Genomic DNA, 57179 nt, shown 5'->3' with positions numbered 1-57179 from the left:
CGCTCCAGCAGGCGCTGGCCAAGGTCGGCATCAAGCTGACCCTCAAGGGTTACCCCACCGGTGACTACTTCTCGCTCTACGCCGGCAAGCCGGACTTCGTGAAGAAGAACGGCATCGGCCTGGCCACCAACGGCTGGGGCGCCGACTGGAACGACGGCTTCGGCTTCATGTCGCAGATCGTCGACAGCCGCACCATCCGTGAGTCGGGCGGTAACTACAACCTCAGCGTCAAGGACAAGGAAATCGACGCGAAGATCGACCAGGTCTTCACCGAGGCCGACGTCGCCAAGCGTGACGCGCTCTGGGGCGAGATCGACCAGCGGGTCATGGAGCAGGCCTACGTGCTTCCCGCGGTCTGGTCCAAGGGCGTCATGGTCCGTCCCATCGGCGCGACGAACATCTTCGTCACCGGTGCGTTCGACATGTACGACTACCTGAACATCGGTGTCCAGTAACCGTCGGAAATCCTGTTCAGTTAGTCGAGTTCGGTTAGTCGAGGCTTGAAGGGGCCGGCCCGCGCGGTCGGCCCCTGGAGCCGGGGGGACTGTGGTCACTTACATCATCCGCCGTTTGATCGGCGCGGCGCTCATGCTCGTCATCGTGAGCATGGTCACGTTCTCGATCTTCTTTGTGATTCCCCGTGTCGCGGGGGCCACAGCCGAGGACTTCGCCAGCCGTTACATGGGCAGAGCCGCCAACACGGAGATGATCGCGGTCACGGCGGAGAAACTCGGGTTCAACGACCCGGTTCCCGTGCAGTACGGCCGCTGGATCTCGGGTGTCTTCGTCGGCTCGACGTACGACACCGGCGCCTCCATCGAGGAGTGCCCCGCCCCCTGTTTCGGCTACTCCTTCATCAGGAGGCAGCCGGTCTGGCCCGACCTGGTGGAACGCATCCCGGTGACCCTCTCGCTCGCCCTGGGCGCGTCGGTCATCTGGTTGCTCGGCGGCGTCGCGACGGGCGTGCTGTCCGCGCTGCGAAAAGGCACGATCTTCGATCGGGCGGCGATGAGCATCGCGCTCGCCGGGGTCTCTCTGCCGATCTTCTTCACCGGCATCGTCTCCCTCGTCGTCTTCAGCTACGGGCTGGGTATCACCGCGCCGGGCGGCAGTTTCACGCCGTTCCTGGAGAATCCAGCGCAATGGGCCTACAACCTCCTCCTGCCATGGATCACCCTCGCATTCCTCTATGCCGCGTCCTACGCGCGCCTGACCAGGGCGGGAATGCTGGAGACCATGGGTGAGGACTACATTCGCACGGCCAGGGCCAAGGGCATGCACGAGTCCAGAGTGGTCGTCAAGCACGGGCTGCGCGCCGCGCTGACCCCCATCCTGACGATCTTCGGTCTGGACCTCGGACTGCTGCTCGGCGGCGCGGTGCTCACCGAGAGCACGTTCTCGCTGAAGGGCATCGGCGACTATGCCGTCCAGGCCATCGTGACGAACGACCTTCCGAAGATCATGGGTGTCACCATGGTCGCGGCGCTCTTCGTCGTGCTGGCCAGTCTGATCGTCGACCTGCTGTACGCGGTGGTCGACCCGAGGGTGAGGCTGGGATGAGCGCTCCGTCGAGCTTTCTCGAACTGAGGGATCTGCGGATCCACTTCCCGACGGACGACGGCCTGGTCAAGTCCGTCGACGGGCTCTCCTTCCAGCTGGAGCGCGGCAAGACGCTCGGTATCGTGGGAGAGTCCGGATCCGGCAAGAGCGTCACCTCGCTGGGCATCCTCGGACTGCACAAGGGTGGCCGGGCGAGGATCTCCGGTGAGATCTGGCTGGACGGCGAGGAACTCGTCGCCGCCTCGGCCGACCACGTCCGGACGTTGCGCGGCAAGAAGATGGCGATGATCTTCCAGGATCCGCTCTCGGCGATGCACCCCTTCTACACGGTGGGCGCGCAGATCGTGGAGGCGTACCGGATCCACAACCAGGTCAGCAAGAAGGTCGCGCGCAAGCACGCCATCGACATGCTGGGCCGGGTGGGCATCCCACAGCCGGACAGGCGCGTCGACAGCTACCCGCACGAGTTCTCCGGCGGTATGCGCCAGCGCGCGATGATCGCCATGGCGCTCTCCTGCGACCCGGAGCTGCTGATCGCGGACGAGCCGACCACGGCCCTCGACGTCACGGTACAGGCGCAGATCCTGGACCTGATGCGCGACCTGCAGCGTGACTTCAACGCCGCGCTGATCGTCATCACCCACGACCTGGGTGTCGTCGCGGAGCTGGCGGACGACATCCTGGTGATGTACGGCGGGAAGGGCATCGAGTACGGCACGGCGGAAAGCATCTTCGACCGGCCGGAGCATCCCTACACCTGGGGTTTGCTGGGATCGATGCCACGCCTGGACCGGGAGCGGACCGAACGGCTGCTGCCGATCAAGGGCAGTCCTCCCTCCCTGATCAACGTGCCCGCCGGGTGCGCCTTCAACCCGCGCTGCGACTACGCCGACCGTACCGGCGGAAGGGCGAACACCGAGGTGCCCGAGCTGCTCGAGAGCGACGGCGGTCATCTGGTCCGGTGTCACCTGCCCCGTGAGGTCAGGCGGGACATCTGGGAGAACGAGATCAAAGCGAACCTGGGGTCCTCGTGAGCGAGCGAGCCGACAAGCCCGTTGCCCCGGCCGCGCGTTCGACGAACGGAAAGTCTGTGACCGAGCCAATTCTGTCAGTGCAAGGGCTGGAGAAGCACTTCCCGGTAACCAAGGGTCTGTTCAAACGCCAGGTCGGTGCGGTCAAAGCGGTCGACGGGATCAGCTTCGACGTCCGCAAGGGTGAGACCCTCGGCCTGGTGGGCGAGTCCGGCTGTGGCAAGACCACGACCGGTCGCATGATCACCAGGCTCATCGAGCCGACCGGCGGGAAGATCATCTTCGAGGGACACGACATCACTCACATGTCGCAGTCCAAGATCCGGCCCCTCCGGCGCGACGTGCAGATCATCTTCCAGGATCCCTACTCCTCGCTCAACCCCCGCCACACGGTCGGCGCCATCGTCGGCGCCCCGTACCGCATCCAGGGGATCCAGACCGAGCAGGGCACCAAGAAGGCGGTCCAGGAGATCCTGGAGCTGGTCGGGCTCAACCCCGAGCACTACAACCGCTACCCGCACGAGTTCTCCGGCGGCCAGCGCCAGCGCATCGGCATCGCCCGCACGCTCGCCCTCAAGCCCAAGCTCATCATCGCCGACGAGCCGGTCTCCGCGCTGGACGTGTCGATCCAGGCCCAGGTGGTCAACCTCCTGGAGGACCTCCAGGACGAGCTCGACCTGACCTATGTGGTCATCGCGCACGACCTGTCGGTGGTCCGGCACATCAGCGACCGGGTCGCGGTCATGTATCTCGGCAAGATCGTCGAGTTGGCCGACCGCAAGGACCTGTACGAGTCGCCCATGCACCCGTACACCACCGCGCTGATGTCCGCGGTGCCCGTTCCCGACCCGGCCCGGCGCAAGGACCGCGAGCGCATCCGCCTCCAGGGCGACGTGCCCAGCCCGCTCAACCCGCCGCCCGCCTGCCGGTTCCACACCCGGTGCTGGAAGGCCCAGGAGATCTGCAAGACGGTGGAGCCGCCGCTGGCGACGCTGGCCCCGGGGCATCAGGTCGCCTGTCACTTCCCGGAGAACGCCCCCACCGAGCAGGCGCCCCCGCAGCTCGTCTCCGGCTGACCACTCGCCGCACCCCGCCCGCACGGAGTCCCCGTGCGGGCGGGGTGCGTTCGGGGGTCACCGGGGGTCAGGGCAGCGCGCCCGGCGTGATCAGGCCGGTCTCGTACGCGAGGACGACGGCCTGGACGCGGTCGCGCAGGCCCAGCTTGGTGAGCACGTTGCCGACGTGGGTCTTGACCGTCGTCTCGCTCACCACCAGCTGGGCGGCGATCTCCGCGTTGGACATGCCCTTGGCGATCAGCCGGAGCACCTCCAGCTCGCGCTCGGTCAGCCGATCCAGGCGCGCGGGGGTCGACTGCTGGTGCGCCGAGGGCAGGTGCGCGCCGAACTTGTCCAGCAGCCGCCTGGTGACGCTCGGCGCGACGATGGCGTCGCCCGCCGCCACCACCCGGATGGCCTGCACCAGTTCCTCGGGCGGCACGTCCTTCAGCAGGAACCCGCTCGCCCCGGCGCGCAGCGCCTCCACGATGTACTCGTCGAGGTCGAAGGTCGTCAGCACCAGCACCCGCGGCACGTGCGCGCCCACGGTGGCCTCCCGCACGATCCTGCGGGTCGCCTCGATGCCGTCCACACCCGGCATCCGGATGTCCATCAGCACCACGTCGGGCAGCAGCGCCCGCGACTGGTCCTGCGCGGCCTTGCCGTCCCCCGCCTCGCCGACCACCGTGAGATCGGGCTCGGCCTCCAGGATCAGGCGGAAGCCCGTGCGCAGCAGCGGCTGGTCGTCCACCAGCAGCACTCTGATCGTCATCACGTGTCCTTGAGGGGGAACCGGGCATTGACCTCGAACCCGCCCCCGTCGCGCGGGCCGATCCTCAGAAGTCCACCATAGAGGGCGACACGTTCCCGGATGCCCGCCAATCCGTGCCCGGTCACCTCCTCGTCCGCGTCGCGCGCCGCCGGGCCGAGGCCGTCGTCCTCGACCTGGACGGCCAGCTCGCCCGGCTCGTGCCGTACCGTCACCCAGGCCCGCGCCTGCGGCCCCGCGTGCCGCAGGCTGTTGGTCAGGGCCTCCTGGACCAGTCTGTACGCGGCCAGGTCGACACCGGGAGGCAGTTTTCTTCTCGTTTCCCGCGTTCCCTCCGTTCCGTCCGTCCCGTCCGTCCCGTCCGTCCCTGACGTTCCTGTCGCGCCTGGGGTGTCCCGCTCGCCGTCGATCCACAGCTGCGTCCGCAACCCCGCCTCGCGCATCTGGTCGACCAGGGCCGGGATCTCGCGCACCCCCGGCTGCGGGTTGCGCTCGGCGGGTGTCCCGTCGGTCCTGAGCACGCCCACCATGCTGCGCATCTCCGACATCGCGGTCCGGCCGAGCTTCTCGATCGCCGACAGGGCCTCTCTCGCCCCGGCGGGGTTGCTGGCCAGCACCCGTCGCGCCGCCGCGGCCTGCACGGTCATCACGCTCACGTGGTGGGCGACCACGTCGTGCAGCTCACGGGCGATGCGGGAACGCTCCTCGGCCCTGGCCGCCCGGGTGTCGGCCTCCCGGGCGCGTTCCATGCGCCGTGCCCGGTCGCGCAGCTCCGCCTGGTAGGCGCGGCGCAACCGCACGCTCCGGCCGGCGATCCACAGGGAGGCGGTGAACACGGCCATCAGCAGGTGACCGCTCCACCCGCCGAGCCCGGCGAACCCGCCGCCCGCCGCCGACGACAGGAGGTGACCGGTGAGGGCCAGCGCCGGGGCGCACAGGCTGAGCGCCAGACCGCGCCCGGCGGCGATCGTGTAGACCAGCACCAGGGTGACGAGCCAGAGCAGGGAGGGGCTACGTCCCGTGGAGGCCAGCGTGACCTCGGCCACGCAGACCAGGAAGAGCACCAGGAACGGCCGGTGACGGCGCAGCGCCACCGACAGGCAGCCCGCCACGATCAGGCCGAGGCCCATCGCGTCGGGCGTCCTGAGGCGGTCGGGGTCGCCGAGGACGTGGGCCGCGTGGGCGAAGGGAACCGAGGCGGCGGCCAGCGCTCCACCGAAGATCGCGTCGGGAATCAGCGGGTGCCCGCGGAACCACGTCCGAAGGCTGCCGATGGTGTTGCGCACACAATCAATTTAGGCGCCCTTCCTCCGGCGCCACCCTGCCAGAGGCGGATATCGCCCTCATCCCCGCGAAGGATTCCCCCCCGCGGAACACCTGACGGCCGCGCCGCGGACGGGTTCGTGGAGCACCTGACGGCCGCGCCGGGGACCGGCTCGTGGAACGCCGTGAGGCCGCGCCGGGGATCGGGCCGGAGAGAGCGCCGTGAGGCCGCGCGGGGAGTCCGGGCCGAGGAGCACGTCACAGCTCGTCGGTGGCCGCCCTCGAGGTCCTGGCGGGGCGCCGGTTGCTGCGGACGGTGTCGCCGGGCTGCCGCTCGGGAACGGGCGGGGGAGTGCCGCCGAACTCCGGGCACAGGTCCTGGTAGCTGCACCAGCCGCACAGCCTGCTGGGCCTGGAGCGCCACTCGCCCGTCTCCAGGGCCCGCTCGATGGCCTGCCACAGGGCCTGGACCTTGCGCTCGGTGGCCAGCAGGTCGGCCTCGTCGGGGACGTAGCGCAGGACCTCGCCGCCGCCGCCGAGATACATCAGCTGGAGCATGCGGGGCACCGAGCCGCGCAACCGCCACAGGACCAGCGCGTAGAACTTCATCTGGAACAGCGCCTTGGCCTCGAAGGCGGGCCCCGGGGCGCTGCCGGTCTTGTAGTCGACGACGCGGACCTCGCCGGTGGGCGCCACGTCCAGCCGGTCGATGTAGCCCCGCAGCATCAGGCCGCTGCCGAGCACCGCCTCGACGTAGAGCTCCCGCTCGGCGGGCTCCAGGCAGGTGGGGTCCTCGAGGGTGAAGTAACGCTCCAGCATGGCACGGGCCTGGGCCAGCCACTCGGCGCGGTCGTCGTCGCCGGTGAACATGCCGGCGTACGACGGATCCTCCTCCTGGAGCCTGCGCCACTGCGGCTCCAGCAGGTCCTGGGCCGCGGAGACCGTGCGCTCCTGGGCGGGCAGGTCGTACAGGCGCTCCAGCACCGAGTGGACCATGGTGCCGCGCACCGCGGCGGGCGACGGCGGCTCGGGAAGCCGGTCGATCACCCGGAAGCGGTAGAGCAGCGGGCACGTCATGAAGTCACCCGCGCGCGACGGCGAGAGGGCTCCGACGATCGTGGGCTCGGTCAGCGACATGACCGCACTGTAGGTCACGGTGACGACAGTTTGTGCCCGAGGCGGCCTCGTGGCGTCTGCCGGGGGCCCGATGGCGCGTACCATCGAGGCCTGAGGGTGGAGGGGACGAGGAATGGTGAGCCAGCGGTGAGCAGCGACAGCCCACGCCAGGACAATCCAGGGCTGCGGATGGGCCGCCCGTTCGGCATTCCGATCTACGTCTCGCCGACCTGGTTCATCGTGGCGGCCTTCATCACCTACTCGTTCCAGAGCGTGGTGGCCTACCGGCTGCCCGACCTGAGCACCCCGCTCACGTACGTCGTCGCGTTCGTCTTCGCGGTGCTGCTGTACGTCTCGGTGCTTTTGCACGAGCTGGCGCACTGCGTGGTGGCCAGGATGTACGGCCTGCCGGTACGGCGCATCACGCTCTACCTGCTCGGCGGCGTCTCGGAGATCGAACGCGAGCCGGAGACCCCCGGCAGGGAGTTCATGGTCGCCTTCGCCGGGCCGCTGCTCTCGCTCGGGCTGGCCGCGCTCGGCTTCGCCGCCTCCTACGTCATCGACCCCGGCACGATCGTCGGTGTCCTGGTCTTCCAGCTCTGGCTCGCCAACCTGATGGTCGGGGTCTTCAACCTGCTGCCGGGACTGCCGCTCGACGGCGGGCGCATGCTGCGGGCGGGCGTCTGGAAGATCACTCGCAAGCCGGTCTCCGGCACGATCGCGGCGGCCTGGGCGGGCCGGGTGCTGGCCGTCGCCCTGGTCGTGCTGCCCGTCGGGCTGACGCTGGTGGCCGGGCAGGAGCCGGAGACGACCATGCTCATCTGGTCGATGCTGCTGGCCGCCTTCATCTGGTTCGGCGCCACCCAGGCGCTGCGCGGCGCCCGCGTGCGGGCCCGCATCCCCGAGGTCAACGCCCGCGCCCTGGCCAGGCGGGCCATCGCGGTGACCGGCGACGTGCCGCTGGCCGAGGCCCTGCGCCGGGCCGCGGAGGCGCGGGCGGGGGCGATGGTGGTGGTCGACCACGAGGGCCATCCCACGGGCATCGTCAACGAGGTCGCGGTGGAGGCCACCCCGGAGAGCCGCCGCCCCTGGGTGACGGCGGGTTCGCTGGCGCGCAGCCTGGAGCCGTCGCTGGTGCTCGCCGCCGACCTGGAGGGGGAGCCGCTGATCGACGCGATGCGCGAGTCCCCGGCGGGGGAGTATCTCCTGGTGGAGCGCGGCGGCGAGATCTTCGGCGTGCTCGCGACCTCGGACGTGAACCGCGTATTCAGCGGGGTTTAAGCGAACCACATGTGGTTCACAGGCGTCTCACTGGATACTCGCCGATGACGGGGACGGCAGGAGAGGATCACGTGTTCGTCCCCTCGTTTTCGGCACATACCAGGATCAGGGTTTTGGTCGGCGAACGGGCCGGCCAAGTAGCTTAAGGGACGTCAATTGGCACCCCCCCGAACACCGGCTCCGGCCGGCGATCTGACGCCGGATCTCCTCGGCGCCCCCGAATGGACCGACCAGATGGTCGCGGCCGCGGGCATCCCCATGTACGACATCCCGTTCCTCACGGTCGGCGGCGGCATGGGGTCCTTCGTGACGCTCGACTACCTGAGGATCTACGGCGTTCCCACCTCGCAGATGCGGGTGGTGTCCAACATCGACCATCCGTGGCAGACCTACGAGTTCCTCACCAGGTGCTCGCAGATCCCCCGGGGGGAGCGGATCCGCTCCGACTCCTCCTCCCGCCCGGACAACCTGTGGGGATTCCCCTCCTACGCCCTGGAAGAGGCGTGGAAGGAGAAGAGGCCGTCGTACCTGTGGCAGATCCTCACCGAGCCGCTCCTGAACGACTACTGGACCCCGCGCGCCGGCACCGTCTTCGAGAACCTCGAACGCGAGGCCAGGCGCATCGGCTACTGGGACATGCTGGTCAAGGGCCAGGTGCGGATGATCCGCCGCAGGGCGGGCGGCGGCTACTTCACCGTGGTCACCCCGCCCGACGGCGCGGCGCCGACCAAGCGCATCATCTTCCGCTCGCGCTTCGTGCACGTCGCGATCGGCTACCCGGGCCTGAAGTTCCTGCCCGACCTGCAGGAGTTCCGCACCAAGCACGGTGACTACCAGCACGTCGTCAACGCCTACGAGCCGCACGAGCAGGTGTACGAGTTCCTGAAGACCCGGCCGGGCACCGTGGTCATCCGCGGCGGCGGCATCGTCGCCTCCCGGGTGCTCCAGCGGCTGTTCGACGACCGGGAGAAGTACAACCTGCAGACCCAGATCATCCACATCTTCCGCACGTTCGTCAGCGGCTCGCACGGCCCGCACGTCTGGTCGCGCCGCAAGGGCGGGGACGGCTGGGCCTACCAGGGCTTCAACTATCCAAAGTCGGTGTGGGGCGGCCAGCTCAAGGCGCAGATGCGCAAGCTGGAGGGCCCCGAGCGGGCGAAGAAGTACAAGGAGATGGGCGGCACCAACACCCCCTTCAGGCGGCGCTGGCAGGAGCAGATGCGGGCGGGCCGCAGCGGCGGCTACTACCACGCCGTGCAGGGCACCGTCGACCGTGTGGAGCAGAGCCGCGACGGGCGGCTCGTCAGCTACGTGCGCAGCGGCGACGGCATCGTCAGGGAGCCGGTGTCCGACTACATCATCGACTGCACGGGCCTCGAGGCCGACATCGCCGAGCACCGGATCTTCGCGGACCTGCTCCAGTACGGCGGGGCGGGCCGCAACCCGGTGGGCAGGCTGGACGTGGAGCGCCACTTCGAGGTGAAGGGGACGGCCAGCGGCGACGGCGCCCTCTACGCCTCGGGGTCGGCCACGCTCGGCGGCTACTTCCCCGGCGTCGACACCTTCCTCGGCCTGCAGATCGCGGCCCAGGAGATAGCCGACGACCTGGCGAGGCGGGGATTCGTCAAGAAGATGGGACCGCTGCGGTCGACCTCGCAGTGGTTCAAATGGGCCCGCAACTCGTCGGTATAAGGAGCGATTCCCGTGGTTCCGACCCTGCTGGGCCGTATTCAGACGCGCCTGTTCATGCTCGCCACCGTCGGTGTGGTCATCACCCTGCTGATCGTTCCGCTGCTTCCCGGTTCCGGGCCGCTCTCCGGCCGCTACGTCAACGGCCTCCTCGTCATCGCGGCGGTGGCCGTGCTGGGGGTCGTCTGGGAGCTGATATACCACTTCCTGATGCAGTTCAGATGGGAGAAGGACTGGCCGACCCTCTTCGGCCTGCTGACACTCGTGCCCGAAGGTCTTGTGCTGTACTTTTTGCTACGGTCCGGTGCAGTTGATTTCATCGATCCGGTCCCGCCTGCCGCCTTCTGGACGCACTTCACCGTCGTCTGGGTATGCATCTGGTTGGTGACGAACGGCCCCATGAGGGTGCCGTTCATCCGGTGGCGTTTCCGGGGAGGGAGAGTTCTGTGACCGACCAGGGCTTCGGGGTGGTGCGTCCGCTTCCGGGCAACGGGCTGGTGGCCCACGAGGGCGGCCTGCTGCTGGTGTGCGACGCGGCCGAGGCCGTCGTCGAGGATCTGCTGGGGGCGCTGCGGGAGACCGCGGCCTCCGGCGGCGACGGCCGGGCACTGGCCCGCCGGGTCGCCCAGATCCTCGCCGTCATGATGGGTGAGCCGGTGGCGTGCGCCGTCGCCGGTCCCGTCAGCGGGGGAGTGGCCGTCCTGGTCAGCGGCCCGGCGTTCGCGTCGGTGACCGGCGCGAACGGTGAGATCCAGCTCGCCGGCCGTGACGCGCTCACCTGGTCCGACCGGTTGGTCCCCGGCCCGGTGACCCGGGTGGAGCTGCGCCTGCCCGACGCCGGGGACGCGCACCCGCTGTCCCGGCTGGACGCCGGGGTGATCGTCGCGGGCGGGGTCCGGTGTGACCCGACCGAGGCGGGTGCCGCCCCGCGGGCCGTGCCCCGGGCCGTGCCGCGGACGGAGTCCGCCGCGCCCCAGGGGCAGCACGCCCAGCAGAACGTCCAGCACGCCGCGCCCCGGATGGAGCCCGCGGCCCCCGCGCCCACCCCGATGCCCGCGCCGCCCGAGCGGTCGGCGCCCCCCGAGTGGTCGGCGCCCCCGGAGGCCGCCCCGCCCGCGCCCTACCCGATGGGCCCGGCCGAGCCCTACCCCCCGGTCGCCCCGCCCGTGGAGCCGCGGCGCGAGCCGCAGCCGCAGGGGTGGCACTCCGAGCCGATGCCCGCACAGGGCCCGCTCTCCTCTCCCGGCCAGCCGGGTGGCCATTCCGGCGGTCCCTCCACCGGGCCCGCCCCCGCGGTCGTCCACCACGAGGACATCGACACCGCCATGGCGAGCGGGATGGGCGGGGACCCCATCGACGTGCGCGATCAGCCGTTCGAGTACGAGCTGCTGACGCCCGGGGGGCCGCAGCAGGGGAACGAGCCCTCCGGTCCCGCGGCCGAGCCCGAGTCGCGGCCGCTGGTCTACGGGGTCGACTGCAAGAACGACCACTTCAACGACCCTCGCGTGCCCTACTGCGCGGTCTGCGGCATCGCGCTGGTCCAGCGCACCCTCGTCCCCTACAAGGGGCCGCGCCCGCCGCTGGGGGTGCTGCTCCTGGACGACGGCCTGACGCTGCGGCTCGACACCGACTACCTGGTGGGCCGCGACCCCGAGCGGGCTCCCGAGGTGGCCGACGGCTCGGTGCGCCCGGCCAAGGTCACCAGTCCCGACGGCTCGGTCTCCCGCCGTCACCTGCGGGTGGCGCTGGACGGCTGGGACGTCAACCTGGTCGACCTGGGGTCGGTCAACGGCACCCAGATCCAGCCGCCCGGCGACCCCAACTTCTACGACATCCCGCCGAACGAGCCGGTCGCGATCCTGCCCGGCACCACCGTGCGGATCGGCGTCTCGCGCACCATGCGCTACGAGTCGCACCGCAACCGCTGAGGACGCCTGCCGCTGGGAACGCCTACGGCTGGGAACGTCTCGCGCCTTCCGGGCGGGACGGGCGGGCGGTCAGGGCCGCACGACCGGTGCGACCGGTACGACCGACGCGCGCAGGGCGGAGACGGCCTCGGCCCAGTCGACCGGGTCGGCGTCCTGCTCGGCGCGGACCAGCAGGTGGGCGCCTCCCGGGGCGTTCGCGGTGTCGGCGGCCACGACCAGCGCGCCTTCCGGCACCGGGCCCGAGGTGGCCTCCACCCCGAGCCTGACCAGCCGCTGGGCCAGTGCCGAGGCCCGGTTGCCCCCGACGAGGACCAGGGGACATCCCCGCAGCGCCGCGAGGGTGAGCGCCACGTGGGCGGCCGCGTCGCCTCCCGGGCCGTGGTGCACCGCCACCGGCCCCGGCACGGAGCCGGGCCCGGCCTGCCCGAGCGGGGACGGGGACGACGGGGACGACGGGAACGGCTCGGACGGTGAGCCGGTACCGGCCACGGTCACCACGCGGCAGGTGGCGCCGTCGCGCACACCGGCGTGGCCGGGGGCACCGGCGGGCAGCACCAGCAGGTCGGGACGGGCGCCGGAGGCCAGCCCCGGCAGCTCGCCCGCCACGTCCGCGCTGAACCGGCTCACCACCCTGCTGTCCGAGCCGCGCTCGCGGGCCGTGGCGGCCAGCGTCTCCAGCTCCTGAAGGGTCTCGGCCAGCTCGGCCAGTTCCGAGGAGAGGCCGCTGCCGACCTCCAGACGGCCCGCGGGGTAGGGGCGCAGGTGGCCAAGGACCACCTCGGACGGGGTTTTCGCCAGAGCCAGGCTGGTGGCCAGGCCGACCAGCGGTGCCTGCTCGGCGGGAGGTTCCGGCACGATCACCAGCACCCGGTGGGCGGCGGTCACCCCGAGGGCGGCGCGCTCGGCGTCGGCGACGTCGCGGGCCACCCGCCGGTCGGGGTAGAGCCGGCGCACCAGCGGGCCGGTCATCGCGGTCGTGACCAGGGCCATGACCACCATCAGCGAGTACAGCTCGTCGTCGAGCACGCCCTTCTGCAGGCCGACGGTGAGGATGACGATCTCGGTGAGCCCCCGCGTGTTGAGCAGGGCGGCCAGCGTCCAGGACTGCCGGGCGGGCAGCCGCTGCGTCCGGGCGGCGGCGTAGGAGCCGAGCACCTTGCCGCCGATCGCGACGGCGAGGATCGCGGCGAGGGTGCCGAGGCTGGACAGGTCGAGCTCGCGCAGGTTGACGTTGAGGCCCGCCACCACGAAGAACATCGGCAACAGCAGCAGCACGGCGAGCTGCTCCAGCCGCTCCAGGATCTCGTGGTTGAGCCGCTCGGCCCCCTCGCGGGGCATCACCGTGCCGAACACGAACGCCCCGAAGATGAAGTGGACGTGCATCCACTCGGTGGCCCAGGCCGACCCGATCAGGCCGATGAGCACCAGCGAGAGCAGTCCGGGCGTGAGCCGCCCCGCCCTCTCGTACGCGGGCACCAGGCGGGCCAGCAGCGGCTTGACCACCAGGAACATCACCAGCGCGTACGGCAGGGCGAGCAGGACCTTCCACTGTCCCTCGGCCTCTCCCGCCCCTGCGATGCCCACCACCACCGCCAGGACGGTCCAGGCGAGCACGTCGATGACGGCGGCCGAGGCCAGGGCGAGGCCGCCGAGGGTGATGCGCTGCATTCCCCGGTCGGTGAGGATCCTGGCCAGCACCGGGAACGCGGTGGCGGCCATCGCCGCGCCCATGAACAGCACGAACGGCAGGGTCCTGTCGCCGCCCACGTGCTCACCCGCGATGGCCAGCGCGAGCACGCACCCCAGGACGAACGGCACCACCGTCGAGCCGAGCGCCACGGTCACCGCGATCCGGCCCTTGCCCCTGACCAGCTTCTGGTCCAGCTCCAGGCCGACGACGAACATGAACAGCACGAGGCCGACGTTGGCCAGAGCCTGCAGCGGGGGCCGCATCTCGGGGCCGAACAGCTCGTCGCCGATCAGGGGCCCCAGCAGGGTGGGGCCGAGCAGGATGCCCGCCACGATCTCGCCGATGACCGGCGGCTGGCCGAGTCGCCTGGCCAGCGCTCCGAACAGCCGGGCCGCCGCGAGGACGATGACGAGGTCGAGCAGGAGCAGGTCCATATGGAGCACGTGACGGCACGCTTTCCGTAAGCAAAGAAAAGCCCCGAGAATGTCGAGGGCGACGTTACCGTGTGGGGAATGTCGCCGCGAACATCGCGCGGGCATGGAGGGAGACCGTTGGTGGAAGGCATCGCCGACTACGAGTTCGTCCGGTCACTGGGGGCGGGCAACCACGGCGAGTTCTACGTGGCGAAGCGGCCGGAACGGTTGCCCGTCGAGGCGGACCTGGTCGCGGTGAAGGTGGTGGGCGGCACCGGGAACGACGCGTTCCGGCGCGCCACGAGGGAGTTGAAGGCGTTCGCCGCGGTGCGCTCGCCCTATCTGGTGCGGCTCTACGACGCCGGGCAGCAGGGCGGGGTGTTCTACTACTCGATGGAGTACCTGCCGGGCGGCTCGCTGGCCCGTCCCGCGGAGCGCCCCTCGCGCGAGCGGGTGTTGCGCTCGATCGCCTGCGTCTCCCACGCGGCGCAGGCGCTGCACGAGGAGGGGATCGTCCACCGCGACATCCGTCCCGGCAACGTGCTGCTCACCGACGACGGCGGCAAGCTCTCGGACCTGGGCCTGTCGCAGGTGCTGACGCCGGGCGCGACGGTGACCGGGATGGGCGACATCGGGTCGGCGGAGTTCACCGATCCCCTGCTGCTGCAGGGGGAGACCCCCAGCCCCGCGGGAGACGTGTGGTCGCTGGGCGCGACGCTGCACTGGGCGGTGAGCGGCAACGGGCTCTACGGGGAGCTGCCCACCCACGACCCGCTGCTGACCCTGCGCAGGCTGAACAGCACGCCGCCGTCGATCGACCCGGGCCTGGAGCCCGAGCTGTCGGACCTGGTGCAGGCCTGCCTCGGTGACGCGGCCAAGCGGCCCACCGCCAGGGGGGTGGCCGACCGGCTCCACGCGCTGCTGTCCTGAGGGCCCTGCCCAGGCCCTACCCGCCGGTGGGGCGCAGGCGGTCCAGCTCGGCGTCGAGCATCCGTTCCAGGCGCGCGGCGCCGAGCCTGTCCGGATAGAGCAGGTGGTGCGCGCTCAGCCCGTCGACGAGGGCGAGCAGCCGCTCGGTGACGTCGTCGAGGTCGTCGGAGGTGGCGATCTCCCCGCCGCCGGCCGCCGCGCCGAGCAGGCTGCGTACCAGATAGCGCAGCTCCTCTGCCTCGGCGCGCTGCGCCTCCAGCATCGCCGGGCTGGTCATGCTGCGGCTCCAGAAGCCGATCTCCAGCCCGCTCTCCCCGGCGCGCTCGTCGTCCAGCGGAAGGTTGTCGAGGAGGAGCTCGCGCAGCGCGGCCAGCCCGGTGAGACCGGCCAGCTTGCCGCGCAGGCGTTCCACGATGCGCCGGTGCGAGGACCGCAGCGCCGACAGCATGATGTCGTCCTTGTCGGCGAAGTAGTGGGTCAGCACACCGTTGGAGTAGCCGGCCTCCCTGGCGATGGCCCTGGTCGTGGCGGCCTCGATCCCCTCGCGCAGGATGATGCGCCGTGCGGCCTCGACGACCTCCTCGCGGCGCTCGCGGTGATTGACGATCTTCGGCACCTTGCCCCTTTCGAATGGATTCGTTGACATTTTAGTCGGGCGCCCGTCTATTATCCGCTGAAGACACGAGGAGGACTCACTATGACCGTCGTCTCCCTCGGCGTGCACATCGTGGACGTGCTCGCCAGACCGGTGGAGTCGATCCCCGCCGGGCAGGACACCCACCTGCTGGAGCAGATCCGCGTCACCGCCGCGGGCGCCGCCGCCGCGACCGCCGTCGACCTGGCCGCGCTCGGCGTCCCGGTGGCCTCGGTGGGGGCGATCGGCGACGACGAGCTCGGAGACCTGCTCGTCATGATGATGAAGCGGCGCGGGGTGGACGTGACCGGGATCGTCCGCAGGCCGGGGGAGCAGACCGCGGCCTCGATCCTGCCGATCCGTCCCGACGGCGGCCGACCGTCCTTCCACGTCCCCGGCGCCAACCTGGGCCTGTCCACCGCCGACGTCGGCCGCGAGGCCGTCCTCGGCGCGCGGGTCGTGCACCTGGGCGGCATGGACGTCACCTGGGGCCTGTACGACCCCGCGTTCTACGCGCTGCTGGACGAGGCCCGGGCGGCGGGCACGATCGTGACCATGGACCTGCTGTCCAACATGCCCGATCTCATGCAGGGGGTGCGCAGCTTCCTGCCGCACGTCGACTACCTCCTGCCCAACGAGGAGCAGGCGCTGCTGATGAGCGGCGCGGGCGAGGGGGCCGACGTGGAGGAGGCCGCGCTGTCCCTGCTGTCCCTGCTGCCGGAGGGCCCCTCGGCCGTCCTGGTCACGCTCGGCGCGGACGGGAGCCTGATCGCCGACGCGCAGGGCCTCACCCGCGTGCCCGCCCTCGACGTGCCGGTGGTCGACACCACCGGGTGCGGCGACGCCTACTGCGCGGGGTTCATCGCCGGTCTGGTCGACGGCCGCGACGTGGCCGGCGCCGCCCGGCTCGGTACCGCGCTGGCCGCCCGCGTCGCCGGGGGCCTCGGCTCGGACGCGGGCCTGGACGGGGCGCGGGAGCTCCGAGACGAGAAGTGACCCCGCCCGCGACCTCCGGGCCGGAAAAGGGCGGCGGGGGCGGTGTCGAACCGCCCGAACGCATCCAGACGTGAACCCAGACGTGAAAGGACGACGCATGTCCATCGACGCCAAACTCAGGGAGCGGGCCGCCAAGGTCGTCCCCGGCGGCATGTACGGCCATCTCAACGCGGCCCTGCACGGTCCCGCCTACCCGCAGTTCTTCGTCGGGGGCGAGGGGTGCCGCCAGCGTGACGCCGACGGGCGCGAGTACGTCGATCTCATGTGTTCCTGGGGGCCCGTGGTGCTCGGCCACCGCCATCCCGCCGTCGAGAGCGCCGTCGCGGCCCAGCTCGCCGCGGGCGACTGTCTCAACGGCCCCGGTCCCGTCTACGTGGAGCTCGCCGAGCTGCTGGTGGAGACCGTCCCGCAGGCCGACTGGGTGATGTTCTCCAAGAACGGCACCGACGCCACCACCCAGGCGCTGATGGTCGCCCGCGCCGCCACCGGCAGGACCAAGGTCCTCATGGCGCACGGCGCCTACCACGGGGCCGACCCGTGGTGCACGCCCAGCACGGCGGGGACCACCCCCAACGAGCGCGCGGACCTGGTCGAGTTCACCTACAACGACCTCGCCGGCGTCGAAGCCGCCGCGGCTCAGGTGGAGGGCGACGTCGCCGCGATCATCGTGACGCCGTTCAAGCACGACTCGTTCGAGGACCAGGAGCTCGTCGCCGCGGAGTTCGCCCGGGGGGTGCGGGCCCTGGCCGACCGGATCGGCGCCGCGCTGGTGATCGACGACGTGCGCGGGGGCTGGCGGATCGACCTGGGCGGCTCCTGGGAGCCGCTGGGCGTGCGCCCCGACCTGTACGCCTTCAGCAAGGCGATGGCCAACGGCCACCCGATCGCCGCCGTCACCGGGGTGGACTCCCTGCGCGGGCCGGCCCAGACGCTCTACTCCACCGGCTCCTTCTGGTTCAACGCCGCCCCGATGGCCGCGGCCAAGGCCACGATCGAGACGCTGCGCGCCGTCGACGGCATCGCGCTGATGGAGCGCGCGGGCACCCGCCTGCGGGAGGGGCTCGCCGCCCAGGCCGCCTCCCACGGTTTCACGGTCAACCAGACGGGGCCGGTCCAGATCCCGTGGCTCTCCTTCGAGGGCGACGCGACGCTGGACAAGGGCATGTTCTGGGCCGCGGCCTGCCTGGAGGAGGGGGTCTACCTCCACCCCTGGCACAACTGGTTCCTGTCGGCCGCCCACACCGACGCCGACATCGACCGGGCACTGCAGGGCACCGACGCCGCCTACGCCAAGCTCAGGGCCCGCTTCGGCGCCGACTGAGTCCCGGCCCGGCGTCGTGGGACGCCGGGCCGGGACGGCGGTGTACGGCTAGCGCCGGGCGTCGCTCCGCAGGCGGCACCACTGCAGGTCGTCCAGGCGCGTGCCGTCGGGGCCGGGCAGCAGCCCGCGCAGCAGGGCCTCCCGGGTGAAGCCCGCCCGCTCCAGCACGCGCTGCGAGGCGATGTTGCCGGGCGAGGTGCCCGCGATGATCCGGGCCAGGGGAGTGTGCTCGAAGACCCAGCCGGCCAGCAGGTCCACCGCCCTGGCGGCGAAGCCCCTGCCGCGGAACTCCGGCAGCATGCTGTAGCCCACCATGGCCTGCCCCAGTGGAGGGGTCACCCCGCTGAGCTGGATCTCCCCGGCGAACGCGCCGGTCGCGGCGTCCAGGATCGCGATCTCGGCCCCCGTACCGGCCAGCCAGTTCGCGCCCGCGGTGCGGCACCGCTCCTCGGCCTCCTCGAAGGTGGAGGGCTCGGGCGGGACGCAGTACCTCGTGACGTCGGGCAGGTTCCGCAGCGCCAGGTAGTCGGCGGTGTCGGCGAGGGTGAGCCGCCTGAGCCGGACGACCCCGTCGGTCAGCGAGCCACCGGGAAACTCCGGCAGGAGGGGCGTCACGCGCTCGCCGGAGTCGCCGGGCAGGCGCGCGAAGGCCACCAGGTCGTGGCGGGTGCCGTCCCGCTGCTCCTCGGCCCCGCGCCGTACGCCCTCGCGCCGGAAACCGGCGGCCAGGGCGACCCGCTGGCTGGCCAGGTTCTCCACGTTGGCGAGCAGTTCGACGCGCTTCGCGCCGTGCTCGAGCCCCCAGCGGGTCAGCGCGGCGGTGGCGTCCGTGGCCACCCCGCGGCCCCGCGCCCACGGCGCGACCAGGTAGCCGATCTCGGTGGTACCACGGGGACGGGCCATGAGGCCGATGTTGCCCAGCCACTCGTCCGTCCCCGCGTCCGCGATCGCGAACGGGGCCCCTCCGGCCTGCCACTCCTGCCGGGTCTGTTCCAGGTACCGGAGCGCGTCGTCCCGGGTGTACGGCACGGGGATGGGAGGGATGAACCGGATGATCTCCGGGTCGGCGCAGGCGCGGACGATCGCCTCGGCGTCGGAGGGGGCGAGCGGCCTCAGGACGACGGGGCCGGCCGGAATCACGTCATGGGAGAACACACCACAACAGCTACCAGGTGCCGTCCTGGGAGGGCGAATCGTTTTGCAGCATTTTGTGGCGATTTGTGAATCACCTCCGCTCGGCCCCCGCTCCCGGCCCCCTCCGCCGTCCCGTCCCCGTCCGGCGGGATTCCGCTCCCGCTTCCCCCGTTTTCCCCGCGCGACCGGGTCAGGAGCGTCCCCGGCCGTCCGAGGGCACCGCCGCGCGCCGATAACCTTGCGGTCATGGGTTTTCGCAGGCATGGGCCGTTTCAGGCCGGGGATCAGGTGCAGCTCACCGACCCCAAGAACAAGCGCCACACGGTGACGCTGAAGGAAGACGGCGTGTTCCACACGCACAAGGGCGGAATCCCGCACAGTGAGCTGATCGGCCAGCCCGAGGGCTCGGTGGTGCGCTCGTCCGGCGGCACCCAGTATCTGGCGTTCAGGCACCTCCTCCAGGACTACACGCTGTCCATGCCGCGCGGCGCGGCGGTGATCTATCCCAAGGACTCGGCCCAGATCGTGGCCATGGCCGACATCTTCCCCGGCGCCCGGGTGGTGGAGGCGGGCGTCGGCTCCGGCGCGCTCACCTGCTTCCTGCTGCGCGCCATCGGCTCCGAGGGCACCCTCACCTCGTACGAGCGGCGCCAGGACTTCGCCGAGATCGCCACCAAGAACGTGGAGAAGTTCTACGGCGGCCCGATGAAGCAGTGGCGCCTGGTGGTCGGCGACTTCGTCGACGATCTCGACGAGAGCGACGTCGACCGGATCATCCTGGACATGCTCGCCCCCTGGGAATGTGTGGACGCCGCGGCCCGCGCTCTCACCCCCGGCGGTGTGATCTGCTGTTATGTGGCGACCACAACCCAGCTCTCGCGTACGGTCGAAACTCTGCGGGAGCACGGGAGTTTCACCGAGCCCCATGCGTGGGAGACCCTGGTTCGTGACTGGCATGTCGAGGGACTCGCCGTACGGCCCGACCACAGGATGGTCGGCCACACCGGGTTCCTGGTCACGGCCCGTCGCATGGCTGACGGGGTGACGCCACCACCTCGACGTAGACGTCCGGCGAAGGGGGCCAATGGCGAGGAGTCCGCGACTTCCACGTCTTCCGCCACATGATGACGATTCGGCCACGACGGTCCGTGAGAGCGTGACACGGAAGCAGACCTTCGTGTTCTTATACTTCTAGGACTAAAAGCGCCAAAAAGGATTAATCATCACGCACTTAATGTAGTCATATGAACACTGCTCAGCCAGGTAAGGGACAGCCCTTAGATGGGTAGGGTTTTGAGTAGTCGGTCTCGACTGGGAAGGAGGTGACGCCGTGGCAGCTCGCGACGACGCTGAGGCTCGTGCCGCGCAGCGCGAACGGGAGGTCGCCGACCTCACAACACAGGTCTCCTTCCTGCAGGAGGAGATCACCGCGTTGCGTCGGAAGCTGACGGAGTCTCCCCGGCAGGCCAGGATTCTCGAAGAGCGTCTCCATGACGTGCAGGCGAACCTCGCGGCCGTAACCGGCCAGAACGAGCGTCTGGTGGCCACCCTCAAGGAGGCCAGGGACCAGATCGTCGCCTTGAAGGAGGAGGTAGACCGGCTGGCGCAACCGCCGTCCGGGTTCGGTGTGTTCCTCGAAACCAGGGAAGACGGCACGGTGGAGGTCTTCACCGGCGGCCGCAAACTCAGGGTGAACGTGAGTCCCGCGGTGGACGTCGAGTCGTTGAAGCGTGGCCAGGAGGTCATGCTCAACGAGGCGCTCAACGTGGTCGAGGCCCTCGGCTTCGAGGACCTGGGCGAGATCGTGATGCTCAAGGAGCTCCTCGAGGACGGTCAGCGCGCGCTGGTGATCTCGCACGCGGACGAGGAGCGGGTGGTGAAACTCGCCGAGTCGCTGATGGACCAGCCGATCCGGGCGGGCGACTCCCTGCTGCTCGAACCCCGCTCGGGCTACGTCTACGAGCGCATCCCCAAGTCCGAGGTCGAGGAGCTCGTCCTGGAGGAGGTGCCCGACATCTCCTACGAGGAGATCGGCGGGCTCATGCGGCAGATCGAGCAGATCCGGGACGCCATCGAGCTCCCGTACCTGCACGCCGACCTCTTCCGCGAGCACAAGCTCCGCCCGCCCAAGGGCGTCCTGCTCTACGGGCCGCCCGGCTGCGGCAAGACGCTCATCGCCAAGGCCGTCGCCAACTCCCTGGCCAAGCAGGTCGCGGAGAAGACCGGCCAGTCCGGCAAGAGCTTCTTCCTCAACATCAAGGGTCCCGAGCTTCTCAACAAGTACGTCGGCGAGACCGAGCGGCACATCCGCCTGGTCTTCCAGCGGGCTCGTGAGAAGGCCTCCGAGGGCACCCCGGTGATCGTGTTCTTCGACGAGATGGACTCGATCTTCCGGACCCGAGGCTCGGGCGTCTCCTCCGACGTCGAGAACACCATCGTTCCCCAGCTCCTGTCGGAGATCGACGGCGTCGAGGGCCTGGAGAACGTCATCGTGATCGGCGCCTCCAACCGCGAGGACATGATCGACCCGGCGATCCTGCGGCCCGGCCGCCTGGACGTCAAGATCAAGATCGAGCGGCCGGACGCCGAGGCGGCCAAGGACATCTTCTCCAAGTACCTCATCCCCGAGCTCCCGCTGCACGACGAGGACCTCTCCGAGCACGGCGCCAACCGCCAGGAGACCATCTCCGGCATGATCCAGCGGGTCGTCGAGCGGATGTACACCGAGAGCGAGGAGAACCGCTTCCTCGAGGTGACCTACGCCAACGGCGACAAGGAGGTCCTGTACTTCAAGGACTTCAACTCCGGCGCGATGATCCAGAACATCGTCGACCGCGGCAAGAAGATGGCGATCAAGCAGTTCCTGGAGACCGGGCAGAAGGGCCTGCGGATCCAGCACCTTCTGGCGGCCTGCGTGGACGAGTTCTCCGAGAACGAGGACCTGCCCAACACCACCAACCCCGACGACTGGGCCCGCATCTCCGGCAAGAAGGGCGAGCGGATCGTCTACATCCGCACCCTCGTGACGGGCAAGCAGGGCACCGAGGCCGGGCGCTCCATCGACACGGTGGCCAACACCGGTCAGTACCTGTAACCACGTGTGACCGGCGGCGCGGCCCCCTCCCGGGGGCCGCGCCGCCGGCGTCTTCCCGAAAACCCTCGTCGATGGCGCGGGCGTTCGGCAGTTGATAAACTTTGTCCGGTTTTATCCATTTTCGTCCTTGCGAGTCCGTATCTCCTTTCACACCCGTCCCTGAAGGGAACGGAAATAGACGGCCGTCACGGGGAACCCGAATGATCGAGACGCCGTCCAAGTGGCGTGCGTGAACATTCCGGCCCGGCCGCCCGGTGAACGGCGCGGGCCCCCGCGAGGCGCCTCGGGGAGGCGGCCGCCTCGCCGAGCTCGACCTCCTGCGCTTCCTCGCCGCCATGGCGGTGCTCGCCTTCCACTACTTCATCGCCTTCGCCTCGGTGTGGGGCGACCGCCCGGCCGAGCTGTTCCCGGCGATCTCCACCATCTCCGGGCTCGGCATCCTCGGCGTCGAGCTGTTCTTCATGATCAGCGGCTTCGTGATCCTGATGAGCATCTGGGGGCGGGGCCTGGGGGCGTTCGCCCTCTCCCGGCTGGTGCGGCTCTTTCCCGCCTACTGGGTCAGCGTGGCCGTCACCGCCGCGGTCTACGGGCTGACCGCCGCCACGGCCCTGGACCCCAAGCTCAGCCTCGGCGAGTACGGGATCAACCTCACGATGCTCCAGCGGGCCCTCGGCGTCTACGACGCCAACGGCGTCTACTGGTCGTTGTGGGTGGAGCTCCGCTTCTACGTGCTGATCTCGATCCTGGTGATCGCCGGGGTGACGCTCAACCGCTGCCTGGCCTTCATGGGCGTCTGGCTGCTGGCGGCCGGGTTCTTCGCCGGGAGCGAGGAGGCCTGGGTGGACCTGGTGGTCATGCCCAAGTACGCGGCGTACTTCGTCGGCGGCATGGCGTTCTTCCTGATGACGAAGTTCGGCCCCAGGCTCGTCCTGTGGTGCCTCGCCGGGATCAGCGGCGGCCTGGCGGTGAACGCGGCGATCGACCGGGTGGCCGGGCGGATCGAGAACGTCGGCTACGCCGCGATGCCCGTGCCCGAGTGGGCCGTGGTCGCCACCGTGATCGGCTTCTACGTGCTCATGGCGATGGTGGCGCTCGGCTGGCTGGGGTGGCTGCGCTGGCGCGGCCTGGTCGTCCTGGGCGCGCTCACCTACCCGCTCTACCTGTTCCACACCCCGGCCGCGGTCCTGATCGTCCCCGCCCTGCGGGACGTGCTGCCGCCCCCGCTGACCGCGCTGGTCACCGTGCTGGCCGCGATGGCGTTCTCCTACCTGGTGTACCGGTTGGCCGAGCGCCCGCTTCAGGAGTTCGTCAAGTCCAGGAGGCGGAGAAGGGCCGCATCCCCGTCCCCGTCACAGCTCCCCGCGCTCTCCTCGATCCCCCTCGCAACGGGCGAAAAGGCTTCGGTGCCATAACTGTCCGACCACCGGGCATAGTGAAGGGTCTAGGGTCGGGAATAGATACCACGGAGAGAATCAGTCCCTGACGAACAGAGGGTGCGCATGACGGTACGGCGGGTGATGGGCATCGAGACCGAGTACGGCATCTCCGTGCCCGGACAGCCGGGGGCCAACGCGATGGTGACCTCCTCTCAGGTCGTGAACGCCTATCTGGCGGCCTCGGCCGCGAGGGCTCGGCGCGCGCGATGGGACTTCGAGGAGGAGAACCCGCTGCGGGACGCACGGGGGTTCGACCTCGCGCGGGAGGTGGCCGACCAGAGCCAGCTGACCGACGAGGACCTCGGCCTGGCGAACGTGATCCTCACCAACGGGGCCCGGCTGTACGTCGACCACGCCCACCCCGAATACTCCACGCCCGAGTGCACCAATCCCAGGGCGGCGGTGATCTGGGACAAGGCGGGCGAGCGGGTGATGCACGACGCGGCGGTCCGCGCCTCGGCGATGCCGGCCAACGCCCCGATCCAGCTCTACAAGAACAACACCGACAACAAGGGCGCCTCCTACGGCTGCCATGAGAACTACCTCATGCGCCGGGCCACCTCGTTCGCCGACATCGTCAGGCACCTGACGCCGTTCTTCGTCTCCCGGCAGGTCGTCACCGGCGCGGGCAAGGTCGGCATCGGCCAGGACTCCCGGGGCGAGGGCTTCCAGATCAGCCAGCGGGCCGACTTCTTCGAGGTCGAGGTGGGCCTGGAGACGACGCTCAAGCGGCCGATCATCAACACCCGGGACGAGCCCCACGCCGACCCGGAGAAATACCGCCGCCTGCACGTCATCATCGGCGACGCCAACATGTCGGAGATCTCGACCTACCTGAAGCTGGGGTCGACCGCGCTCGTCCTGGCCATGATCGAGGACAACTACTTCACCCGCGACCTGGCCGTGGACAACCCCGTCCAGGCCCTGCGCGCGGTCTCGCACGACCCCACGCTCAAGTACGAGATCTCCATGCGCGACGGCCGCAAGCTGACCGCGGTGCAGTTGCAGATGGAATACCTGGAGCTCGCCCGCAAGTACGCCGAGGAGCGCAGCGCCAACGGCCTGGACGAGCCCACCAAGGACATCCTGGAGCGCTGGGAGTCGGTCCTCACCCGCCTGGCGGAGGACCCGATGCAGCTGTCCAGGGAGCTCGACTGGGTGGCCAAGCTGGAGCTCCTGGAGGGCTACCGCACCCGTGACGGCCTTCCCTGGTCGCACCCGCGCCTGCAGCTCGTCGACCTCCAGTACTCCGACATCCGCCCCGACCGGGGGCTCTACAACCGGCTGGTCGCCCGGGGCCGCATGCAGCGCCTGGTCACCGAGGAAGAGGTCCAGCGGGCCATCGAGGTGCCGCCCAACGACACCCGGGCCTACTTCCGCGGCCGCTGCCTGAGCCAGTACAGCGAGTCGGTGGCCGCGGCCTCCTGGGACTCGGTCATCTTCGACATCCCCGGCCGTGAGTCGCTGCAGCGCGTCCCCACCCTTGAGCCGCTGCGCGGCACCAAGGCCCACGTGGGCGAGCTGTTCGACCGCTGCCGTACCGCCGCGGAGCTGGTGACGGCGCTGACCGGCGAACAGTGACTCCCGCGAGGGGGGAGGTGGCCAGGCCTGGCCACCTCCCCCCTCGTCATGCCCGGACCCCGTGACGGCCCGAGCCCGTCAAACCGGACACCCGGATTGACGGGGGACGGAGAACCGGGATACGTTCCGGGTGTTTTGTGGCGGTGCGAGGGAAATCCGGTGAAACTCCGGTGCGGTCGCGCCACTGTAACCGGCTCTCAGAAGCCGGAAGCCAGGTCACACTCGGCCGCCACCGACCTACGAAAAGGGACGCGTCAATCCCGGAGGAGGTGGCCGTGAGCCAGATCTCGGCACCGCACACCCAGCCCATCCCATGGCCCTCGCTCACCCGCTGGCTGCTCGCCGTACCGGTGCTGCTGCTCCTCGCCTACCTGGTCACCTTCGACCAGGGAGCGATCTCACAGGCGGGGAACTACCTGCACGAACTCATGCACGACGGGCGTCACCTGCTCGGCGTGCCGTGCCACTGAGCCACAGGTGATCACCAAACTCATCGTCCGGGGCCTCGTCGTCGGACTGCTCGCAGGGCTGCTCGCGGCCGTCTTCGCCTACACCGTCGGCGAACCGCGCATCGACCAGGCCATCGCGCTGGAGGAGGCGGCCGCGGCCGCCTCCCCGGCCGGATCACACGACGACACCGGGGCAGCGGCCCACTCCCACGACGAGGAGGCCCTGGTCAGCAGGGGCGGGCAGCGCTTCGGGCTCTTCCTCGCCCTCGGCCTGTACGGCCTGGCGGTCGGGGGCCTGTTCTCCCTCGTCTACGCGGCCGTACGCGGCCGGGCGGGACCCCGATCGGAGCCGGTGCTCGCGGTCACCCTCGCAGCCGCGGCGTTCATCGCCATCGTCCTCATCCCGTTCATGAAATATCCCGCCAACCCGCCGGCCGTCGGTGACCCGGAGACCATCGGCCGGCGCACCGTGCTCTACCTGGTCGCGGTGGTCATCGGGATCCTCGCGGTCGCCGCCGGCACCGCCGCCCACCGCTACGCCTCGCGGAGCGAACCGTGGGTGCGCTGGCTGTCGGCGGGTGCCACCTTCCTGGTCCCCGTCGTCGCGGCCTGGATCCTCATGCCGAAGATCTCGGAGGTGCCCCGGGGCTTCCCCGCCGACCTCCTGTGGGACTTCCGGGTCGCCTCCATGGGGACCCAGGTGGTCTTCTGGGCCGGCGTCGGCGCGCTGTTCGCCTTCGCCGCCCGCAGGCGCGGCCCGGTGTGACGACCCCCTCGGGGGTCACCCGCCTGCTCCTGGTCTGCCACGCCTCCACCTCGGCGACGGTACGGGCCGCGTTCCCGGGTGACGAACCACTCGACGAACGCGGCCTGCGCCGGGCCGAGGGGATGGCGCGGGACCTCGGCCCGGGTCCCGCGGCCTGCCCCGCCGAACTGCGCTGCGTCCAGACGGCGGCGGCGCTCGGCCTGCGGGCCGAGCACGACCCGCTGCTGGCCGACTGCGACTACGGCCGCTGGAGCGGGATGACGCTCGGCGAGGTCGAGGCCGCGGAACCCGAGGCGCTCGCCTCCTGGCTCGGCGACCCCGGCGCGGCGCCGCACGGCGGGGAGCCGGTCACCGCGCTCCTGGCCAGGGTGTCCGGCTGGCTCGCCGTCCGCGCCCCCGGCAGGGCCGTCGCGGTCACCCACCCGGCGGTCATCCGCGCCGCGGTCGTCCACGCCCTCGGCGCCCCCGCCCAGGCCTTCTGGCGCGTCGACGTCGCGCCGCTGGCCCGCGTGACGCTCACCGGGCGCGGCGGGCGCTGGCGGCTCAGCTACCTCCCATGACGGTCAGAGCGCCCGGCGACCCTTTGATTCGACGAGACGGACAGGAGAACCCGAAGGTGCGTGACTCCCGCTATCCCTTCACCGCGATCGTGGGGCTGGAGGACCTGAAACTCGCGCTGATCCTCAACGCGGTCTCCCCCCGCGTCGGGGGAGTGCTGGTCAGGGGGGAGAAGGGCACCGCCAAGTCCACGGTCGTGCGGGCGCTGGCCGCGCTCCTGCCGCCCGTCGAGGTGGTGACCGGCTGCCGCTTCTCCTGCGACCCCGCCGCCCCCGACCCCGGCTGCCCGGACGGGCCGCACGATGGCCGTACCGAACCGGGCGACCGGCCCACCCCGCCCGCCACCGTTCAGCCCGGCGGAACCCGGTCCGGCGGAGCCCGGTCCGGCACCGTGCGGCCCGGTGGAGCGCGGCCCGCCCGCCTCGTCGAACTGCCCGTCGGCGCCTCCGAGGACCGCCTCGTCGGCTCCCTCGACATCGAGCGAGCCCTCACCGAGGGCGTGAAAACCTTCGAACCCGGCCTCCTGGCGAGCGCCCACCGGGGCGTCCTGTACGTCGACGAGGTCAACCTCCTGCACGACCACCTGGTGGACCTGCTGCTCGACGCCGCCGCCCTCGGCACCTGCTACGTCGAGCGCGAGGGGGTGTCGGTACGGCACGCCGCCCGGTTCCTGCTGGTCGGGACGATGAACCCCGAGGAGGGGGAACTGCGCCCGCAGCTGCTCGACCGCTTCGGGCTGACCGTGGAGGTCCGGGCCTCGCGGGAACCGTCCCAGCGGGTGGACGTGGTCCGGCGCCGCCTGGCCTTCGAGGCCGATCCCGACGCCTTCGCCGCCGCCTGGGCGGGCGAGGAGCGGGCACTGGCCGCGCGCATCGCCGAGGCTCGTGCCAGGGTTCCCCAGGTCGTCCTGCCGGACGCGGCACTGCTCAGGATCGCCACCGTCTGCGCGGGGTTCGAGGTGGACGGGCTCCGGGCCGACCTGGTCACCGCCGGTGCGGCGATCGCGCACGCCGCCTGGCAGGGCCGCACCTCCGTCACCGCCGACGACGTACGGGAGGCGGCCAGGCTCGCGCTCCCGCACCGCCGCCGCCGCGACCCCTTCGACGCGCCGGGCCTGGACGAGTCCAGGCTCCAGGATCTCCTGGACCAGATCCCCGACGACCCCGGCGACCCCGGCGACCCCGAGGGCCCGGACGACTCCGGCGGCCCCGGGGGCACCGATCCGGACGGGCCCGCGCCCGACGGCGGCCCCGAGGCCGGGGACGCCACCCCGGACGAGGTGGGCGACTCGGGTGACCCGGGCGTTCCCGGCGGCCGCGACGACAGGGAGGCCTCCCGGCCCGCGGTCCCGGACGTCCCGGGCGGTCCCGGCCCCGGGACGCGGGAGCCCGCCCCCGCCGCGGATCCCGGTGAACCGCCGGAGACCGCCGGGGGAGCACCGGCCCGCGAGCGGACCTTCGACGCCGAGCCCGGGGGCAGGACCAGGTTGTTCACCGTCCCCGGGGTCGGCTCCGGAGCCCCGGGGCGCCGGTCGCGCGCCAGGACACCCCTGGGCCGTACCACGGGGGCCCGGGTCCCCGAGGGCCACACCGGCTCCCTCCACCTGCGGGCCACCGTCGGCGCCGCCGCCCCGCACCAGGTCGCGCGGGGCAGGAGCGGGCCGGGCCTGCTGCTGCGGCGCGGCGACCTCAGGGAGGCGGTCCGCGAGGGCCGTGAGGGCAACCTAGTGCTGTTCGTGGTGGACGCGAGCGGTTCCATGGCCGCCAGGCAGCGCATGCGGGCGGTCAAGACAGCGGTGCTCGGCCTGCTCCTCGACGCCTACCAGCGCCGCGACAAGGTGGGGCTCGTCACCTTCCGCGGCGCCCGCGCCGACCTGGTCCTGCCGCCGACCTCCTCCGTCGAGGCCGGCGCGGCCCGGCTGCGCGAGCTCCCCACCGGGGGGCGGACCCCGCTGGCCGCCGGTCTGCTGCGGGCCGCCGAGGTGCTGCGGGTCGAGCGTCTGCGCGACCCGTCCAGGCGCCCGCTGGTGGTCCTGGTCACCGACGGGCGGGTCACCTCGGGCACCGTCGAGGAGTCCCACCGCGCGGCGGGACTGCTGGCCGGGGTGGCGGGGGTGGTGGTCGACTGCGAAAGCGGCCACGTGCGCCTCGGCCTCGCCGCCTCGCTGGCGGCGCGGATGGGCGCGGAGACCGTACGCCTCGACGACCTCACCGACCTGGCAGGGATGGTCCGCGAGCGGCGCGGCGCCGCGTGACCGCGAGGAGCCGGCGAGGACGGTGAGGGCACCGCGCCGCGTGAGGGTGAACGGCCGGCGAGGACGCCGCGCCGCATGACAGTGAGCCGCATGACAGTGAAAAGGAGGGCGACGATGCCGCAGGGCAAACCCGTCAGCGTGCCCGAGGACGGCCTGACCACCAGGCAGCGCCGCACCCGGCCGCTGCTGATCGTCCACACGGGACCGGGCAAGGGCAAGTCCACCGCCGCCTTCGGCCTGGCCCTGCGCGCCTGGAACCAGGGCTGGCCGATCGGGGTCTTCCAGTTCGTGAAGTCCGCCAAGTGGCGCATCGGCGAGGAGCGGGCGCTGCGGGTGCTCGGCGACTCCGGTGAGGGCGGGCCGGTCTCCTGGCACAAGATGGGCGAGGGCTGGTCCTGGATCCAGCGCCCCGGCAGCGAGGAGGACCACGCCGCCGACGCCCGCGAGGGCTGGGAGCAGATCAAGCGCGACCTCGCCGCCGAGACGTTCCGGCTGTACGTGCTCGACGAGTTCACGTACCCGATGAAGTGGGGCTGGATCGACGTCGACGAGGTGGTCGACACCCTGCGCGGTCGCCCCGGAGGCCAGCACGTCGTCGTCACCGGCCGTGACGCCGATCCCCGGCTGCTCGACACCGCCGATCTCGTCACCGAGATGGGCAAGATCAAACACCCCATGGACGCCGGGCAGAAGGGCCAGAAGGGCATCGAATGGTAGCCCGGCTGGTCATCGCGGCTCCCGCCTCCGGAGCGGGCAAGACGACCGTGGCGACCGGTCTGATGGCCGCCCTCGCCCGCCGGGGCATGGCGGTCTCCCCGCACAAGGTCGGGCCCGACTACATCGACCCCAGCTACCACGCCATGGCCACCGGCCGCCCCGGGCGCAACCTCGACCCCTGGCTGGTGGGGGAGGAACTCGTCGCCCCGCTGTTCCTGCACGGCGCGGCCGGGGCGGACATCGCGGTCGTGGAGGGGGTGATGGGCCTGTACGACGGCGCGGGCTCCACCGAGTTCGCCTCCACCGCGCACGTCGCCAGGCTGCTCGGCGCCCCGGTGGTCCTGGTCGTGGACGCGGCCAGGCAGAGCCGCTCCGTGGCGGCGCTGGTGCACGGGTTCGCCTCCTACGACACCCGGATCAGGCTCGGCGGGGTGATCCTCAACCGGATCGGCTCCGAGCGGCACGAGGCCGTCTGCCGCGAGGCGCTCGCCGAGAGCGGTGTCCCGGTGCTCGGCGCGATCCGCCGCAGCGACGCCGTCGCCACCCCCTCCAGGCACCTGGGCCTGGTGCCCGCGGCCGAGCGCCGCACCCAGGCCGTCAGGGCGATGGACGCCGTCGCGGACCTGGTCGCCGCCTCCTGCGACCTGGAGGAACTCCTGCGCCTGGCCCGTACCGCGCCGCCGCTGACCGCCGTCCCGTGGAGCCCGGGGCCGCCCGCCGCTCCCGTGACGAGGATCGCGGTCGCCGGAGGGCAGGCCTTCACCTTCGGCTACACCGAGCAGGCGGAGCTGCTGGCGGCGGCGGGCGCCGAGGTCGTCCCCTTCGACCCGCTCGTCGACGAGGCCCTCCCCGAGGGGGCTCGCGGGATCGTCATCGGAGGCGGTTTCCCCGAGGTCTACGCGGCCGAGCTGTCGGCCAACGAGCCGTTGCGCGATCAGGTCGCCGCGTTCGACGGGCCGATCTCGGCCGAGTGCGCGGGCCTGCTGTATCTCGCCAGGAGGCTGGACGGCAGGCCGATGTGCGGGGTCCTCGACGTCGAGGCCAGGATGACCGGCACCCTCACCCTCGGCTACCGGGACGCGGTGGCCGTCCGTGACTCGCCGCTCACCAGGGACGGGGAGCGCTACCGAGGTCACGAGTTCCACCGCACCGCGGTCGAGCCCGCCCCCGACCGGCCGCTGTTCCGCTGGCGTGGCGGCGCCGACGGGTTCGCCGACGGCCGGATCACCGCCTCCTACCTGCACCTGCACTGGGCCGGCAGTCCCCGGCTGGCCTCCAGGTTCGTCGAGGCCAGCCGCCGCGTCCCGGTCGTCTGAGCTCTCCCGGCCCCGACCGCCCAGAACCGGCCCGGCCCGAGCCGGTCCGAAGTAGCCGGAAACGGCCCGAGGCTGGTTCGGGCTAATTTGTGATGATTGGCGAGGATTTGGAATGTGTTGAAAGCCGGGGATGTCGGCGCCTGGCCTTTTCGCGGTTTTTCGAACTCCGTTCTGATCAATTCTGCCCGGCCGGAAAACGCGTCCGGCCTGGCCGTCGCGGGACATCCCGCTCGTGCGGGAGGCGGGCCCACGTGGCGGGAGAAAGGAGGAAGACGGCCGTCCCCGTCCCGAATGCCCGTCTAAAGGCCGCGCGCGGTCCCGCCAGGTCTTAGAGGGCCAGGTCTTAGAGGGCCAGGTCTTAGGGGAAGGCGTCCGGCGGCAGCCGGGCCGCGGGCAGCCGTGGCGGGGCCAGGGCCACCCCCTCCGTATGGAGGATCGCCGACAGCATGCGACCCGCCTGCCCCATGCTGATGCGGGCCGCCGGGTCGCGCCGGAGCAGCCCCTCCAGGACGGGCCACAGCACCCCCGCCCGCGCCACCGGCCCCTGGTGCCCGGCGCCCCCCGGTTCGCGCGGCGCCGGCGTACGGGACAGGGGACGCGGCGGCCGGCCCTCCACCGCGAAGTACAGGCTCGCCCCGAACGACCACAGATCGCCCGCAGGGGTCGGTGGCCCGCCCCGCAGCCGCTCCGGCGCGACGAAGGTGGGAACGTGGACGAGCGGCACGGTCGTGGAAGTGTCCGGGTCGCCGTGCAGCGCCGCGATGCCGAAGTCGGCCAGCACCACCCGATCACCGGTCAGCAGGATGTTGCGCGGGTTGATGTCCCGGTGCAGGACGCCCGCCCCGTGCGCGTGGCGCAGCCCGCCCAGCAGCTGGAAGCCGATCCACGCCACCCAGTGGATCGGCAGGTGGCCCAGGTGCCGTACGGTCTCCTTGAGCGTGAGGGCCTCCAGCAGCTCCATGACGATCCAGAGCCGCCCGTCCTCCTCGATCAGGTCGTGCACGGAGATCACCGCCGGGTGGTTCAGCCTCCCGGCCGAGCGCGCCTCGCGCAGCGCCCGTCGTCGCGCCTCGCGCATGTCCGCCCCGTCCTCGCCGAACCGGGGCTGGATCTCCTTGATCGCCACGTTCCGCCCGAGCAGGGAATCGTGGGCCCGCCACACCGTGCCCAGGCCGTCCTGCCCGATCGGCGAGGCCAAGTGATAACGATCACCTAGTAAGCGTGCCTTTCCTGCATCTGTTCCCATGAATCACCTGCTGCACATAGAAGCCGGGGCCCTCAGCTGATTCATATTTTCACCTGGAACAGTGCACTATGTGATTACCTACGGTGATTCTCGGTAACGATTCAGACGCATGGCTATGACGGACTTTTGTTCCATGTCCGTAAATCCTGATCGGGGGATCAGAAAAATGGCCCGGAGGTCGGCGAAGGCGTTTCGGAAACGCTCGTGAACGTTCTCAGGCCGCGCTGAAGCAGCGCACGTCCTCCAGCATCTTCGACGTCCGTTCGGCACTCAGCCGCGCCCGCGGATCCTTGCGCAGCAACCCCCGCAGCACCGGCTCCAGGGCGCCCGCCCGCTTCGGCGCGCGTGGCGGCTCGCGCAGCGCCTCCACCAGTGCCGCCATCGAGTTCACCGTACGGAACGGGGTCCTGCCCTCCACCGCCATGTACAGCGTCGCGCCGAACGACCACATGTCCGCCTCGCGGGTGCCGCCCCTGCCCTGCAGCGCCTCCGGTGCGATGAACGCCGGAGTGCCCCGCGTCGAGGTCGTCGCCGCGCCCTCCGGCGCGGCGAAGCCGAAGTCGGCCAGCACCACCCGGTCGCCGGTCAGCATGATGTTGGCGGGCTTGATGTCGCGGTGGATCACCCCGCCGTCGTGCGCGTGCCGCAACGCCTCCAGCAGGCGGCATCCCATCGCCGCCACCAGGTCCACCGGGAGCGGGCCCGCCTGCACGAGCGTGTCGTGCAGCGTCAGCGCCTCCAGGAACTCCATGACGATCCAGAGGCGCTCGGCCTCCTCGGTGAGGTTGTGCACCGTCACGATGCCCCGGTGGCTCAGCCGCGCCGCCATGCGCGCCTCCCTGACCACCCGCCGCCGCTGCTCGGCCGCGGCGGCCCCCGGTGGCAGGAGTATCTCCTTGAGGGCCACCTCTCGCTCCAGAAGCAGGTCGTAAGCGCGCCAGACGACGCCGGTCGCCCCCTGGCCGACGCGTGAGACGAGCTTGTACCTGCGCGCGATGATGGTGCTCACCACCCAATGATCGCAGTTTCCAGCCCCGAAGGCCTACCTGGAACGTTCCTTATCTCTCCAGGAGTGTCGGACCTGCCCGGATCCCCGGGTGACGATGCTCACACGGGGGCGTACGGGCTCGCGGGGCACGTGCGAGACCGCACAGGTCATGCGGAGGCTCACACGAGGCCGATGCCGAGCAGCAGCGTGCCGGCGCCCAGTGACACCCCTCCCGCCGGGACCAGCCAGATCAACCTGTTCGGCTTCGTGTCGGAGGGGCGCACCACGGACAGGAAGAAGCCCAGCGGCATCAGGATGGGCGCCGCCACGATCAGGACCCGGGACAGGTCCTTCAGGCCGCCGGACAGGTCGGCCTGATCGATGTAGAGCAGCGCGACGAGCGCGAAGAGCACGAGGACGCCCGCGTGCGCGTGCCCGGCCCGCCACAGGCCGCGCCGCACCGGATTGTCCAGGTACCCGGGGACTCCGCGCATGATCTGCGAGAGCAGGGAGACCCCGCCGAAGGCCACGGCGGGCACGGTGATGAGGAGTATTCCCGCTGTGTTCAGCGACGACGGCGACATGGGGGGACCTCTCGTTGGATAGTGAAGCTAGCCAATTATTGGATAGGAGTGCTATCCAGTCAAGGGCGGGCGCATTCGCTTCGATGTCCCGAAGGGCTCCCTGTCCGGCGGGCCCGGCCGGTTCGGCCGGTCGCCGAGGGGGGTCAGGCGGCGTCGATGAGGACGGCGCTGGCGCGGGCGAAGGTGTGCCGGAACTCCTTGAGCGGCCTGTACTCGGCGGAGTTGTAGAAGTCCAGCACGCTCTGCTTGTCGGGGAACTCCAGGATGACCGCGATCGCGGGCTCGTGGTCGCTCTCCAGGGCGATCGGGGCGGTGTCGCGCCTGATCGGCCGGCCGCCGAAGCGCGCCACGACGGACAGGGTCTCCCTCTCGTATCGGGCCATCTTCTCCTCGTCGTCCGGCGTGACGGTTATGACCATGTAGGTGCTCATGTCGTTCCCTCTCCAAACTGTTTGCTAGTACGTGAACTATGAAACAGTCCGGCGGGGGAGAAGGCAAACCGATCGGTTGTGAGGCTGCTCACAACGCTTCGTCACTTTGCGCAGGCGCGTACAATCGAGATATGAAGGCGTTCGTTCACCCCGCCCGCGAAGACCTGCGCCTGGACGCCGTCCTGGAGGCTCTCGCCCACCCCCTGCGCCTGCGGATCGTCGGGCGCCTCGCCGACGGGGAGGAGCTGACCTGCTCCACCACCCTGCCCGACGTCAACGCCTCGACGGCCAGTCGTCACTGGCGGGTGCTGAGGGAGGGCGGCATCCTGTGGGCGCGGCGCGAAGGGCGCATCATCACCCACACCCTGCGGCGCGAGGACCTCGACGCCCGCTTCCCCGGTCTGATCGACACCGTCATCGCCGCCGTCGACGACGGTGAGATGGGAGCGCATCCATCGGATGGAGCCGCTGTCGGATGAAAGGCGCCCGGATTCGCCTCGATGCCTCGGGGAAGGTTTCCTGGCGGGCAGGACCTCGGCACGGCCCGTTCGGGCTCCCGTAAAGATCGCGGGACGATCCGCGCGCAATGTCGCCCGGTTCGGGGAAGATATGAATCAGATCCGTCCCCCAGGTGGAGGTGCCACACATGGCAAGCAAGGACACCGGCGGCCAGAAGCAGACCGGCCGTACCGACAAGGAGGTCGAGGAGACCGCCGCGGCGGAAACCTCCGACGTCCAGGAGCGTCACGAGAAGCTCTCCGATGACGTCGACGCGATCCTCGACGAGATCGACGAGGTCCTTGAGGAGAACGCCGAGGAGTTTGTGAGGAGTTACGTGCAGAAGGGCGGACAGTAGGTCCGTCCGGCCGAACCCAGGTCAGGGGTGAGGGCGGATCCGGCGAGGAGCCGGCAGACCCGTCCTGACCGCGGGCCCGGCCCGGCGCCCGCCGGGCCCGGCAGGCGGGTGACGTGCGGCCGTCCCCCGCCGGGAGCGCCTTTCCAGGTGCTCCGCCCGCGAACGCCGCGAACACGCTGAGCCGACAGGGGGGACCCCTCCGGGAATGGTTCCCGGAGGGAACGAGAACCGTCCGGGGTACGAAGCGGGAAGGCGCGGGCCGAATCCGGTCGCGATCGTTCCCGGCCCGGCGGGCCGGCCCTTTCCCGCCGGCCCCGCCACCTCCGTGGCGAGAGCCCGCGCGGCGAAGGGCCGCGAGCACCGGCACCCCGCGAAGTCCTTCCGCGAGCACCGCCCCGCCGCCCTCCGTGAGTGCCGTCCTGCCTTCCGCGAGCGCCGCCCCGCCGCCTTTCGTGGGGACGTCCCCGTTCCTTCCGCGAGGAAGGCCCTCGCGCCTTTCGCGGGCGCTGTCACGCGTCTTCCGCGAAGGAACTCCGCCTGCGCCCCCTCGGGCCGCTCAGGCCTCCCTCGGGCGCTCGCCCGCGCTTCCCCTCGGGAGCCGCCCCTGTCCTCCGGCAGGACCGGTCCCCGCCTCCTCCGCGGTCCGGGCGAGACGCCGCCTCCTCCGCCTCCGCCGCCCCTCGTCCTCGCCGCGTCCGGCGGGATCCGCGACGGTTCCGGCGACCGGGACCGATCACCCGTAAAGATTCAAAAGCCCGCTGCGGGGGGTTCGCGCTGAGCTGATCCAGGGAAGTGCAAGCAGCACGGCAAGATGAGTAAGGTCAGGCCTTAAAGGACTGCACCTTTGGAGGGAGTCGCGTGGGATCTCACAGGGACCTGCCCGCCGGCATGGTGAATCACATCTTTACCGACACCGGGAGCTCCTCGTTCACCGAGTTCGTCAGGTCCCATTCGCCGGACTTGCTGCCTGGCCGTAACGAGACCCTGGCAACCCCGGTGGGCGATCAGATCCCGCATGCCACCACGATCGTGGCGGCCATGTGCGCCGGTGGCGTGGTGATCGCGGGAGACCGCCGGGCGACCTCCGGCAACATCATCTCCCAGCGTGACATGGAAAAGGTGTTCCGCACCGACGACCACTCGGGCATGGGCATCGCCGGGGCGGCGAGCACCGGCATCGAGATGGCCCGCCTCTACCGGGTGGAGCTCGAACACTACGAGAAGCGCGAGGGCCGCACGCTCTCGGTGGCGGGCAAGGCCAACCGGCTCGCCACGATGATCCGCGGCAACCTGCCGATGGCGATGCAGGGGCTCGTGGTCGTCCCGCTCTTCGCCGCCTACGACCCCGACGTCGACGGCGGCCGCATCTTCAGCTACGACGTGGGCGGCGGTCCCTACGAGCAGCGTCACCACCACGCGATCGGATCCGGGTCGATCTTCGCGCGGGGCTCTCTGAAGAAGCTCTACCGCGAGGGCGCCTCACCCGAGGACACCGTGCTGACGCTGATCCAGGCCCTCTACGACGCGGCCGACGACGACTCGGCGACCGGCGGCCCGGACGTGATCCGCAAGATCTGGCCCGTCGTCGCGGTGATCACCGCCGACGGGTACCACCGGCTTCCCGACGAGGAGGTCGGAGAGCTCGTCCGGGTCGTGGTCGAATCCCGGGCGGAACGCCCCGACGGCCCCGCCGCCCCGCTGCGCTAACACGAGAGGATCACCCCAGGTGTCCATGCCTTTTGGATATGTCTCGCCCGAGCAGCAGATGCGGGACAAGGCGGACTACGCGCGCAAGGGGATCGCGCGGGGCCGTAGCGTCGTCGTCCTGCAGTACGAGGACGGCATCCTGTTCGTCGCGCCCAACCCGTCCCGTGCCCTGCACAAGATCAGCGAGATCTACGACAAGATCGGGTTCGCCGCGGTCGGCCGCTACAACGAGTTCGAGGCCCTGCGCCTCGGCGGCATCCGATACGCCGACATCAACGGCTACACCTACGCCCGCGACGACGTCACCGCCCGTGGTCTGGCCAACCTCTACGCGCAGAACCTCGGCCAGATCTTCACCGAGTCGCTGAAGCCGTTCGAGGTGGAGATCGTGGTCGCCGAGGTCGGCGACTCCTCCGACGAGGACCACATCTACCGGCTGACCTTCGACGGCTCGGTCTTCGACGAGGCGGGCCTGGTGGCCATGGGCGGCCAGGCCGAGACGGTCGCGGGCCGCCTCAAGGAGCGCTACCGCGACGGCCTGTCGCTGGCCGAGGCGCTGGAGGCGGCGCTGTTCGCGCTGACCGAGCCGGGAGGCGAGCGCTTCCCGGCGGGCCAGCTGGAGGTGGCGGTGCTCGACCGCAACCGGCCGCATCGCAAGTTCCTGCGGCTCAACGGCCCCAGGCTGGAGCGGCTGCTGGCCGACGGAGCCCCCGCCGCAGAGTCGGCCGCCCAGGCGGCCAGGGACGAGAGCCCCCTCTCCGCGCCCGAGACGCCCGGCGCCCCGCCGACCGCGCCCGACGGCGACATCGACACCGGATCCAGCGGCTGACCGCGTCCACCGGTGACACCGAGCGCCGCCCCCGCCAGGGGGGCGGCGCTCCGTTGTGTCCTGGATCACATCGCCTTCGGACAACCGATCCCGTCCCGCGGTGGTCACAGTCCGCGTGAAGAACAGCACCTCCCGGGCCTGGGCCGGGCTCGTTCCCGTTTTGACCGCTCCCGCCGTCCCGCGACGACGCGGTGCGGCGCTCGCCCTGCTCGCGGCGGTGGCGCTGGCGCCCGGCTGCGCCGCCGAAACCGCCCCCGCCCCGTCCCCCGCCGCGGCCTCCTCCGCGTCCGTCCCCTCCGCGTCCGCTTCGACGGGCACGCAGGACCCCGCGGCGGAGCCCACCCCGGTCTCCACGCCCGCGGCCACCCCCGAGCTCTTCGGTACCGAGTTCCAGGCCGCTCCCGAGCACGACTGGAGCAGGGGGCGGCCGCCGCCCTTCGAGGGCATCCTGCGGGGCTGGCTCACCGACGTGGACGACAACGGGGTGGCCGAGTACCGGCCCATCCGCTTCGTCCAGCGCGACGGCGAGGACGGCCACTTCGACGGTCCCGAGGAAGGCGACGTGGTCCGCTACCTGGCGCCCATCGCCGAGGACGTGCGGTTCCTCGCGGACAGCGGCTGCGACGGCGCGTCGCAGACCTACGACAAGGCCACCGGCCTCGGCACCGAGAGCTGCTCCCGCCAGACGCTGATCGACAACGTCAGGGAGGCCGCCTCCCTGACCGGGGTCGAGGGCCTCCACCGGCCGGCCCTGATCACCACCGAGAACGGCAGGATCACCAAGGTTGTCGAGATCTTCTGGCAGGGCGGAGGCTGACCGGGACCGCCGATCCCGGCGCCTCCGCGTCACCCGCGCCCGGCGGGAGCCGGGCGCGGGCCGTGTCCGCCCCTGTCCGCGCTTAGCCGCTCACAGCCCGGGGCATAAGCCGTACGACCGAAAACCCCATGATCCCTCCCGCGAGAGGGGTTCGGCGAATAGTGTGAGGCAATGGATCGTCGCATCTTCGGGCTTGAGAACGAGTACGGCGTCACCTGCACGTTCAGGGGGCAGCGGCGGCTGTCACCCGACGAGGTAGCGCGTTATCTATTCCGCCGTGTCGTCTCCTGGGGCCGATCGAGCAACGTCTTCCTGCGCAACGGGGCACGCCTGTATCTCGACGTGGGCAGCCACCCCGAGTACGCCACCCCCGAGTGTGACAACGTCGTGGAGCTCGTCACCCACGACAAGGCGGGCGAGCGCATCCTGGAGGGCCTCCTCGTCGACGCCGAGAAGCGTCTCCGCGAGGAGGGCATCGCCGGGGACATCTACCTGTTCAAGAACAACACCGACTCCGCGGGCAACTCCTACGGCTGCCACGAGAACTACCTGGTCGGCCGGCACGGCGAGTTCGGCCGCCTGGCCGACGTGCTGATCCCGTTCCTGGTCACCCGGCAGATCATCTGCGGGGCGGGCAAGGTGCTGCAGACCCCGCGGGGAGCGGTCTACTGCGTCTCCCAGCGGGCCGAGCACATCTGGGAGGGCGTCTCCAGCGCCACCACCCGGTCGCGCCCGATCATCAACACCCGCGACGAGCCGCACGCCGACGCCGAGCGGTTCCGCCGCCTGCACGTCATCGTCGGCGACTCCAACATGAGCGAGACGACCATGCTGCTCAAGGTCGGCGCGACCGACCTGGTGCTCCGCATGATCGAGGCGGGCACCGTGATGCGTGACCTGTCCCTGGAGAACCCGATAAGGGCCATCCGCGAGGTCTCCCACGACATGACCGGGCGGCGGCGGGTCCGGCTGGCCAACGGCCGCGAGGCGTCCTCGCTGGAGATCCAGGAGGAATACCTCTCCAAGGCCCGCGACTTCGTCGACCGCCGCGGTGGCGACGAGATCAGCCACCGGGTGCTGGAGCTGTGGGAGCGCACCCTCAACGCGGTCGAGACGGGCAACCTCGACAAGGTCGCCCGCGAGATCGACTGGGTGACCAAATACCAGCTGATCGAGCGCTACCGCAAGAAGTACGACCTGCCGCTGTCGAGCCCCAGGGTCGCCCAGCTCGACCTCGCCTACCACGACGTGCACCGCCGCCGTGGCCTGTTCTACCTGCTGCAGAAGCGCGGCGCGGTCGAGCGGGTGGCCTCCGATCTGAAGATCTTCGAGGCCAAGTCGGTGCCGCCGCAGACCACCCGGGCCCGGCTGCGCGGTGAGTTCATCCGCAAGGCGCAGGAGAAGCGGCGCGACTTCACCGTCGACTGGGTGCACCTGAAGCTCAACGACCAGGCGCAGCGCACCGTGCTGTGCAAGGACCCCTTCCGCAGCGTCGACGAGAGGGTGGACAAGCTCATCGCCGGAATGTGACGGTCATACTTCGGCAAGCTCGTCCCGGCCTTACCTCCTCCGTACGCCGGGACGGGTAGTGTGGCGCGAACCTGACGTCTGCTTGAGGGATACCTATGCGCCGCCGCAGCATGGCCGTACTGGCCGCAGTTCCCCTGATGTTCGCCGCAGCATGTGGCTCCGGCGGAGGCGTGGCCACCGGCGCCTCCAGTCCCGCCAGCAGCAGCGGGGTCACCGAGCTGCAGGTAACCGGGCAGGCCGGAGCCAAGCCGACCGTCGCCTTCCCGACCAAGGTCGTCGAGACCTCCTCCTACAAGGTGCTCACCCCCGGCACCACCGGCGAGGCCGCCAAGCTCGGCACCAGCGTGATCGCCAACTTCACCGTCTTCACCTGGGACGGCAAGGAGAACAAGATCGCCGGTTCGACCTACGACGAGGGCGGGCCGCAGGTCATCACGCTCAACGAGCAGGTCCCGGAGATCCTCCGCAAGGGCTTCGCCGAGACCAAGGGCGGCGGCAGGTTCATGTCGGTCGTCGCCAAGGACGCGCTGCCCGCCGAGCAGCAGGCGCAGGCCCCTCCGGGCCAGTCGCAGGTCTTCGTGGTCGACGTGGTGGGCGTCCCCCAGGCCAAGGCCGCCCAGGGCACCGCGACCGACCCCGGCGTCGACGGGATCAAGGTGGAGAACCCCGGTGGCGACGCCGCGCCGAAGCTCACCACCAAGACCAAGAAGAAGGCTCCCAAGGAGCTCGTCGCCAAGACCGTGATCAAGGGCACCGGCCCCGAGGTCAAGACCGGCCAGTCGATCCTGGTGCAGTACGCCGGGAAGATCTGGGGATCGGACGTCGAGTTCGACAGCAGCTGGTCCCGCGGCGCCCAGCCGATCATGTTCCCGATCGGCTCCGGCAAGGTCATCAAGGGCTGGGACCAGGGCCTGGTCGGCGTCCCGGTCGGCAGCCGGGTGCTGCTGAGCGTCCCGCCGGACCTCGGTTACGGCAAGGCGGGCAGCGGAGAGAAGATCAAGGGCACCGACACCCTCGTCTTCCTGGTCGACGTGCTGGGCGCCTACTGATCCCGCCAACCCGCTGATCCGGCGTTCCGTCTCCGGCGAGGCCCACCGGGCCGTCGCCGGGGCGACCCGCCCCATCCGGAGCCCGGCCGTGCGCGCACGGCCGGGCTCCGTGCTTTCCCCGTGCTTTCCCGGTGCTTTCCCGGCCGGGTGCCCGGTCCGCGCGATCGTGCCGCCCGGGTCCGCGCACGAGCCGGGCGGCCCGCCGGGCGAGGGCCGGCCTCCGGGGGCCGCGGCCTACAATCCGGGCTGTGAGCGGCGACGACCTTGACACGGTGGCGGTACTTCACGACCCGGTGCGCCGGGCCGTCTACGACTATGTGGCCTCCCGGGGCCAGGACGTGGGGCGCAACGAGGCGGCCGAGGCGGTGGGGGTCCAGCGGACCCTGGCCGCCTTCCACCTCGACCGGCTCGTCGAGGCGGGCCTGCTCGAGGCGGGGTTCCGGCGGCTGACGGAGCGGACGGGACCCGGCAGCGGCAGGCCGGCGAAGGTCTACCGCAGGGCGCCGGGGGAGTGGCAGGTCAGCGTGCCGGCCAGGGACTACCGCACCCTCGCCCTGGTGCTGGCCGAGGCGGTCGAGCTGCTCGGCGGGGACGAGCGGGCCGAGCAGGCCGCCCGGCGCGCGGGGGCCCGGTCCGCGGGGGAGGGCGAGGATCTCGCCGGGGTGCTGCGGCGGCGCGGATACGAGCCGTACGAGGAGGACGGCCGGATGCGGCTGCGCAACTGCCCGTTCCACGTGCCGGCCGAGGAGCATCCGCTGCTGGTCTGCTCGATGAACCTGGAGCTGTGCCGCGGGCTGCTCGACGCGCTCGGGCGGGACGCCTCGGCGGCCAGCATGGACCCGCGCCCCGGGGAGTGCTGCGTCACCTTTTCTAAAAACAATGAAGATTGACATAGAAGGATCGGGGATGATCTGCTGTGTCCATGCATCTGGCCCAGCTGAACGTCGCCCACCCGCGCGCGCCCAAGGACTCCCCGGAACTGGCCTCCTTCATCGCGGGCCTCGACCCCATGAACCGGCTGGCCGAGGCCGATCCCGGCTTCGTGTGGCGGCTCAAGGGGGGTGACGGACCCGAAGACCTGATCGAGCACGAGTACGGCGACCACCTGATGATCACCTTCTCCGTGTGGAGGTCGCGCGACGCGCTGTGGAACTACGTCTACCGCAGCGGCCACCTGGCGTTCCTGCAGCGGCGCAGGGAGTGGTTCCTGCGCATCGCGGAGCCGTACTCGGTGATGTGGTGGATCCCCGAGGGGCACGAGCCGACGCTCGCCGAGGGGATGGAACGCCTGGAGAGGCTGAAGGCCGAGGGCCCCACGCCGGAGGCCTTCACCTTCAAGGAGTTCTACGACAGCAGCGAGGCCGCGTGGCGCCCGGCGGCGGCCGAGGCCAGGAAGTAGGCCAGGTCCTCCTCCAGCCCCCGGCCCATCGTCGACAGCCGCACCGGAGACCCCCGCAGCGCCTCGTGCAGCCCGTCCACCGGCACCTCGACCAGCTCGTGCCGCGCGGCGAGCGGGCGCGACTGCTCGGCCACCCGCCTGCCGAAGTCGCCGGGCAGCACGGGCACGGCGATCTGGGCCGGGGCGAGCGCCACCCGGCCGTAGGCGGTCAGCGAATGGTGCGACACGCCGATGTGGCGCTCGCGCAGATCGCCCTCGCTGACCCGCAGCGCCGCGACCGGGCGGCCTCCCAGGACGGCGGCGGCGTTGACCGCCTCGCCGGCCGAGACGCCGGAGAAACCCCAGCGGGTGCCGCTGCCCAGGTTGCCCGGCCCCTGCGTGACGATCGCGACGTCGGCCTCCAGGACGTGCCTGGCCGCCAGCAGGCCGGTGTGCGGGGTCACCACCTCCACGTCGCCGCCGAAGGCCTGGCCCGCCGTGACGACCCCGCACAGCCAGCCGGTCTCCCGCAGCCGCGCGCACGACATGGAGAACCAGGCGGGCAGCGCGCCCCCGTCGAGCATCACGTAGGCGACCCTGACGGGCTTTCCGCGCTCCCGGCCGCCGGATCCGCCCGCGGTCTCCCCGGCCTCGGACGGGTTCCGGCCGCCGGATCCGCCCGCGGATTTCCCGGACCCGGGCGGGGTGGTGCCGTACAGGCCGCAGAGGATCGCGGGCAGGGCCGAGTGCAGGTCAGCGACGATCACCGGCATGCCGTCCACGGAGTCGGCGTCGCGCAGGACCTCGTGGAAGGGCGAATCCTGCTCGTCCGCGCCGAGGACGGTGGCCTGCAACGGGGTGTAGCGTGCCTTCACCAGGTGTCCGGGGCCTTGAGGATCTTGTGGCAAACGGTCGGGAACAGCCACCACCATGGCGTAGCCTCCCGTACCGAGACCCATCGCGAGCGCGGTCGTGTTGAGCAGCACCACGTCACCGGGCTCCGGGCGTCCCACCAGGGCCGGGTAGGCGAGCGCGCGCGCCTCACCGTCCTCGGTGGTCACGTCGAGTTCCACCGCCCCCGGCCACTCGCGCCGGACCCGTACGACCTCGCCCCTGCGCCATCTGATCACGGGGGAAGGGTAGCGTCACTCGAACAGGGAGGAGGCCGGATGTCGCGCCGGAAGACCGAGCGGCTGCTCAATCTCGTGATCTGCCTGCTGGCCACGCGGCGGCCGCTCAGTGCCGAGCACATCCGCCAGGCGGTGCCGGGCTACGACGCCGACAACGACGAGGCCTTCCAGCGGATGTTCGAGCGGGACAAGAACGAGCTGCGGGAGATCGGCATCCCGATCGAGGTCCACAAGGACCCGTGGGAGGAGGATCCGGGCTACCGGATCGTCCGGTCGGCGTACGAGCTGCCGGAGATCACCCTGGAGCCCGACGAGGCCGCCGTGGTGGGCCTGGCGGCCCAGGTGTGGCAGCGGGCCAGCCTGGCCGAGGCGGCCAGCGGGGCGCTGCTGAAGCTGCGCGCCGGGGGCGTGCAGACCGACGAGGCCCACGGGGTGCTCGGCGGGGCGCTGGAGCTGCGCGTCGACACCCAGGACCCGTCCTTCCCCGCCCTGTGGGAGGCCGTGCGCGACCGGCGCGCGGTCCGGTTCGCCTACCGGGCGGCGGCCAGCCAGAACGTGCTGACCCGCACGGTGGAGCCGTGGGGCGTCGTCAGCCGCCGGGGCCGCTGGTACATGGTCGGCCACGACCGCGACCGGGACGCGCCGAGGGTCTTCCGGCTCAGCCGGATCAGCGGCACGGTCACCACCGTCGGCCGCCCCGGCGCCGTGGTGGTGCCCGAGGGCGTCGACATCAAGTCCATGGTCGGCTTCAGTGACGCCGCCGTCCGCGAGCGTACCGCCCTCATCCGGGTCAGGCGGGACACCTGCCAGGGGCTGCGCCAGGTGGCGAAGGCGGTGCGGCCCGCCGGCGACGGCTGGGACGAGCTGGACGTCGACTTCACCGACGCCGGCCGGCTGGCCGGGTGGATCGTGGGCTTCGCCGCGGACGCCGAGGTGGTCGGCCCGCCGGACGCCCGCGACGCGGTCATCTGCCGCCTGAAGGGAGCACTCGCGTGAGCACGGCCGATCGCCTGCCCAGGCTGCTGGCACTGGTCCCCTACCTGATGTCGCACCCCGGGGCCCAGGTGCCCGAGGTCGCGAAGATCTTCGGGCTGAGCGAGAAGCAGCTCATCGACGACCTGCAGCTGGTGTGGATGTGCGGGCTGCCCGGCCACACCCCCGGCGACCTGATCGACGTGTCGTGGGACGGCGGGGAGATCGTCATCGACAACGCCGAGACCATCGCCCGCCCGCTGCGGCTGGGCGTTGACGAGGCCAGCGCCCTGCTGGTCGCGCTGCGCCTGCTCGCCGAGATGCCGGAGTTCGGGGAGCGCGACGCGCTGGCCCGGGTCATCGCCAAGTTCGAGCAGGCCTCGGGCGAGGGCGCCGCGGCGGTCAGCAGCCAGGTCGCGGTGGAGGTCGACGCCGCGCCCGACGCGCTGCCCGTCGTCAACGAGGCGCTGCGGAGCCGCAGGCGGCTGTCGCTGCGCTACTACGTGCCGGGACGCGACGAGATCACCCCGCGCGAGGTCGATCCGATGCGCCTGGTCGTCGTGGACGGCCGCCCCTACCTGTCGGGCTGGTGCTACCGGGCCGAGGCGGTCCGGCTGTTCCGGCTGGACCGGATGCTCTCCGTCGACGTGCTCGACGTGCCCGCCGACCCGCCGGAGGACGCCGTGGCCGACGAGGTGACGCCCGGGGTGTTCCGGCCCTCGCCGACCGACGAGCTGGTGGAGCTGGAGCTGACCGCCGCGGGCCGCTGGGTCGCCGAGTACTACCCGTGCGAGCGGGTCGAGGAGCTCGGCGAGGGCCGCGTGCGGGTGGCCCTGCGGGCCAGGGACCAGGGCTGGCTGGTACGCCTGGCGCTGCGCCTCGGCGACACCGGCAGGGTGGTCTCGCCCGCCTCGCTGGACGCGAGCGTCCGGGCCGCGGCCACCGCCGCGCTGAATCGTTACGAGTCGGTTTCCTGACGTGTCTCCTGACGCACGGAGCTGGAGTCTCCCGACATGAGCTGGATCATCGCCGCGATCACGCTGACCCTCGCCGGGCTCGCCGTCCTGGCCTTCCTCGCCGTCCGCGTGCTGCGCGCGGCCGCCGAGCTGGGCCGCGAGGTAGACCGCACGCAGGGGAGGCTGGAACCCGTTCGCGTTCTGTTCGGCGAGCGTACGGCGATCGTACGGAGGCAAAGGGATGAGTCTGTCTCCAAGGGAGCGTACGATCGGGACCAAGAGACTGCACGTCGCCCGGCGTAAGGATGTGTAATGCCCAACCTCGGACCCACTGAGCTGATCATCATCGGCCTGATCCTGGTGCTGCTCTTCGGCGCCAAGAAGCTGCCGGAAGCCGCCCGCGGGCTCGGCCGGTCGCTGCGCATCTTCAAGTCGGAGACCGCCAAGCTCCGCGACGAGGACGAGCCGCAGACCACGACCGCCACGGTCGTCCAGGCGCAGCCCCAGCCCCCGGCCCCGGCTCCGCAGCCGATCCCGGCCGCGACCCAGGCACCGGCGCCGAGCGCCGAGGAGGAGGCCCGCCGCCTCGAGGAGCAGGCCGCCCGGCTGCGCGCCCAGGCCGGAGCGCCCAAGTCGCAGTGATCGGCGGTAGCCTGAAGATCTACCCTGATCATCCGACTCGTCACCCCAGGATTCGCGAATGGCGCTGCTGAAGTGGCCCAAACCGGGCCGGAACGGGGCGGCACCACCGCCCGCCGAGGCGGGCGACGGCCGCATGCCGCTCATGGAGCACCTGCGCGAGCTGCGTAACCGGCTGGTCATCGCCCTGCTCGGTCTGGTCGCCGGCATCATCGTCGGTTTCATCTTCTTCGACCCGATCTGGTCTTTCGTGTCGGCCCCCTACTGCGGGCTTCCCCAGGCGCAGGAGCTGCGGCCGGGTCAGTGCACGATGCTGATCCTCGGCGTCTTCGACTCCTTCTTCGTGAACCTCAAGGTCGCGGCGATGTTCGGCCTCGTGGTCTCGTCGCCGGTCTGGCTGTGGCAGATCTGGGGCTTCGTCACCCCGGGCCTGTACCGCAACGAGAAGCGCTACTCGATCCTGTTCATCATGCTGGCCGTGCCGCTGTTCCTCGCGGGCGCGGCGCTGGCCTACTTCGTGATGGACACGGGCCTGTCGATCCTGCTGGGCTTCGCCCCTCCGGGAACGCTGACCGGCATCACGATCGACGAGTATCTCGGCTATGCGCTGATCATGCTCATCGTGTTCGGCATCTCCTTCGAGCTGCCGCTGCTCATGGTGTTCCTGAACATCATCGGGGTGCTGCCGCACGCGCTGGTGGCCAAGCACCGCCGCATGGTCATCTTCATCATGTTCGTCTTCGGCGCGGTCGCCACCCCCGGTGGCGACCCGTTCACGATGATCGCGCTCGCCCTGCCGATGGTGGTGCTGTTCGCCCTGGCCGAGGGGTTCATGTACCTCAGGGAGAGAAGGCAGTCCAAGGGTGAGGACTTCTCCCACCTGTCCGACGACGAGGCCTCCTCGCTCGACGACGACCTCTCGCCCCTGGGCGACGTGGCCCCCGTCGGCGACCCGGCTCCTATCGATTCGAGAACGACCGACACCGATCCCGGCAGATAGGGGATAAGTTCCGGTCTGTGCCCGCAGAGATCGCAGTCCTCGTCAACCCCGCCGCCCGCGGCGGCCGTTCACGGGGACTGCTCTCCCCGGTGCTCGACCGCCTGAGGCAGGGCGGGCGCGAGGTCTCGGTGATCCTCGGAGACTCCGCCTCCGACGCCCTGGAACGCGCCTGCACGGCCGTGGCCGAGCAGCCGGAGGCGCTGGTGGCCTTCGGCGGCGACGGCCTGGTCCACCTGGCTCTCCAAGCGGTCGCGGGCAGCGGCGTGCCGCTGGGCGTCATCCCGGTGGGCACCGGCAACGACATCGCCGCCGCGCTCGGCATCCCCCTGAAGGCGCCGCTGGCCGCCGCCGACACCGTGCTGCGCGGGCGGGTGCGCACGGTCGATGCCGCGAAGGTGGGCGAGGACGAGTGGTTCGCCGGGGTGCTGGCCTGCGGTTTCGACTCCCGGGTCAACGAGCGGGCCAACACGATGACCTGGCCGCCCGGCATGGCCAGGTACCTGGTGGCCCTCGCCGAGGAGCTGCGCTCCTTCCGGCCCATCCCGTTCAGGATCGACCTGGACGGCGAGATCGTCGAGCGTGAGGCGATGCTGGTCGCGGTCGGCAACACCTCCTCCTACGGCGCCGGCATGCGCGTGTGCCCCGGTGCCGTCCCCGACGACGGCCTGCTGGACGTGACGATCCTCGGCGCCATCCCCAAGGGGGAGTTCCTGCGCGTCTTCCCCCGCGTCTACCGGGGCTCCCACGGCGCCCACCCCGCCGTCACCATGCGCCGCGCCCGCCGGGTGACCCTGGAGGCGCCGGGAGTGATCGCCTACGCCGACGGCGAGCGGGTCGGTCCCACCCCGCTGACGTGTGAGGTCGTCCCCGGCGCGCTGTCGGTCCTCGTCTAGGGGCCGCCCGGCGTCCGCCGGCGCCGTCCGAGCCCGTCCAGGACGGCGGAGCCCGGCAGAAAAGGGGGGACGGACCGGAATCCCGATATCGGTAGGCTGGACACATGACGACCCCAGCGGAACGATACGCTGCCTTCCGTCAGAGCCAGGCCGAGAGCGGGCCGGCGCTGACCTCGTTCCGCGGTCTGTACGACTTCGAGCTGGACGACTTCCAGCTCGACGCCTGCCGGGCGCTGGAGGCGGGAGACGGGGTCCTCGTGGCGGCCCCCACCGGTTCGGGCAAGACCGTCGTGGGTGAGTTCGCGGTGCACGTGGCCCTGGAGGAGGGCCGCAAGTGCTTCTACACCACCCCGATCAAGGCGCTGTCCAACCAGAAGTACAACGACCTGGTCAAGCGGTACGGCACGGACAAGGTGGGCCTGCTCACCGGTGACAACAGCGTCAACGGGGAGGCCCCGATCGTCGTCATGACGACCGAGGTGCTGCGCAACATGCTCTACGCCGGATCCTCCACCCTGGCGGGGCTCGGCTTCGTCGTCATGGACGAGGTCCACTACCTCGCCGACCGGTTTCGCGGCGCGGTCTGGGAAGAAGTGATCATCCACCTGCCCGAGTCGGTGCGCCTGGTCGCCCTGTCGGCCACGGTCAGCAATGCCGAGGAGTTCGGCGAGTGGATGGGCGAGGTCCGCGGCGACACCAGCGTCATCGTCGACGAGCACCGCCCGGTCCCGCTCTGGCAGCACATGCTCGTCGGCAGCCGCATCTACGACCTGTTCGTCACCGGCGACGAGGACCGGCGCCCCCAGATCAACCCGAACCTCCTGCGCATCGCCAGGGACGAGGAGCGGCAGGCGTACGGCAGGGGGCGGCGCGGCTACTCGCGGCCCCGCAGGAACGGCCCGCCGGACCGGGCCGCGGCCATCGAGCGCCTGGACGCCGACGCCCTGCTGCCCGCGATCACCTTCATCTTCTCCAGGGCCGGCTGCGACGCCGCCGTCATGCAGTGCCTGCACGACGGCATCCGGCTCACCACCGACGCCGAGCGCCACGAGATCCGGCAGATCGTCGACGAGCGCACCGCGCACCTGCCCGACGAGGACCTGGGCGTGCTCGGCTACCTGGAGTGGCGCGACGCCCTGGAGCGCGGCCTGGCCGCCCACCACGCGGGCATGCTCCCGGCCTTCAAGGAGGTCGTCGAGGAGCTGTTCACCCGGGGCCTGGTCAAGGCCGTGTTCGCCACCGAGACCCTCGCGCTGGGCATCAACATGCCCGCCCGCTCCGTGGTGATCGAGAAACTCGACAAGTGGAACGGCGAGACCCACGCCGACCTCACGCCCGGCGAGTACACCCAGCTCACCGGACGGGCCGGGCGCCGCGGCATCGACGTGGAGGGCCACGCGGTCGTCCACTGGCAGCCGGGCACCGACCCGCTCCAGGTCGCCGGCCTGGCCAGCACCCGCACCTACCCGCTGCGCTCCAGCTTCCGACCCTCGTACAACATGGCGGTCAACCTGGTCGGCCAGGTGGGCAGGGAGCGGGCCAGGACCCTCCTGGAGTCCTCGTTCGCGCAGTTCCAGGCCGACCGGGCCGTGGTCGGCATCGCCAAGCAGGTGCGCCGCGCCGAGGAGGCTCTGGAGGGCTACCGCCAGGCGATGACCTGCCACCTGGGCGACTTCGAGGAGTACGCCGCGATGCGCAGGGCCCTGTCCGACCGGGAGGCCGAGCTGTCGCGCCAGCGCGGCGCGGCCCGCAGGACGCAGGCGCTGCGCTCGCTGGAGGCCCTCAAACCCGGCGACATCATCAGGGTCCCCGGCGGGCGCCGCGCGGGTCTCGCCGTCGTCCTCGACCCCGGCCTCAACTCCAGGGGCGAGGGCCCGTCCCCGCTGGTGCTGACCATCGGCAAGCAGGTCAAGAAGCTGTCGCCGGCCGACTTTCCCGTCCCGGTGGAGCCGGTCGAGCACCTGCGCATCCCGAAGAACTTCAACGCCCGCTCGCCCAAGGAGCGGGCCAACCTGGTCTCCTCCGTGCACGCCAAGATCGGCGACCGCGACTTCGGCAAGCCCGTCAGGGCGCGCGACCACGCCGCGGAGGACGACGAGATCACCCGCCTGCGCCGGGAGATCCGCCGGCACCCCTGCCACGGGTGCGACGAGCGCGAGGACCACGCCCGCTGGGCCGAGCGCTACTACAAGCTGCTCCGCGAGACCGAGGGGCTGCGCCGCCGGGTCGAGGGCCGCTCCCACGTCATCGCCCGCACCTTCGACAAGGTCTGCGGGGTGCTCGACCAGCTCGGCTACCTCGACGGCGAGAGCGTCACCGCCGAGGGCCGCCGCCTGGCCCAGCTCTACACCGAGCTGGACCTGCTGACCGCCGAGTGCCTGCGCGCGGGGCTCTGGAACGACCTGGACCCGGCCGAGCTGGCCGCGTGCGTGTCGTCACTGGTCTTCGAGTCGCGGCAGGCCGACGACGCCCGCCAGCCCAGGATCCCCGCGGGAGCGGCCCAGAAGACGCTGGCGGACATGGTCCGCCTCTGGGGCGAGCTGGAGTCGATCGAAGGCGACCACGGCCTGTCGTTCATCAGGGAGCCCGACTTCGGCTTCGCCTGGGCGGCCTTCCGCTGGGCCAAGGGCCACACCCTGGACGCCGTGCTCCGCGACGGCGTCGCCGGCTCGGAGCTGGCCGCCGGAGACTTCGTCCGCTGGACCAAGCAGCTGCTCGACCTCCTCGGCCAGATCTCCGACGCGGCCCCGGCGGGGAGCAAGGTCAAGCAGACCGCGGGCAAGGCGATGGACTCCCTGCGGCGCGGGGTGGTGGCCTACTCGTCCCTCACCTGATCCCGGTCCCCGGCCTGGGCCGTCTTCGGTCCCGGCCGGGCGGTTCGCCAGGCCCCGCCGGGTGCGGCGGGGCCGGACGGAGCCGGACAGGACTCCGCGAGGGGGCTCAGGCCAGGCTGAAGCGGACCTCGCGGGAGGTCGGGTCGGCGCGCGTCAGCCGCACGCGTACGGTCTCTCCCAGCGGGAGCCCCTCGCCGTCGCAGCGGGCCACCACCGCCGGGTCGGTGACCTGCACCTGGCCCCACGGCCGGTCCTCGGCCACGTCGATCACCACGGCCTCGAACGTCTGGCCCACCCGTTCGCGCAGCACGAAGGCCTCCACCAGGTCCACGCACGCCCGCTCGACGCCGCCCGCGCGGCGCCCGGTGGCGTGCATGATCTCCGGCAGCTCGCCCATGGCCCGCTGGACGTCCTGCGGCACCGGCTCGCCCGCCGCGACGGCCAGGCAGATCTCCGTGGCGTAGCGGTCGATGAGGCGGCGCAGCGGGGCGGTCACGTGCGCGTACGGCGCGCCCACGGCGGCGTGCTCCGCCTGCGCGGGCGGCTCGCCGTTGAAGGCGACGTATCCGGCGCCGCGCAGCAGCACCGTCGACTCCTGCAGGAACGCGGCCTGCTCGGGGATCTTCGGGTCGAGGGAGTGCACGACGTCGCCGTACCCCGCGCCCTCGGGCCAGGGCACGCCGAGAGCGGCGGCCACCCGGCGCACCTGGGCGATCCTCTCCGCCGGGGCGGGCGGCAGCACCCGCAGCAGGCCGATCTCGGCGTCCAGCATCATGGCGGCGGCGGCCATGCCCGTCAGCAGCGAGATCTGCGCGTTCCACGCCTCGGCGTCCAGCGGGGCGCGCAGCTCCACCCGGTAGCCGTCACCGTCGGGGACGACCTCCTGGTCGGGGGTGGGCAGCGTCACGCCGCCCCTGGCCCGCTCCTGGGCCAGCCTGAGCCGGCCGATCTCGGCCAGCAGCCGCAGCGTGCCGTCGGCGGTGCCGGTGTCGATGGCGGCCTGCGCGTAGTCGTAGTCGAGCCGCTCGCGGCTGCGTACCAGCGCCCTGGTCACGTCCGCGCCCACGATCAGGCCTTCGGCGTCCAGGTCGACGCACCACAACGCGGCGGGCCGCGTCACGCCGGGCAGCAGGCTCGCGGCGCCCTCGGACAGGACGGGCGGATGCAGCGGCACGCGCCCGTCGGGCATGTAGACCGTCTCGCCGCGGGCGCGGGCCTCGGCGTCGATCGCGCCGCCGGGCCTGACGAACGCCCCGACGTCGGCGATGGCGTACCAGACGCGGTAGCCGCCGGGCTGCTCCTCCAGGTGCACGGCCTGGTCGAGGTCCATCGCTCCCGGGGGGTCGATGGTGATCAGCGGCAGATCGGTCCGGTCGAGCCGGGGCAGGGCGGGCACCTCGGCGACCCACTCGGCCTCGTCGATCACCGCCCGGGGGAAGCCCTCGGGCAGTTTCATCTCACGACGGATCCGTTCGAAACCGTCGTCGAGCCGCGGATGGGACGCTCCGGGCACCCGGATGCTCTTGTGAGGCACAGGGAGCAACCTACCGGCTCCCGGCGGGCCACCCCACCGGCCGGCCGGGGCGATGCCGGCCGGCGCGGCCGGGGGCCAGGTCAGAGCGCGGAGGTCAGGCGCTCCAGGGGCCCGGAGAGGCCGTAGCGCTCGCTCAGCGCCGCCAGGGCCTCCGGGTCCCGCGGCTTGGCGGGAAGCGCGATGTCGACCTCGGGGAGGGGGGCGTCGCGGGCGACCTGGACCACGCCGGGGGCCGCCCGCAGGTACTCGCGGGCCGCCGAAAGCTTGGCGCGCTGTCCGGCGGTCAGGTCACCGGCTCCCTCGCCCCCGTCGGCGGCGCGCAGCAGGGCCTCCAGCGAGCCGAACCGGGTGATCAGGGCCGCCGCGGTCTTGTCGCCCACCCCCGGCACGCCCGGCAGCCCGTCGCTGGGGTCGCCGCGCAGGGTGGCGAAGTCGGCGTAGGAGCGGCCGGGGATGCCGTACTTCTCGGCGACGGCGGCCTCGTCGACCGCCTGGAGGTTCTTGACCCCCCTGGCGGTGTAGAGGATCCGGACCGGACGGGAGTCGTCGACCAGCTGGAACAGGTCGCGGTCGCCGGTGACGACGTCGACCTGGCCGCTCGCGCGCGCGGTGAACGTGCCCATCACGTCGTCGGCCTCGTAGCCGGGCACGCCGACGCGGGCGATGCCCACCGCGTCGAGCACCCGCTCGATCACCGGCACCTGCGGGGCGAGCGTGTCGGGGGTCTCCTCGGCGCCGCCCTCGGCGACCCGGTGGGTCTTGTACGTCGGGATGGCCGCCACCCGGAAGGCCGGGCGCCAGTCGGCGTCCATGCAGGCGACGAGCTCGGCGGGGGAGTGCCGCCGGATCAGCATGGCGATCATGTCGATGACTCCGCGCACCGCGTTGACGGGCATCCCGTCGGGCGCGGTCATCGACTCGGGGATGCCGTAGAAGGCACGGTAGTAAAGGGAGGGGGTGTCGAGAAGCATCAGGCCGGGCATGGCGACCATTTAACCAATCAGCCGAGTACCCCGATCGCCAGAACGCAGGTGTCGTCCTCGGGGTTGGGTCCGCCGATCACCTCGATGAGCCGGTCGAGCCCGTCGTCCAGATCGCCCCTCAGCAGGGCCGCGGCCTCCATGGTCAGCGCCAGGCCCTCGTCGATGTCGCGGGTGCGCCGCTCCACCAGCCCGTCGGTGAACAGCAGCAGGAGATCGCCCTCCCGCAGCTCGACCCCGGCCAGCTCGTACGGCTCGTCGGGGGTGGCGCCCAGCAGCACCCCGGCGGGCGGGTCGAGCTGGGTGGCCGTGCCCTCGCGGACCAGGATCGGCGCCGGATGCCCCGCCTGCCCCCAGGTGAACGTCCTCGTGGCCGGGTCGAGGTGGCCGACGACCGCGGTCGCCGTCGTCTCGGGCATCCGGTGCAGCACGAGGTCGTTGAGCCAGGCCAGCAGCCTGTCGGGGGAGTGGCCGGTCATCGCGAGGCCGATCAGGGCGTGGCGCAGCTGGGCCATCTGGGAGATCGCGGCCATCCCGTGCCCGGACACGTCGCCGATGGCGAGCAGCACCCTGCCGTCGGACAGGGGAACGGCGTCGTACCAGTCGCCGCCCAGGCCGGGCTTGACCCCCGCCGCCACGTAGCGGACCGCGATGCGCGCGTGCGGCAGGTCGATGGTGTCGCCCAGCCCCGGCATGATCGCCTCGCGCAGTGCCACGCTCATGTCGTGCTCCTCCGCGGCCTGCTCGCGGACCCGCAGCAGCTTGCTGCGCGACTCCGACATGATCCGCTCGGCGCGGCGACGGCAGGTGATGTCCTGCACGACGCCGTGCACGGCGGGATGCCCGCCGTGCACGACGAGGTCGAACGCGGCGCGCAGGTGCCGGAGCTCCCCGTGGCGGCGGATGCGGAACTCGGCCTCCCCGGCCTCGGCCCGGTGCACGACGGACCACAGCAGCCGGTCGAGGTCGGGCCGGTCGGCCGTCTCGACGTGACCGGGCAGGTCGCGCAGGTGGATCGGGCCGTCACCGGGGGCGCGGCCGAATATGGTGTACGCCTGGGCGGACCAGGTGGACTCTCCGGTCTGGAGATTCCACTCGGCCCAGCCCATCTCGCCCAGGCGCTCCGCGTGTGCCAGGCGTGCGGTGAGGAGTTGTCGCTCCACGGCCATGTGCTCGTCCGGCTCGCCGCGCAACCGCTGCACCATCTCAGCGGCGGTCGACGGGGCCTGACCGGTCACATGGTCGTTTCGTGGGTGGAGGGGTGGCTGGTGGCCGCCCACTACGCCGACCATGTAGCTCGCTCTCGAAATGTGTGGCTTTACGGATATTTTGCCAACAAAATGTGATCGTACTTCAACAGATTGTAGTGGCGGAGTCGCCTTCGTGCCTTCCTTTCCCGGACTTTCGGTTTCCGGGGCCGGCCCGGATGCATGGTCGTTCCGCCCGGGATTAGATTGGTCGTCGTGACGACGGAGCCCTCTGACCTCTATCCCGTGACCCGCCTGGCCGCCGCCCGCGAGGCGGCCGCCGCCGCCGGGCTCGACGCGCTGCTGCTCACCCCCGGTCCCGACCTTCGCTACGTGACCGGTTACGAGGCCCTGCCGCTGGAGCGGCTCACCTGCCTGGTGCTTCCGGCCGAAGGCGAGGCGTTCCTGATGGTGCCCCGCCTGGAGCTGCCCGCGGCCGAGCACTCCCCGGCGTCGCGGCTCGGCGTCGAGTTCGTCCCCTGGGACGAGACCGACGACCCGTACGCGGTCGTCGGCAAACGTCTGGGCGCGGTCCGCAGGGTCGGCCTCGCCGACCGGATGTGGGCGATGCAGTCGCTGCGCCTGCGCGACGCGATCCCCGGCGCGGAGCAGGTGCTCGCCGGGACCGTCCTGCGCGGGCTGCGGATGCGCAAGAGCCCGGCCGAGGTGGCGGCGCTGCGCGCGGCGGGCGCCGCGATCGACGCCGTCCACGCCCAGGTGCCCGACTTCCTGCGGGCCGGCAGGACCGAGCGGGAGATCGGCAGGGACATCGCCGAGGCGATCATCGCGGCGGGCCACTCCACCGTCGACTTCGTCATCGTCGGCTCCGGGCCCAACGGCGCCAGCCCGCACCACGAGCTGTCGGACCGCGTCGTCCGGGAGCGCGAGCCGATCGTGGTCGACATCGGGGGCCAGATGCCCGACGGCTACTGCTCCGACTCCACGCGCGTCTACGCCGTCGGCGAGCCCCCGGCCGGCTTCCTGAAGTACTACGAGGTGCTCAGGCGGGCCCAGCAGGCGGCCTGCGACGCCGTGGCCCCCGGGGTGACGTGCGAGGCGGTCGACGCCGCCGCGCGCGACGTGATCGCCGCCGAGGGCTACGGCGACTACTTCATCCACCGCACCGGCCACGGCATCGGCCTGGAGACCCACGAGGAGCCCTACATCGTCGCGGGCAACACCGAGCCGCTGGCGCCCGGCTTCGCCTTCTCCGTCGAGCCGGGAATCTACCTGCCGGGGGCCCACGGCGCCCGCATCGAGGACATCCTCGTCTGCACCGACGAGGGCGGCGAGCGGGTCAACCACCGCCCTCGCGAGCTGGTGGTCGTCTAGGCGGTCTCGTTCGGATCGGCCGGTCGTCGGTCCGCCCGATGATCCCCGCAAAATCGATCAGCCCCAGGTGAGCGGGTCGAGATGGAGGTAAAAGCGCAGACGGTCGTGGTCCAGGGCGATGCCGTACCTCTCGGCGAACGCCGCGTCCGCGGCCCGCCCCCGCTCCTCGTCCTCCCATGTCTCCCGCGCGTTGGCGAGCAGCAACGCCAGGTCGGCGTGGCGGTCGGCCTGTCCGAGGCGGCCCAGGTCGACGAAGCCCGACACGTCCAGGGTCCGCGGGTCGAGGATGATGTTGGGCAGGCACAGGTCCCCGTGGCAGACGACCGTGTCGGCGGCCTCCTGCTCCCGTCGCCGTGGCACCTGCCGGGTGAGGCGGTCCAGCAGTTCCCCGGGGGGCGTGTGCCGCTGCTCGACGGGGAGAAACCCCGGGTTGACGGCGTCACGGGCCACGACGCCGCGCGCCACGGCGACCATGGCGTCCAGGTCCCGGCGGAACGGGCACTGCGGCACCGGCACCTCGTGCAGTCGGCGGACCGCGTCCGCGATGCGTTCCCAGGCGGCCCGTAGGTTCTCGGCGGGCACCTGATCAGCAGATATGCCGGGAACGGCGCTGGTCATCAGGCAGGCGCCCACGTCGCCGGAGTGCCAGTCGAGCACTCGGGGACCAGGTACACCCTGATCGTTCAGCCATGCGATCCGGTCACGCTCGGCCTTCAGGTCGGCCGCATCAGCGGCAGGCACGCATTTGGCATACCGGGTGGCGTCCGCGTCGCGAAAGACGGCGGCTCCGGACTCGCCCGCGGTGACAGGCGACCAGTCGCCACCCACGCCGAGCAGCGCCGGCGGCATGGCCCGAGGTCCGGAATGATCACTCATGGCGGCCACTTTAGCCAGCTCGGCACATCGGCCCGGGACCGCGGGACCTCTGCCGCCACCACGTACCCGGCGTACGGCAAGGCGTGATCCGCACGAAACGGCCTGGAAGGCCACTGAAGATCTTGTTCCTGTGGCGGTGCTCCCGGTCGGCCGTGGTTCGCGCGGCGGGCGGCCGACGCACCGGCCGGTGGAGAACGCCCCGCGCCGCGGGTTTCGCCGCGGTGACACCACCGACGGAACGTGGTGCCCGGCCGGGCGGGTCACGGTGCTGTCGGCGGTGTCACCACGGTGATCCCGCTCCCCCGGCACCGAGCACATGGCACGAGATCGGCACCGGGGGCGTGAGGGCTGCGCCGCGGATCCGCGGATCCGCGGTCACGTCGAGACGAC

General features: G+C 71.4%; 53 protein-coding genes and 1 riboswitch (1 of these 54 running past the window's edge). Of the genes, 38 read left to right on the top strand and 15 right to left on the bottom strand.

All coding sequences use genetic code 11. The annotated features are described in order from the left end of the window. The 4 genes from ACTOQ3_RS20175 to ACTOQ3_RS20160 form a co-directional block, all read left to right on the top strand. Positions 1–455, top strand: partial view of an ABC transporter substrate-binding protein gene (locus tag ACTOQ3_RS20175; RefSeq protein WP_440084906.1) — the 3' end only. It extends 1309 nt beyond the left edge of the window; the window shows 455 of its 1764 coding nt (coding positions 1310–1764); its start codon lies off the left edge, out of view; the stop codon is at positions 453–455. A gap of 91 nt (positions 456–546) precedes the next feature. Next, positions 547–1560 carry an ABC transporter permease gene (locus tag ACTOQ3_RS20170; RefSeq protein WP_440084905.1) on the top strand — a complete coding sequence of 338 codons (1014 nt, stop codon included), beginning with the start codon at positions 547–549 and terminating at the stop codon, positions 1558–1560. Then, complete coding sequence (locus ACTOQ3_RS20165) at positions 1557–2594, top strand: ABC transporter ATP-binding protein (protein WP_440066131.1); 1038 nt, start codon at positions 1557–1559, stop codon at positions 2592–2594. The genes ACTOQ3_RS20170 and ACTOQ3_RS20165 overlap by 4 nt, the downstream gene beginning before the upstream one ends. A 56-nt stretch (positions 2595–2650) precedes the next feature. After that, positions 2651–3667, top strand: a complete 1017-nt coding sequence (locus ACTOQ3_RS20160; RefSeq protein WP_440084904.1) for an ABC transporter ATP-binding protein — start codon at positions 2651–2653, stop codon at positions 3665–3667. Between the two features lie 67 nt (positions 3668–3734). Here ACTOQ3_RS20160 and ACTOQ3_RS20155 read toward each other — a convergent pair whose 3' ends face one another. The 3 genes from ACTOQ3_RS20155 to ACTOQ3_RS20145 form a co-directional block, all read right to left on the bottom strand. After that, positions 3735–4418, bottom strand: coding sequence for a response regulator (locus ACTOQ3_RS20155; protein ID WP_440084903.1), 684 nt, complete (start codon positions 4416–4418; stop codon positions 3735–3737). Further along, positions 4418–5701 carry a sensor histidine kinase gene (locus ACTOQ3_RS20150; RefSeq protein ID WP_440084902.1) on the bottom strand — a complete coding sequence of 428 codons (1284 nt, stop codon included), beginning with the start codon at positions 5699–5701 and terminating at the stop codon, positions 4418–4420. Before ACTOQ3_RS20150 ends, ACTOQ3_RS20155 begins: the two co-directional genes overlap by 1 nt. Before the next feature lie 235 nt (positions 5702–5936). Then, positions 5937–6815, bottom strand: coding sequence for a RecB family exonuclease (locus ACTOQ3_RS20145; RefSeq protein WP_440084901.1), 879 nt, complete (start codon positions 6813–6815; stop codon positions 5937–5939). A gap of 168 nt (positions 6816–6983) precedes the next feature. Here ACTOQ3_RS20145 and ACTOQ3_RS20140 point away from each other — a divergent pair, with 168 nt between their 5' ends. The 4 genes from ACTOQ3_RS20140 (at position 6984) to ACTOQ3_RS20125 (ending at position 11692) form a co-directional block, all read left to right on the top strand. Beyond that, positions 6984–8075: a site-2 protease family protein gene (locus ACTOQ3_RS20140; protein WP_440085038.1), complete on the top strand. Its 1092-nt coding sequence runs from the start codon at positions 6984–6986 to the stop codon at positions 8073–8075. 156 nt (positions 8076–8231) lie between these two features. Then, entirely contained in the window at positions 8232–9767 is a 1536-nt protein-coding gene (locus ACTOQ3_RS20135) for a hypothetical protein (protein WP_440084900.1), read from the top strand. 12 nt (positions 9768–9779) lie between these two features. Beyond that, positions 9780–10214 (top strand): hypothetical protein, encoded by a 435-nt coding sequence (locus ACTOQ3_RS20130; RefSeq protein WP_440084899.1) that lies wholly within the window; start codon positions 9780–9782, stop codon positions 10212–10214. After that, positions 10211–11692: an FHA domain-containing protein gene (locus ACTOQ3_RS20125; protein WP_440084898.1), complete on the top strand. Its 1482-nt coding sequence runs from the start codon at positions 10211–10213 to the stop codon at positions 11690–11692. The genes ACTOQ3_RS20130 and ACTOQ3_RS20125 overlap by 4 nt, the downstream gene beginning before the upstream one ends. Positions 11693–11761: 69 nt before the next feature. Here ACTOQ3_RS20125 and ACTOQ3_RS20120 read toward each other — a convergent pair whose 3' ends face one another. Continuing rightward, positions 11762–13816 carry a cation:proton antiporter gene (locus ACTOQ3_RS20120; RefSeq protein WP_440084897.1) on the bottom strand — a complete coding sequence of 685 codons (2055 nt, stop codon included), beginning with the start codon at positions 13814–13816 and terminating at the stop codon, positions 11762–11764. A 120-nt stretch (positions 13817–13936) separates the two neighbouring features. Between ACTOQ3_RS20120 and ACTOQ3_RS20115 the strand changes: the two genes are divergently transcribed. Then, positions 13937–14725, top strand: coding sequence for a serine/threonine-protein kinase (locus ACTOQ3_RS20115; RefSeq protein WP_440084896.1), 789 nt, complete (start codon positions 13937–13939; stop codon positions 14723–14725). A 16-nt stretch (positions 14726–14741) separates the two neighbouring features. On the opposite strand, the gene ACTOQ3_RS20110 is transcribed toward ACTOQ3_RS20115, so the two are convergent. Continuing rightward, on the bottom strand, positions 14742–15341 hold the full coding sequence (locus ACTOQ3_RS20110; RefSeq protein WP_440084895.1) for a TetR/AcrR family transcriptional regulator: 600 nt from the start codon (positions 15339–15341) through the stop codon (positions 14742–14744). 81 nt (positions 15342–15422) lie between these two features. Between ACTOQ3_RS20110 and ACTOQ3_RS20105 the strand changes: the two genes are divergently transcribed. Both ACTOQ3_RS20105 and ACTOQ3_RS20100 read left to right on the top strand, forming a co-directional pair. After that, positions 15423–16355: a carbohydrate kinase family protein gene (locus tag ACTOQ3_RS20105; RefSeq protein WP_440084894.1), complete on the top strand. Its 933-nt coding sequence runs from the start codon at positions 15423–15425 to the stop codon at positions 16353–16355. 97 nt (positions 16356–16452) lie between these two features. Then, complete coding sequence (locus ACTOQ3_RS20100; protein ID WP_440084893.1) at positions 16453–17676, top strand: aminotransferase class III-fold pyridoxal phosphate-dependent enzyme; 1224 nt, start codon at positions 16453–16455, stop codon at positions 17674–17676. Between the two features lie 48 nt (positions 17677–17724). Here the strand turns inward: ACTOQ3_RS20100 and ACTOQ3_RS20095 are convergent, their stop codons facing one another. Further along, positions 17725–18831, bottom strand: coding sequence for a GNAT family N-acetyltransferase (locus tag ACTOQ3_RS20095; protein WP_440084892.1), 1107 nt, complete (start codon positions 18829–18831; stop codon positions 17725–17727). Between the two features lie 225 nt (positions 18832–19056). Between ACTOQ3_RS20095 and ACTOQ3_RS20090 the strand changes: the two genes are divergently transcribed. The 10 genes from ACTOQ3_RS20090 to ACTOQ3_RS20045 all read left to right on the top strand — a co-directional run bounded on the left by ACTOQ3_RS20090 (position 19057) and on the right by ACTOQ3_RS20045 (position 30981). Next, positions 19057–19935, top strand: coding sequence for a tRNA (adenine-N1)-methyltransferase (locus ACTOQ3_RS20090; protein ID WP_440084891.1), 879 nt, complete (start codon positions 19057–19059; stop codon positions 19933–19935). A 205-nt stretch (positions 19936–20140) separates the two neighbouring features. Beyond that, on the top strand, positions 20141–21904 hold the full coding sequence (gene arc / locus ACTOQ3_RS20085; RefSeq protein ID WP_440066145.1) for a proteasome ATPase: 1764 nt from the start codon (positions 20141–20143) through the stop codon (positions 21902–21904). Between the two features lie 254 nt (positions 21905–22158). Then, positions 22159–23316, top strand: coding sequence for an acyltransferase family protein (locus ACTOQ3_RS20080; RefSeq protein WP_440084890.1), 1158 nt, complete (start codon positions 22159–22161; stop codon positions 23314–23316). Positions 23317–23403: 87 nt separating this feature from the next. Continuing rightward, entirely contained in the window at positions 23404–24921 is a 1518-nt protein-coding gene (dop, locus tag ACTOQ3_RS20075; protein WP_436759783.1) for a depupylase/deamidase Dop, read from the top strand. Between the two features lie 124 nt (positions 24922–25045). Beyond that, a riboswitch (adenosylcobalamin (AdoCbl) riboswitch) is annotated at positions 25046–25179 on the top strand. Between the two features lie 17 nt (positions 25180–25196). Continuing rightward, complete coding sequence (locus ACTOQ3_RS20070) at positions 25197–25391, top strand: CbtB domain-containing protein (RefSeq protein ID WP_362686101.1); 195 nt, start codon at positions 25197–25199, stop codon at positions 25389–25391. Between the two features lie 7 nt (positions 25392–25398). Then, complete coding sequence (locus tag ACTOQ3_RS20065; RefSeq protein ID WP_440084889.1) at positions 25399–26136, top strand: CbtA family protein; 738 nt, start codon at positions 25399–25401, stop codon at positions 26134–26136. Then, positions 26133–26696: a histidine phosphatase family protein gene (locus ACTOQ3_RS20060; protein ID WP_440084888.1), complete on the top strand. Its 564-nt coding sequence runs from the start codon at positions 26133–26135 to the stop codon at positions 26694–26696. Before ACTOQ3_RS20065 ends, ACTOQ3_RS20060 begins: the two co-directional genes overlap by 4 nt. Then, complete coding sequence (locus ACTOQ3_RS20055; protein ID WP_440084887.1) at positions 26693–28948, top strand: magnesium chelatase subunit D family protein; 2256 nt, start codon at positions 26693–26695, stop codon at positions 28946–28948. The genes ACTOQ3_RS20060 and ACTOQ3_RS20055 overlap by 4 nt, the downstream gene beginning before the upstream one ends. A 114-nt stretch (positions 28949–29062) precedes the next feature. Then, complete coding sequence (cobO, locus tag ACTOQ3_RS20050; protein ID WP_440085037.1) at positions 29063–29665, top strand: cob(I)yrinic acid a,c-diamide adenosyltransferase; 603 nt, start codon at positions 29063–29065, stop codon at positions 29663–29665. Beyond that, positions 29659–30981, top strand: a complete 1323-nt coding sequence (locus ACTOQ3_RS20045) for a cobyrinate a,c-diamide synthase (RefSeq protein ID WP_440084886.1) — start codon at positions 29659–29661, stop codon at positions 30979–30981. Before cobO ends, ACTOQ3_RS20045 begins: the two co-directional genes overlap by 7 nt. A gap of 358 nt (positions 30982–31339) precedes the next feature. Here the strand turns inward: ACTOQ3_RS20045 and ACTOQ3_RS20040 are convergent, their stop codons facing one another. From ACTOQ3_RS20040 to ACTOQ3_RS20025, 4 genes are all read right to left on the bottom strand, one after another. Continuing rightward, positions 31340–32179 (bottom strand): serine/threonine-protein kinase, encoded by an 840-nt coding sequence (locus ACTOQ3_RS20040; protein ID WP_440084885.1) that lies wholly within the window; start codon positions 32177–32179, stop codon positions 31340–31342. Between the two features lie 262 nt (positions 32180–32441). Then, on the bottom strand, positions 32442–33236 hold the full coding sequence (locus ACTOQ3_RS20035) for a serine/threonine-protein kinase (RefSeq protein ID WP_440066159.1): 795 nt from the start codon (positions 33234–33236) through the stop codon (positions 32442–32444). Positions 33237–33394: 158 nt separating this feature from the next. Then, entirely contained in the window at positions 33395–33799 is a 405-nt protein-coding gene (locus tag ACTOQ3_RS20030) for a hypothetical protein (RefSeq protein WP_440084884.1), read from the bottom strand. 143 nt (positions 33800–33942) lie between these two features. Continuing rightward, positions 33943–34230 carry a DUF1330 domain-containing protein gene (locus ACTOQ3_RS20025; RefSeq protein ID WP_440084883.1) on the bottom strand — a complete coding sequence of 96 codons (288 nt, stop codon included), beginning with the start codon at positions 34228–34230 and terminating at the stop codon, positions 33943–33945. 131 nt (positions 34231–34361) lie between these two features. Between ACTOQ3_RS20025 and ACTOQ3_RS20020 the strand changes: the two genes are divergently transcribed. The 9 genes from ACTOQ3_RS20020 (at position 34362) to ACTOQ3_RS19980 (ending at position 42417) form a co-directional block, all read left to right on the top strand. Then, entirely contained in the window at positions 34362–34709 is a 348-nt protein-coding gene (locus ACTOQ3_RS20020) for an ArsR/SmtB family transcription factor (RefSeq protein ID WP_440084882.1), read from the top strand. Between the two features lie 167 nt (positions 34710–34876). Beyond that, positions 34877–35086 (top strand): ubiquitin-like protein Pup, encoded by a 210-nt coding sequence (locus ACTOQ3_RS20015; RefSeq protein WP_435288038.1) that lies wholly within the window; start codon positions 34877–34879, stop codon positions 35084–35086. An 888-nt stretch (positions 35087–35974) separates the two neighbouring features. Further along, a complete protein-coding gene (prcB, locus tag ACTOQ3_RS20010; protein WP_440066545.1) occupies positions 35975–36793 on the top strand; it encodes a proteasome subunit beta in 819 nt (272 codons plus the stop codon). 25 nt (positions 36794–36818) lie between these two features. Further along, on the top strand, positions 36819–37622 hold the full coding sequence (prcA, locus tag ACTOQ3_RS20005; protein WP_440084881.1) for a proteasome subunit alpha: 804 nt from the start codon (positions 36819–36821) through the stop codon (positions 37620–37622). 100 nt (positions 37623–37722) lie between these two features. Beyond that, entirely contained in the window at positions 37723–38439 is a 717-nt protein-coding gene (locus ACTOQ3_RS20000) for a hypothetical protein (RefSeq protein WP_440084880.1), read from the top strand. A gap of 171 nt (positions 38440–38610) precedes the next feature. Next, entirely contained in the window at positions 38611–39969 is a 1359-nt protein-coding gene (pafA, locus tag ACTOQ3_RS19995) for a Pup--protein ligase (RefSeq protein WP_030904553.1), read from the top strand. Positions 39970–40064: 95 nt separating this feature from the next. Beyond that, a complete protein-coding gene (locus tag ACTOQ3_RS19990) occupies positions 40065–41018 on the top strand; it encodes an FKBP-type peptidyl-prolyl cis-trans isomerase (RefSeq protein WP_440084879.1) in 954 nt (317 codons plus the stop codon). A 248-nt stretch (positions 41019–41266) separates the two neighbouring features. After that, a complete protein-coding gene (locus ACTOQ3_RS19985) occupies positions 41267–41908 on the top strand; it encodes a helix-turn-helix transcriptional regulator (RefSeq protein ID WP_440084878.1) in 642 nt (213 codons plus the stop codon). 32 nt (positions 41909–41940) lie between these two features. Continuing rightward, the gene (locus ACTOQ3_RS19980; RefSeq protein WP_440085036.1) at positions 41941–42417 is read left to right on the top strand and encodes a DUF3291 domain-containing protein; all 477 of its coding nucleotides are present in this window, start codon (positions 41941–41943) and stop codon (positions 42415–42417) included. Here ACTOQ3_RS19980 and ACTOQ3_RS19975 read toward each other — a convergent pair. Continuing rightward, positions 42363–43526 carry a DUF3866 family protein gene (locus ACTOQ3_RS19975; RefSeq protein WP_440084877.1) on the bottom strand — a complete coding sequence of 388 codons (1164 nt, stop codon included), beginning with the start codon at positions 43524–43526 and terminating at the stop codon, positions 42363–42365. The two genes, ACTOQ3_RS19980 and ACTOQ3_RS19975, sit on opposite strands and share 55 nt — an antisense overlap. Positions 43527–43565: 39 nt before the next feature. Here ACTOQ3_RS19975 and ACTOQ3_RS19970 point away from each other — a divergent pair, with 39 nt between their 5' ends. From ACTOQ3_RS19970 to ACTOQ3_RS19940, 7 genes are all read left to right on the top strand, one after another. Then, positions 43566–44522, top strand: a complete 957-nt coding sequence (locus tag ACTOQ3_RS19970; protein ID WP_440084876.1) for a helix-turn-helix transcriptional regulator — start codon at positions 43566–43568, stop codon at positions 44520–44522. Further along, positions 44519–45475 (top strand): helix-turn-helix transcriptional regulator, encoded by a 957-nt coding sequence (locus ACTOQ3_RS19965; RefSeq protein WP_362686156.1) that lies wholly within the window; start codon positions 44519–44521, stop codon positions 45473–45475. The genes ACTOQ3_RS19970 and ACTOQ3_RS19965 overlap by 4 nt, the downstream gene beginning before the upstream one ends. A 36-nt stretch (positions 45476–45511) precedes the next feature. Further along, positions 45512–45757: a hypothetical protein gene (locus ACTOQ3_RS19960; protein ID WP_440084875.1), complete on the top strand. Its 246-nt coding sequence runs from the start codon at positions 45512–45514 to the stop codon at positions 45755–45757. Between the two features lie 9 nt (positions 45758–45766). Beyond that, a complete protein-coding gene (gene tatA, locus ACTOQ3_RS19955) occupies positions 45767–46096 on the top strand; it encodes a Sec-independent protein translocase subunit TatA (protein ID WP_440084874.1) in 330 nt (109 codons plus the stop codon). Positions 46097–46154: 58 nt separating this feature from the next. Beyond that, a complete protein-coding gene (tatC, locus tag ACTOQ3_RS19950; protein ID WP_440084873.1) occupies positions 46155–47093 on the top strand; it encodes a twin-arginine translocase subunit TatC in 939 nt (312 codons plus the stop codon). Positions 47094–47110: 17 nt separating this feature from the next. Beyond that, on the top strand, positions 47111–47986 hold the full coding sequence (locus ACTOQ3_RS19945) for a diacylglycerol/lipid kinase family protein (RefSeq protein ID WP_440084872.1): 876 nt from the start codon (positions 47111–47113) through the stop codon (positions 47984–47986). Between the two features lie 104 nt (positions 47987–48090). Beyond that, positions 48091–50820 carry a DEAD/DEAH box helicase gene (locus ACTOQ3_RS19940; RefSeq protein WP_440084871.1) on the top strand — a complete coding sequence of 910 codons (2730 nt, stop codon included), beginning with the start codon at positions 48091–48093 and terminating at the stop codon, positions 50818–50820. A gap of 106 nt (positions 50821–50926) precedes the next feature. On the opposite strand, the gene ACTOQ3_RS19935 is transcribed toward ACTOQ3_RS19940, so the two are convergent. The 3 genes from ACTOQ3_RS19935 to ACTOQ3_RS19925 all read right to left on the bottom strand — a co-directional run bounded on the left by ACTOQ3_RS19935 (position 50927) and on the right by ACTOQ3_RS19925 (position 54539). Next, positions 50927–52354, bottom strand: coding sequence for an RNB domain-containing ribonuclease (locus ACTOQ3_RS19935; protein ID WP_440084870.1), 1428 nt, complete (start codon positions 52352–52354; stop codon positions 50927–50929). 80 nt (positions 52355–52434) lie between these two features. Beyond that, positions 52435–53337 carry a 5'-3' exonuclease gene (locus ACTOQ3_RS19930; RefSeq protein ID WP_440084869.1) on the bottom strand — a complete coding sequence of 301 codons (903 nt, stop codon included), beginning with the start codon at positions 53335–53337 and terminating at the stop codon, positions 52435–52437. A gap of 17 nt (positions 53338–53354) precedes the next feature. Beyond that, positions 53355–54539 carry a PP2C family protein-serine/threonine phosphatase gene (locus ACTOQ3_RS19925; RefSeq protein WP_440084868.1) on the bottom strand — a complete coding sequence of 395 codons (1185 nt, stop codon included), beginning with the start codon at positions 54537–54539 and terminating at the stop codon, positions 53355–53357. A 258-nt stretch (positions 54540–54797) separates the two neighbouring features. Here ACTOQ3_RS19925 and ACTOQ3_RS19920 point away from each other — a divergent pair, with 258 nt between their 5' ends. Next, positions 54798–55913, top strand: coding sequence for a M24 family metallopeptidase (locus ACTOQ3_RS19920; RefSeq protein WP_440084867.1), 1116 nt, complete (start codon positions 54798–54800; stop codon positions 55911–55913). Positions 55914–55970: 57 nt separating this feature from the next. Here the strand turns inward: ACTOQ3_RS19920 and ACTOQ3_RS19915 are convergent, their stop codons facing one another. After that, positions 55971–56789 carry an APH(3'') family aminoglycoside O-phosphotransferase gene (locus tag ACTOQ3_RS19915; RefSeq protein ID WP_440084866.1) on the bottom strand — a complete coding sequence of 273 codons (819 nt, stop codon included), beginning with the start codon at positions 56787–56789 and terminating at the stop codon, positions 55971–55973. Between the last annotated feature and the right edge of the window lie 390 nt (positions 56790–57179).

It is taken from the genome of Streptosporangium sp. LJ11 (assembly GCF_051918945.1).
Lineage (GTDB): Bacteria > Actinomycetota > Actinomycetes > Streptosporangiales > Streptosporangiaceae > Streptosporangium.
This window is presented reverse-complemented; position numbering and strand designations above follow the sequence as displayed.

Excerpts from the sequence above, each read along its gene's own strand:
- tatC (WP_440084873.1), top strand. The coding sequence starts at position 46,155 with ATGGCGCTGCTGAAGTGGCCCAAACCGGGCCGGAACGGGGCGGCACCA.
- ACTOQ3_RS19915 (WP_440084866.1), bottom strand. The coding sequence starts at position 56,789 with ATGAGTGATCATTCCGGACCTCGGGCCATGCCGCCGGCGCTGCTCGGC.
- ACTOQ3_RS20055 (WP_440084887.1), top strand. The coding sequence starts at position 26,693 with ATGACGGTCAGAGCGCCCGGCGACCCTTTGATTCGACGAGACGGACAG.
- ACTOQ3_RS19960 (WP_440084875.1), top strand. The coding sequence starts at position 45,512 with ATGAGCTGGATCATCGCCGCGATCACGCTGACCCTCGCCGGGCTCGCC.
- ACTOQ3_RS20100 (WP_440084893.1), top strand. The coding sequence starts at position 16,453 with ATGTCCATCGACGCCAAACTCAGGGAGCGGGCCGCCAAGGTCGTCCCC.
- prcA (WP_440084881.1), top strand. The coding sequence starts at position 36,819 with ATGCCTTTTGGATATGTCTCGCCCGAGCAGCAGATGCGGGACAAGGCG.
- ACTOQ3_RS19970 (WP_440084876.1), top strand. The coding sequence starts at position 43,566 with ATGTCGCGCCGGAAGACCGAGCGGCTGCTCAATCTCGTGATCTGCCTG.
- ACTOQ3_RS19990 (WP_440084879.1), top strand. The coding sequence starts at position 40,065 with ATGCGCCGCCGCAGCATGGCCGTACTGGCCGCAGTTCCCCTGATGTTC.
- tatA (WP_440084874.1), top strand. The coding sequence starts at position 45,767 with ATGCCCAACCTCGGACCCACTGAGCTGATCATCATCGGCCTGATCCTG.
- ACTOQ3_RS20120 (WP_440084897.1), bottom strand. The coding sequence starts at position 13,816 with ATGGACCTGCTCCTGCTCGACCTCGTCATCGTCCTCGCGGCGGCCCGG.
- cobO (WP_440085037.1), top strand. The coding sequence starts at position 29,063 with ATGCCGCAGGGCAAACCCGTCAGCGTGCCCGAGGACGGCCTGACCACC.
- ACTOQ3_RS20145 (WP_440084901.1), bottom strand. The coding sequence starts at position 6,815 with ATGTCGCTGACCGAGCCCACGATCGTCGGAGCCCTCTCGCCGTCGCGC.
- ACTOQ3_RS19980 (WP_440085036.1), top strand. The coding sequence starts at position 41,941 with ATGCATCTGGCCCAGCTGAACGTCGCCCACCCGCGCGCGCCCAAGGAC.
- ACTOQ3_RS19940 (WP_440084871.1), top strand. The coding sequence starts at position 48,091 with ATGACGACCCCAGCGGAACGATACGCTGCCTTCCGTCAGAGCCAGGCC.
- ACTOQ3_RS20020 (WP_440084882.1), top strand. The coding sequence starts at position 34,362 with ATGAAGGCGTTCGTTCACCCCGCCCGCGAAGACCTGCGCCTGGACGCC.
- ACTOQ3_RS20140 (WP_440085038.1), top strand. The coding sequence starts at position 6,984 with ATGGGCCGCCCGTTCGGCATTCCGATCTACGTCTCGCCGACCTGGTTC.
- pafA (WP_030904553.1), top strand. The coding sequence starts at position 38,611 with ATGGATCGTCGCATCTTCGGGCTTGAGAACGAGTACGGCGTCACCTGC.
- ACTOQ3_RS20155 (WP_440084903.1), bottom strand. The coding sequence starts at position 4,418 with ATGACGATCAGAGTGCTGCTGGTGGACGACCAGCCGCTGCTGCGCACG.
- ACTOQ3_RS20165 (WP_440066131.1), top strand. The coding sequence starts at position 1,557 with ATGAGCGCTCCGTCGAGCTTTCTCGAACTGAGGGATCTGCGGATCCAC.
- ACTOQ3_RS20015 (WP_435288038.1), top strand. The coding sequence starts at position 34,877 with ATGGCAAGCAAGGACACCGGCGGCCAGAAGCAGACCGGCCGTACCGAC.
- ACTOQ3_RS20090 (WP_440084891.1), top strand. The coding sequence starts at position 19,057 with ATGGGTTTTCGCAGGCATGGGCCGTTTCAGGCCGGGGATCAGGTGCAG.
- prcB (WP_440066545.1), top strand. The coding sequence starts at position 35,975 with ATGGTGAATCACATCTTTACCGACACCGGGAGCTCCTCGTTCACCGAG.
- ACTOQ3_RS20045 (WP_440084886.1), top strand. The coding sequence starts at position 29,659 with ATGGTAGCCCGGCTGGTCATCGCGGCTCCCGCCTCCGGAGCGGGCAAG.
- dop (WP_436759783.1), top strand. The coding sequence starts at position 23,404 with ATGACGGTACGGCGGGTGATGGGCATCGAGACCGAGTACGGCATCTCC.
- ACTOQ3_RS20025 (WP_440084883.1), bottom strand. The coding sequence starts at position 34,230 with ATGAGCACCTACATGGTCATAACCGTCACGCCGGACGACGAGGAGAAG.
- ACTOQ3_RS20105 (WP_440084894.1), top strand. The coding sequence starts at position 15,423 with ATGACCGTCGTCTCCCTCGGCGTGCACATCGTGGACGTGCTCGCCAGA.
- ACTOQ3_RS19930 (WP_440084869.1), bottom strand. The coding sequence starts at position 53,337 with ATGCCCGGCCTGATGCTTCTCGACACCCCCTCCCTTTACTACCGTGCC.
- ACTOQ3_RS19925 (WP_440084868.1), bottom strand. The coding sequence starts at position 54,539 with ATGGTGCAGCGGTTGCGCGGCGAGCCGGACGAGCACATGGCCGTGGAG.
- ACTOQ3_RS20030 (WP_440084884.1), bottom strand. The coding sequence starts at position 33,799 with ATGTCGCCGTCGTCGCTGAACACAGCGGGAATACTCCTCATCACCGTG.